Genomic DNA, 57671 nt, shown 5'->3' with positions numbered 1-57671 from the left:
TTCGCAACAGGGGCGCCCACTATCACCGAAGGGCTTGGGGTAAATCCGTGGAATTGTGCAATTTTGTCAGGTCTTCCGGCCCTTTGTCACGTCATGTAACGGGCGTTGAAATCCACCGGTATGCAGCGGTAAATCCGTCGTGACCGATATTCTGGTCGTCGACGACGATGCCGACATCCGCGAACTGCTCTGCACGTATCTGTGCGAGGCGGGGATGGGCGCGAAAGGCGCCGCGGATGGCGACGAGATGTGGCAGTTGCTGGAACGCTACCGGCCCGACCTGATCATTCTCGACCTCATGCTGCCGGGGGAGGACGGGCTCACGCTCTGCCGGGCGCTGACGGCGCGGCACGACATTCCGATCATCATGCTCACCGCACGCGGCGCGCTGATCGATCGGATTGTCGGGCTCGAACTTGGCGCGGACGATTATCTCGCCAAACCGTTCGATCCTCGCGAGCTGCTGGCCCGGATCAACGTCGTGCTGCGCCGGGCAGCGCGCTCGGCGCTCCAGGCACCGCCGCCTGAGCCCGAGACGATCCGGTTTGCCGGATGGCAGCTCGATACCCGCCGCAACCTGCTTCAGCAGGATGACGGGGCCGCGCACGTGGCGATGGGCGGATCGGACTTCCTTGCCTTGCGCACGCTGCTGCGCCACCCTTACCGGACGCTGAGCCGGGATTTTCTGGCGCGCGAGGTCTATGGACGGGAGCGCGATCCGAGCGACCGGGCGATCGACATGTGCATCAGCCGCCTTCGCCAGCTTCTGGGCGACGATGCCCGCAGCCCCTCGCTGATCCGCACCGTCCGCAATGGCGGATATGTGTTGGCGGTGGATGTGGCGAACGGGGGCTGAACGGGGCGCGCTGATGCCGATTTTCCGCAAGGGCAATCGCTCCGCCTCGCTGTCGGCGCGGATTGCCGGCATCCTTGTCGCCGGGCTCCTGCTCGCCCAGTTGCTGACCAGCACCATCTGGTTCGAAAGCCGCCGCCGCCAGATGCTGGAGATCCCGGCGCGCGTTTTCGCCACGCGTGTGGCCGACGCCCTGCGCCTGCTGGAGGCCCGCCCGCCCGGCGACCGCGCCGAATTGATGGCGGCGCTTCAGGCGCCGGGCCTTTCGCTGCGCTTCGCCCCGCACCTGCCGGCGCCGCAAGCTGGGGTGCAGGACGTGCAGCGCTCGTCCGCGCTGCTTCAGCACACGATGCGCGTGCACTTGGGCCGACCGGTGGAGGTGAGGGTCATCAGTGCGCAATTGCTGGACGACCGCGGGCGGCCCGCGAACACTTGGGCGATGCTGTCCGCGCAGGAACCGGCCGCGCAATTTCGCGTCGCCGTCCGCTGCGATCCCGACGATCCCTGGTTGCTGGCCGAGGGGCATGAGGATGAGAACGGGGCCGACTTGGACCGGGTCGGGACCATCGCCGACTATGTGGTGCGCATCTATGCCCTGCGCATCCTGATCGTCGGGCTGCTGACCTGGTTCGCTGTGCGGCTGTCGATGACGCCGCTGAAACGCATGGCCGATGCGGCCGAGGCGCTGGGGCGCGACATTCACAGCCCGCCGCTGGAAACCTCGGGCCCGCGCGAGGTGCGCCGCGCCGCCGAGGCATTCAACGCCATGCAGCAGAAGGTGGTGGGCCATATAGAGGAGCGCACCCGCTTTCTGGCCGCCGTGTCGCACGATTTGCGCTCCCCCATCACGCGCCTGCGGCTGCGCACCGAAATGCTGCCTGACGAGGCGCAGAAGGCGGGTTTCCGCAAGGATCTGGTCGAAATGGAGGAGATGGTCGATGCAACGCTGTCCTTCATGAAAGGCGGCGCCGATGAGGAATTGACCGGAGATATCGATCTCGACGTGATGCTGGGGGAAATGGTCGCGAACTTGCGCGACCATGGGGCGGCGGTGACGCTGAGCGGATCGGCCAACGGCAGGATCGCCGGGTTTCCGAACGGGTTGCGGCGCTGCATCGGCAATCTGGTTGAGAACGCGCTGCGCTATGCCGGCAGCGCGCAGATCGTGGTTTCAGCAAGTCCCGCATACATCGCCATCACGGTGCAGGACAGGGGGCCGGGCATACCGGAGGAGGCGCTCGACCTGGTGTTCGAACCGTTCTACCGGCAGGAGGATTCCCGGAACGTGGCGTCCGGCGGCGTCGGCCTGGGCTTGAGCATCGCCCGCGATATTGCCGCGGCCCATCAAGGCACGCTCTGGCTGCGCAACCGGTCCGGGGGTGGGCTGGAGGCCAATCTTCGGCTTCCCCGAGGGGGCTGCCGCACGTAATATCAACGTGCGTCAAACTTGCTGGGCAAGCCCGCGCGGCGTCTGGAGCGAAGAAATGGCGGCCCCGAAAGGCCGCCATCCCTCACGCTTCATCCGGGTGGTTCAGAAACGAACCTTGGCACCCATGGTGAAATAGCGGCCGATGGTGTCGTAGTGGATCGCGCCGTAAGTGGTCAGCGGCGGATCGCGGTCGAACAGGTTGTTGACGTTGGCGAAGAGGGTGAACTTGTCGATGTTCACCTGTGCGCCGAGGTCGACGTAGACGCGGGCCGAGATGTCGTTGTTGGCGATGTCCAGCGCATGGTTGAACTTGCCGCCGCCGACATAACGCACGCGGGTGTCGAGCGAGAACGTGTCGCTCGTGTAGGTGACGATGCCGCTGGCACGCCAGTGCGGGGTGCCGAAGCTGACGTTGTCGCCGACGTCGCCCGCGCGGTCCACGGTGGTGGTGCCGTCGTTGATCAGGACCTTGGGAACATAGGTGGCAAGGCCGCGCAGGCGCAGGTTGCCGCCCAGGTTCGCGGCGATCGTGCTCAGCGGGAACTGGTAGGTGCCCTCGATGTCGATGCCCTTGGTCTTGTATTCGGCCAGGTTGATGTAGGTGGTGTAGATCGTGGTCGGCGCGCCGGAGCCATCGCGCACGATCTGGCTGCACAGCGAGGTATTGCCGTTGTCGCAGCCCGAGACGATGTCCTGGGCACCCAGCGAGGTGATCGCGTCGCGCAGCTTGATGTTGTAGTAGTCGACCGAGAGGTTGAAGCCCGGCAGGAACGAGGGCGTGAACACCGCGCCCAGCGTCAGCGTGCTGCCGATTTCGGGCTTCAGGTCGGCATTGCCGCCGCCGTAGCGGGTGACCGAGTAGGTGTTGCCGTTCTCCGCCACGGTCGAGAAGCTCGTGGTGGTGGTGGTGAACAGTTCGCTGAGGCTGCCCGAGCGGATGTCGCGCGAACGCGAGACGCGCAGCAGCAGGTTGTTGAAGATGCGGTCGGTCAGGCCCAGCTTCCACGACCAGATGCCGCCGCTGGTGCTGTAGTGGCTGTAGCGCGCCGCACCGTTGACATCGAGCTTGCTGAACGGCTGGTCGAGCAGCGGCACGGCGACTTCGCCGAAGAACTCCTGCACGTTGAAGCCGCCGTTGAGCGGCGAGAAGTTGAAGCGGCTGAAGCCCTTGGCGGCGGAAACCGCGTCAAGGCCGCTGGTCACCTGTTCTTCCCAGCGCGCTTCGGCGCCGACCGCGATCGAGACCGGGCCCGCCCAGGTCGAGAACGGATCGCCGCGCAGGCTGCCGCCCATCGAGTCCAGCTTGGTGGTGTAGACGGCGCGGGCGGTGTTGCCGAAGACATAGTCGATGGCGGCCTGGCTGGCAGTGCCGGTGCCCAGGATGTTGAGCGGGGCGCAGGCGGTATCCGGGTCGGTCAGCGCCACGCGGCAGACGATGTTGCCGCTGGAATCCGTCACCGCATCCAGCGCGTTGGTCAGGTTCGTGCCGGTGATCTGGTTGTGGTAGCTCTGCATGTTGCGCATTTCGCCGTGGCTGTAATAGGCGCTGTAGCGCCACTTGCCGTCGGCGAAGCTGCCGTCCACGCCGATCGCGCCTTCCACGTTCTGGCGGTAGTAGTCGAAGTTGCGGTAGCCGTAGTCCTCGAACACGCGGCCGACCTTGATGCTGGTTTCGCCCGCGGCGGCAAGCTGGCTGCGGATCGTGTCCGAAAGGTAGGGGTTGGCGGCCGAGATCGTGTAAGTGCCGCTTTCCGCATAGAAGGGATAGCTGGCCCAGATGCGGCTGTAGCTGCCGTCTGCCCAGAAGGTGGCGTCGCCCACCTCGAAGCTGGCGCGGGCGTAGGAGTTCACGCGCTGGTAGGGGTTGGTGAGGGCGTATTCGTCGTTGGTGGCAACGCCCTCGCCGCCGACCATGGTGGTGCCGCTGATCTGGCTGCCGTACTGGAAGGCGCGCAGGGTGCCGTCCGCGTTGAAGGTCTGGCCCTTGAGCGTGCCCGAGGTGATCAGGCCGCCGAGGCTGGTGTTGGACGCGTTGACGTCGCGCACGAGGATATAGGCATGGTCGCCGCCGACCGGCGAGAACAGGTTCGCGCTGCCGACGTTCTTGCGCGAGTTGCGGTCGAGAATGCCTTCGTCGTTCTGGTATTCGGCGCCGATCATGAAGTGGCCGCGGCCGCCTGCGAACCTGGTGCCGAATGTGCCGTCGAAGCTGTAGCGGTAGCCGTCCCCGCGCGAGGAGATGCCGTTCTGCGCGCCGATGGTGAGGCCTTCGAGCTCGTCATCGAGGATGATGTTGACGACGCCGCCGATGGCGCCCGAACCCCACGCCGCCGAGGCACCGCCGGTGACGACGTCGACGCGCTTCACCAGGCCCTGGGGAATGGTGTTGAGGTCGGCCGCGCCGGTGAAGCGGCGGTTGTTGAGCAGCGTCAGCGTGCGGGTGACGCCAAGGCCGCGAAGGTCCATCGCCGAGGCGCTGGAGTTGGTGTTGGCGACCGTGCTGGCCGGGGTCTGGGTGGCGCGGAACTGGGGAAGGTCGTTCAGGACCTGCGCGATGCTGGGACGGGCGCCGAGGCGCAGTTCGGTCTCGCCCACGACAGTGGTCGGCGTCGGCGCGTCGAAGCCCTTGCGGTCGATGCGCGAGCCGGTGACGACGATGGCGGAGCCGGCATCGCTGGCTTCATCGGCAGACGCCGAATTTTGAACGCTCTCCTGCGCCATGGCGGGCTGGGCAAGCGCGATGGTCACACCGAGGGCGGCAGTGCCCCCGGTCAGAAACTGGCGGAACTTGCGGTTATAATCACGCATTTTTGTGGACCCCTTGTTGAGTTTGTCCGGCCGCCCCTGAGCGGCTGTCCTGGTGAAAAATGGGAGGAGGGCGTCAGCCTTCGGCGCGGCGGAATTCGACGTCGTAGGCACGGCTTTCGCCGAAGCGCAGGCTGGTTACCTTGCCGCTGGCATCGCGCTTGAACTTGACGGTGACGGCGGAAGACTGCGGCAGCGCGTCGCCGGTGAAGACGTCGGCGTACGTCACCGTCAGCGGGCGGCCGGACCAGCGCGGACCGTCATAGACCAGCGCATCGCCCTGCTGGCGGAAGGTCAGGCAGCCGCCGGTGTCGACGCCGCAGAAGCGGCCGGTGTAGTCCTTCGGATCGAAGGCGGTGACCTGCTCGACCTTGCGGTAGGGGATGCGCTCGCCCTCGCGGTTTTCGCGGACGAGGCCGGATTTCGTAAAGGCGAAAATGTCCTCGCGCAGCGCCCAGCGGCCTGCGCTTACCGCCACCAGCGGACGGCCATCGGCGGTGAGCTGGCCTTGCGAATCGGCGGCGAAGCGGATCGGGAAGCCGGTCATGCCATCGGCGTAGAGGCCGGTCGGCAGCGGCGCCTTGGGCGTGTAGGGCCTTGCCTTGAAGGCGGGCAGGAACACGTCGGCGACGGCGCGGCCCAGCGTCGGCGTATCGGCATTGCCGCCGTTGCACAGCAGCGAGACGGCGAGCTTCTGCCCCGGATAGCGCGCCATCCAGGCGCGGTAGCCGCCGGTCGAGCCCGAGTGGCTGACTTCCTGCTCGCCATTGTGGTCGAGGTTCACCAGCGCCAGGGCATAGGCGATGCGGGTGCCGTCGTTCAGCGTGGTGGGTTGCTGCATTGCCTCGGTGAAGCCGGGGCCGAAGCGGTCGTCGTCGAGCGCCGCCTGCCACTTCACCAGATCGCCCACGGTGGTGAGCAACCCGCCGTTGCCATAGGCGTCCTCGATCACCTGATCGTTGCGATAGAGGCCTTTGTCGAAGTCGTAGGCGCCGGTGCGGCCCGCCACGACATCGCCGTGGTCGTCGCGCCAGCGGGTGTGGGTCATGCCCAGTGGCACGAAGATGCGGTCGTGCGTGAAGTCCGTCAGCGACTGGCCGCTTACGCGCTGGACGATGATCGCCAGCAGGTTGAAGTTGCTGTTGCTGTAGAGGTAGTGCGCGCCGGGGGCGTAGTTCAGTTCCTTCTGTCGGACCAGGATGCCGAGCATGTCCTGATTGTCGGCCGTGCGGCTGTTGCGCGGCCAGCCCTCGATCGCGGCGACCGAGCCCCAGTCGCGCAGGCCGCTGGTGTGGTGCAGCAGGTGGCGGATCGTGATCGGCGCGCCGTAGTCCGGCATTTCCGGCATATACTTGCGGATGTCGTCATCGAGCGAGAGCTTGCCCTCGCGGGCCAGCATCAAGGTGGCGGCGGCGGTGAACTGCTTGGAATCGGAACCCGCTTCGTAGATCGAATCGAGCCGGGCCGGCACGCCCAGTTCGAGGCTGGCCATGCCGTAGACGCGCTCTGCAATGACCTGCCCGCCGCGCGAGACGGCAACCGCGCAGCCCGGCGTATCCTGATGGTTCCAGCGGGCGAAGAGGGTGTCGACGGCGGCGATCTGGGCCGCAGAGGCTGGAGCGGCGGCCGGAGCGGCGGCCGGAGTGGCGGCGGGCGCTGCATGGGCAACGCTGGAAAGACCAATGGCAGTCATCACGCCGGCAATCGGCGTCAGGCTCAACTTCATGTCGCAAGATCCCCTTCGATCCCGCAACCCGCCGCGCAGGGCGCAGGCGGTGTTGCGTTCGAGGGGGAGAGCTAGAGCGCTCCGCTGTCATGAACCTGACATATGCGCCCAGCGTCAAGCTTTTGTGCAATCAATTGCAAGAACCTGACGTAAGGGCTTGGCATTTGTTATGCGTAGAGCCATGCATGGCGAAATATCACATCCTCGGGGGAGGGAGACGGGTCGCAATCTGGGGAATTTCTGATGCGTTTGTTGCTGGTTGAAGACGACGAACGGCTGGCGCGCGGCGTCGCCGCCTCGCTGGAGGCGGCCGGCTTTTCGGTCGACCGCCTGGACAGCGGGGAAGACGCGCTGCAACTGGCCGGGGCCGAGCCTTATGCCGCGATAATCCTCGACCTGGGGCTGCCCGACATCGACGGACTCGACGTGCTTTCGCGGCTCAGGGCACGCGGCGCGCTGACCCCGGTGCTCATCCTCACCGCGCGGGACATGGTCGACGACCGGATCAACGGGCTCGACCGCGGCGCCGACGACTACATGGCCAAGCCGTTCGACCCGCGCGAACTCGAATCGCGCATCCGCGCGCTGGTCCGCCGCAGCCAGGGCACGCCGGATCCGGTGCTGCGCATCGGCACCCTGGTGTTCGACCGGTCGAGCCGCACCGTCTCGCTCGACGACAGCGTGATCGATCTGCGCCGCCGCGAACTGGCGGTGCTGGAAACGCTGATGGGCCGCCCCGGCAAGGTCATTCCCAAGGAGCGCCTCTCGGCCGAAGTCTTCGCCTTCGACGATGCCGTCACCCCCAATGCCCTGGAAGTCTACGTCGGCCGCCTGCGCCGCAAGCTGCTGCCGTCCGGCCCGGCGATCCGCACCGTGCGCGGGCTCGGCTACATGATCGAGGCGGCCTGAGCTGACGCAAGGGGCCATGTTGCACGTCCGTTCCCAGCAGGCGCCTTCGCTGCGGCTGCGGCTTACCGGCGCGGTGATGCTGCCGCTGGCCGCGCTGGTGCTGTTTTTCGGCGTGGTGACGGTGCTGGTCACGCGCAATACCGAATCCGATACCGTGGACCGCGTGCTGATCGGCTCGGTGCGGACGCTCAGCCTTGCCTACAACAGTCCGCCCGGCGAGCGCGAAAGGCTGGTGCCGCTGGCGATCCACCTGCTCAAGCGCCGGGCCCGTCCGGTCGTGCATTACAGCGTCTATAGCGGCCGCAAGGTCATTTCCGGCGATCCGGCGCTGCTGCCGCCGGCGGACTACACCCCGCAATGGGACGGCGTGATCGACCGGCATGCGCCTGCGACGTTCTACAACGCCTATCGCGAAAACCGCCTGATCCGCGGCTATCTGGAACCGGCCGATGCGGCGGCGGTGACGCAGGCCGCCTACCTGCGGGATGGCATGCTCCACGGCAAACCGGTGCGTATCGCCACCGAAGTGCGCCGCGCCGCCGGAGAGCCCGGTCTCGTGGTCATCCAGATTGCCGACTATGTGGACGACCGCGCTGCTTATGAGCAGAACTTTGCGCTACGCGTGCTGCTGATCGGATTGGCGGCCCTGCTGGTGACCGGCGTGCTGTTCTGGTGGGCGATCCGTTGGGGCCTGCGCCCGTTGCTCGACATGACCCGGCAGGTCGAGCAGGCCCGCCATGACGCCTCGCCCGCGTTCCGCCTGCAGGCGCCGGAAACCGCGCCGGTGGAGATGCGGCCTTTCGTGGCGGCCTTCAACGGGCTGATGGCGCGGCTCGACAAGGCGGCGGATTCGCTGAGGCAGTTCACCTCGAATGCCTCGCACCAGATGCGCACGCCGCTGGCGGTGGCGCGCGTGCAGCTCGACGTGCTGGATCGCTACGGCCCGGAATCGCCGCAAGGGCAGGCCGCGCTTCAGGATATTCCGCATTCCATCGATTCGCTGGAGCAACTGCTGCGCCAGCTGATTTCGCTGGCCCGCAGCGAGGATCAGGAAGGCACGCTGCTGCAGCCTTTCGACCTCTCGGGCGTCGCCGCTTCCGTCACGGCGGACCGCGCCGCGCAGGCGCCCGCGCACATCGACATCAGTTACGAAAACGAGAGCGACGGCACGGTAACGGCCATGGGCGAGCCCCGCCTTGCCGCCGAGCTGATCGGCAACCTGCTGGACAATGCGATCCGCTACAACCGGCCCGGCGGCGCGGTCGCGGTCCACCTCGGCCGGCGCGGCGGCCATGCCTTTGTCGAGATCGACGACACCGGCCCCGGCATCCCGGCGGCAGAGCGCGAGCGGGTGTGGGAGCGCTTTTACCGCGTCAGGGGGCAAAGCCAGGCTTTCGGCACCGGCCTCGGCCTGCCGATCGCCCGCGCCCTGGCCGACCGGCTCGGCGCGCGGCTCACGCTGGCGGACGGGCGCACCGGGCAGGGGCTCTGCGCCGTGGTGGAGTTCCGCGCCGAAGCTGCATGAATTGCACAGAGTGACAAGGGCGCGACAGGTTCATGTCAGCCGCCGTCGATACCCCCTGAGGCACCGCCATTATCGGGCCAGCCCAAGGGGACATCCATCATGCCGATCCGCCGCCGCGCCTTGCGCGCCTTTCTTGTTGCCGGAGCCGCCGCCTTCGCTGCCATCGCCATGCCCGCGCTTGCGGAAGAAGAAGAAGAGGGCGGCACCCTGCCGCCGGTCGCCGCCGTGCCCAGCACGCCGATCGCCGGGGACTTCACTTTTGCCGCCGTGGGTGATCTGATCTACTTGCGCCCGATGCTGGCGACGCTCGAAAAGCAGTCTCCCGACATGCTGCGCCTGCTGCGCGGCGCCGATGTGACGTTCGGCAACTTCGAGACCACCGCGCTCGATCTCAAGACCTTCAAGGGATCGCCGCAGGCCGAATCCGGCGGCACTTGGATGCTTGCCGATCCCAAGGTCCCTGCCGACGTTGCCGCCATGGGCATCGACATCGTCGGCCACGCCAACAACCACGCGACCGACTGGGGCGTGGAAGGCATGATCGACACGCTGGCCCTGCTCGACGATGCCCATGTCGTCCATGCCGGGACGGGCCGCTCGATGAGCGCCGCGCGCGCTCCGGCCTACTACGACGGCGGCCATGGCCGCATCGGCCTGGTCTCGGCGACGACCACGTTCACGCCGATGTCGCCCGCCGCCGATCCGCTGGGGCAAGTGCCGGGCCGCGGCGGCGCGAACACCATCCGCAGCACCGAAGTCGGCCTCGTTTCGCAGGCCGACCTTGCGGTGCTGGCGCGCCTCGCGGGCACCAGGGAGGGTGCGCCGGTGAAGCTCAAGGGCCGCGAGTACCGGGTTGCCGCCGATGCCGTCTCGCCGATGAAGATCGAGTACGATCTCAACCAGAAGGACGTTGCCGCCAACCTGCTGGCGGTGCGCCAGGCCAAGGAAAACGGCAACTTTGCGGTGTTCTCGCTGCACAACCACGAGCCGGGCAATGCCAGCAGGACCCCGGCCGGGTTCGCGCAGGGCCTTGCCCATCAGGCCATCGATGCGGGCGCCGACGTCTACGTCGGCCACGGCCCGCACCAGCTGCGCGGGATCGAGATCTACAAGGGCAAGCCGATCTTCTATTCGCTGGGCAACTTCGCGATGATGAACAACTCGCTCGATGACGTGCCGGCCGACATGTACGACCAGTTCGGCGTCACCCCCGGCAGCGTGACCACGCCCGAACTGCTCGCCGCGCGCAATGCCAAGGAGTTCTCGGATCCCGCCCTCTACGAGACGGTGATCGCCACGGCCCACTACCGCGACGGCCGGCTGGACGAAGTGCGGCTCTATCCGGTCGATCTCGGCGTGAATGCCAGCGGGGCGGGACGCGGGGTGCCGCACATGGCGGACGCGGCCACCGGCGCGCGGATCCTGGCGCGGCTGCAGGCGCTGTCGCAGCCTTACGGCACGACCATCGCCATCGATCACGGCGTTGGCGTGATCCGGGTCGGCAGCAGCCGCTGACGGTCCGCTGGGCCGGAGCAGGGCGCAGGCGCTGCTCCGGCCGGCGGCAGGGCAATCAGCCCTGTTCGAGCTGGGCGGCGGCGATCGCCGTCAGGTTGAGGATGCCGCGCGCGGTGACGCCCGGCGTCAGCACGTGGATCGGCTGGGCCAGGCCCATCAGCATCGGCCCGACGGTGGGCGAGCTGGACGAGGCCGACAGCGCGGTCAGCGTGATGTTGGCAGCGTCGAGCGTGGGCATGACCAGCAGGTTGGCCGGGCCTTCGAAGCGCGAATCCGGCACCAGGCGGTCGCGCAGCGGCTGGCTGAGCGCGGCGTCGGCATGCATTTCGCCGTCCACCTGCAGGTCCGGCATGGCCTTGCGCACGATGTCCAGCGCGGCGCGCATCTTGCGCGCGCTGGGGCTGTGCGAGGCGCCGAAATTGGAGTGCGAGAGCAGCGCCACGCGCGGGCGCAGGCCGAAGTGCTTGAGCTGGGTGGCGCCCAGCTGGGTCATCTCGGCGATCTGCTCGGGAGTCGGGTCCGGCACCATGTGGGTATCGGTGATGAACAGCGCGCCGGCATCGAGGATCAGGCCGGACAGCGCATAGACGCGGCTGCTGGCGGGATCGCGCTCGATCACCCGCAGCACGTGCTCGACCTGGCCCCAGTATTCCGAGCGTCCGCCGACCAGCGCGGCATCGACGCGGCCGGTGCGCAGCATCATCGTCGCGGTGATGGTCGGGCGGCGATAGACGTGGCGCAGGATCTCGTCGGTGGGCACGCCCTTGCGCGAGGCGATGGCGCGATAGGCCTCGACCAGATCGGTCATGACCTCGTGGTCGGTCTCGGGATCGATCACCTCGACGTCGCGGTCGAGCTCGAAGCTGAGGCCGAGGCTGGGCAGCTTCTCCTTGAGGATCCGGCGGCGGGCGACGATGGTGGGGCGCACCAGTTCCTCGTCCAGCGCGTCCTGGATCGCGCGCAGCACGCGCTCGTCCTCGCCCTCGCCGTAGACGATGCGGCGCTTGCTGCCGCGGGCGGCCTCGAACACCGGCAGCATGAGCTGGCCCGAACGGGTGTTCTGGTGCGAGAGCGCGCGCTTGTAGTCGTCGAGGTCGATGGTCTTGGTGGCGACGCCGCTGTCCATCGCCGCGCGGGCGACGGCGACCGCGATCTCGCCGATCAGGCGCGGGTCGAACGGGGTCGGGATGATGTATTCGGGGCCGAACACCAGCTTGCGGCCGCCATAGGCCTGGGCCACGCTGTCATGCGCGGGCAGGCGGGCGAGCGCGGCGATGGCCTCGGCGGCGGCGGCCTTCATCTCCTCGTTGATCGCGGTGGCGCCCACGTCGAGCGCGCCGCGGAAGATGTAGGGGAAGCACAGGACGTTGTTGACCTGGTTCGGATAGTCCGAGCGGCCGGTGGCGATGATCGCATCGGGGCGGGCTTCGCGGGCCAGTTCGGGGCGGATTTCCGGCTCGGGATTGGCGAGCGCGAAGATCAGCGGATTGGGCGCCATCAGTTCCAGCCATTCGGGCTTGAGCACGCCGGGGGCGGAGAGGCCGAGGAACAGGTTGGCGCCGGGCAGCACGTCGGGCAGCGAACGCGCGTTGGTATCGCGGGCATAACGCGCCATGTTGGGCAGCATGCCTTCGCGGCCCGAATGGATGACGCCGTCCTTGTCGGTCAGCGTCACGTTCTCGATCCGCAGGCCCATCGAGACCAGCAGGTCGACGCAGGCCAGCGCCGCCGCGCCCGCGCCCGAGGTGACGAGGCGCGCTTCGGCCAGCGTCTTGCCCTGCAGCACCAGCGCGTTGCGCACGGCGGCCGCGACGACGATGGCGGTGCCGTGCTGGTCGTCATGGAACACCGGGATGTTCATGCGTTCCTTCAGCCGCGCCTCGATGGCGAAGCATTCGGGGGCCTTGATGTCTTCCAGGTTGATGCCGCCGAAAGTGGGTTCGAGCAGGGCGACGGCTTCGACGAACTTGTCGGGATCGGTGGTGTCGACTTCGATGTCGAAGACGTCGATGTCGGCGAATTTCTTGAAGAGGACCGCCTTGCCCTCCATCACCGGCTTCGAGGCCAGCGCGCCGATCGCGCCGAGACCGAGCACGGCGGTGCCGTTGGAGATCACGGCGACGAGGTTGCCGCGCGCGGTGTAGTCCAGCGCCTTGGCCGGATCGGCGGCGATTTCCATGCAGGGCGCGGCGACGCCGGGCGAATAGGCCAGCGCGAGGTCGCGCTGGTTCACCATGCGCTTGGTCGGCTCGATCCTGAGCTTACCGGGCTGGGGGTAGAGGTGGTAATCGAGGGCGGCGCGGCGGAGTTTGTCGTCCATGGCCCCCCCATAAGCATGGAAATCGTGCTTGCCTATGGTTTATCGGCGTAACGATATGTTGCCGTAAACGTCAGCCGCGAAATCCGCCGCGGAGCGCTCCCGGATCACCGGCACCGTTCGAGCGGGACGACCAGCGGTATGCCGTCCAGCTCCGCGCGGTAGCCGGTGACGCCGTAGATGCGGCGCAGCATGGCCTCGGTGAGGACCTGGGCGGGCGAACCGTCGGCGACCAGGCGGCCATGGTCGATCGCCAGCAGCCGGTCGCAGTGGCGCGCGGCGAGGTTGAGATCGTGCAGCACGGCGATCACCAGCGCGCCCGCGCGGGCCTCGCGGGCCAGCAGTTCCATGACGTCGATCTGGTGCCCGGGGTCGAGCGAGGCGAGCGGTTCGTCCACCACCAGCACCGGGGCGCCGACCGCCAGGGCCCGCGCCAGCAGCGCGCGGGCACGCTCGCCGCCGGACAGCTGGGTGGCGATGCGTGCGGCGAGATGGCCGACGTCGGCGCGTGCCATCGCCTCGTGGACGGCAAGCCGGTCGGCCTCGGCGATCCGCGACATCGGCCCCAGGTGCGGCAGGCGGCCGAGCGCGACGAGGCGTTCGACGGTGAGCGGCCAGTGCAGCGTCTGGCCTTGCGGCAGATAGGCGATGCGGCGGGCCAGCGCGCGCGGGGGGAGCGCGGCGATGTCCGCGCCGTCCAGCGCGATGGTGCCGCTCGCCGCCGGAACGAGGCCGGCGAGCGCGCGCACCAATGTCGATTTTCCCGCGCCGTTGGGGCCGATCACGCCGATCAGCGAACCGGCATGAAGCTGCGCAGTGATGCCGTGCAGGATCTCGCGGCGGCCGAGTTCGACGGCAAGCTGGTCGAGGGTGATCGTCATCATCGGCGGGGTCACCACAGGCGCCGCTCGCGCAGCAGGTGAAAGAGGAAGACGGGGACGCCGAGGAAGGCCGTCACCACGCCCAGCTTCAGTTCGGCATCGGTCGGGATCAGCCGCACGAGGATGTCGGCCCCGGTCAGCAGCACCGCGCCGCCGAGCAGGGATGGCACCAGCAGCGCCGAAGGGCTGCGGTCGGTCATGGGGCGGATCAGGTGCGGCACGATCAGGCCGACAAAGCCGATCGCGCCGGACACCGCGACCGCGCCGCCGACGCCGATCGCCACGCCCAGCATCAGCCGCAGCCGCGTGCGGGCAAGGTCGACGCCGAGCGAGCGGGCCCCGTCCTCGCCCAGCGACAGCGCGTCGAGCGCCAGCGGATCGGCCAGCAGCAGCGCGGTCCCCACCACCACGCAGGGCAGCGCGATCCACACATGCTCCATCGAACGGTTCTCGATCGAGCCGAGCAGCCAGGACATGATCTCCATCGCCGCGAAGGGATTGGGCGAAAGATTGAGCGCGAGGCTGATCCCCGCGCCCGCCAGGGTCGAGACGGCGATGCCCGCCAGGATCAGGCCGAGCGGACTTTCGGATCGTCCCGCCAGCGCGAACAGCAGCACCATCGCGCCCAGTGCCGAGGCGATGGCAATTAGCGGCAGCATCGCTGCGTGCCACTCCGAAATGCCGAAATAGAGCGCGATCACCGCGCCCAGCGCCGAGGCGTTCGAGGCCCCCAGCACCGAGGGTTCGGCCAAGGGATTGCGCAAGTAGCCCTGCAGCACCGCGCCCGAGAGGCCGAGCATGGCCCCGGTCATCAGGCCGATCAGGGTACGCGGCAAGCGCAGTTCGAGCAGGATCGCGCGCACCACCGGCTCGCCGGTGCCGCCAAGCGCCGCCACCATCTGGCCAAGGCCGAGCGAGATGGGCCCGAGGCTCATCGACGCCAGCGCCACCACGATCACGGCGCCGACCAGCAGCGGAATCAGCGCCGGGTGGCGTAGCGGGGGCGGACTACCGGATAATTCCACTGGAACCTCGCTTGACGTCGGCTTCTGTGACGTCTGTGTCGCTGTCTGTCATGCTTGTGTCCCGGTCAGGTCCGGGTAAGAGCCAATGCCATGGCTTGCGGAAAAATCCATCGGCGTCTTCGGCTTGTCCCCTGCCTGCTGCTCGCGGCGATGGCCGGCGGCGTGGTCTATGGTGCGGCGACGCGGCCTGCCGCGCCGGTTTTGCCGCGTCCGCACCGGATCGTCTCGCTCAATCTTTGCGCCGATCAACTTTTGGTGGCCCTCGCCGACCGCGACCAGATCGCCGGGCTCACCCGCTATGCCTCGGACCCCGACATGTCGGCGGTGGCGGCACAGGCGCGCCGCCTGCCGGTCTTCGGCGGCTCGGCGGAGGAGATCCTCGCCGCCCGCCCGGACCTCGTGGTGGGAATGCCCGCCCGCCGCAATCCGGCCATCGCGGTGCTGACGGGGCAGCACTATCCCGCGCTCGATCTCCGGTCCGCGAACCGGTACGAGGATATCCTCGTCTCGATCCGCGAGGTGGCCCGCGCGGTCGGCCATCGGGAGCGCGGGGAGGCGATGATCGCGCGGATGAATGCCGAACTGGCCGGGCTGCCGAAAGTGCCCGGGGGCAAGGTCGCCGCCTATTACCAGCGGCGCGGTTACCTGACCGGGACCGGCACGCTGGTCGATGATCTGATGACGCGGGTGGGGCTGGTCAATCTCGCCGGAAAGCTTGGAAAACCGTCGCTTTCGCAGATGAGCCTGGAAGAGATGGCGCTGGCCCGGCCGGACTTCATCCTGATGGACAGCGCCGCGCGGCCCGTGGAGGATCAGGGCACCGAGATGATCCATCACCCGATCCTCAAGAACATTGCCCGCATCACCATCCCGCAGGCGTGGACGGTCTGCGGCGGCCCGGCTTATGTCAAGGCGGCGCGGGCCATGGCGGAGCAGGCGGCGGGGCGGCCTCTCACCGCTCGCTGACGTTGGCGCGCCAGTCGAGCCGGGCCTGCCAGCCGCGCCGTTCGAGTTCGGGCACATGGTCCTCTTCGAGCGGATGGCCCAGGCAAAGCAGCGCGATCAGCCGCCAGTCCTGCGGCACGTCCAGCAGCCGCGTCACATGGCCGGGCTCGACCACCGAGACCCAGCCCAGCCCCAGCCCTCTTGCCCGCGCCGCCAGCCAGAGCGTGTGGACTGCCAGCACCACCGAAAATCCCCGCGTTTCCGGCATCGTCGCGGCGCCGAGGCGGCCTCCGACGGGCGTGGCATCGTCGCAGAACACCGCGATCAGTTCGGGCGCCTCGCGCAGGCCGTGGAGCTTGAGCGCGCAATAGGCCGGGTGGCGATCCTCGGGCATCGCGGCACCGGCGCGGGCGATCTCGGCATCGGCATGGGCCGCCAGCGCCTCGCGCAGTTCGCCCGAGCGCACGCGCACGAAACGCCAGGGCTGCGAGTTGCCGACCGAGGGCGCAAGCTGGGCGGCCCTCAGCAATTCGGCCACGAGTTCTTCCTCCAGCGGATCGCTGCGGAAATGGCGCACGTCGCGGCGCCAGGCCAGCAGGTCGCCCAGTTCCTGCTGGAAGTCGGGGCCGAAGCGCGGCGACATGGTCAGAACTCGATGCCCGCCTGCGCCTTCACGCCGGAGCGGAACGGGTGCTTCACCAGCGTCATCTCGGTGACGAGATCGGCGGCCTCCATCAGCGCCTCGGGCGCATTGCGGCCGGTGACGAGCACGTGTTTCATCTCGCCGCGCGCGGTCAGCACGTCCAGCACTTCGCCCAGCGGCAGGTAGTCGTAGCGCAGCACGATGTTGAGTTCGTCGGCCAGCACCATGTCATAGGCCGGATCGGCGACCATGCGCTTCACTTCCTCCCACGCCTCGCGGGCGAGCGCGATGTCGCGGGCGCGGTCCTGCGTGTTCCAGGTGAAACCCTCGCCCATCGGCTTGAATTCGACATTGTCCGGGAAGGCATCGAAGACGACCTTTTCGCCGGTGGTCATCGCGCCCTTCACGAACTGGACAACGCCCACTTTCTTGCCGTGGCCGATGGCGCGCACCACCATGCCGAGCGCTGCGGTGGTCTTGCCCTTGCCCTTGCCGGTGTGGACGATCAGCAGGCCCTTCTCGACCGTCTTTCCGGCCATGATCTTGTCATGCGCGGCCTGCTTCTTCTTCATCTTCTCGGCGTGCTGTTCGTCACTGCGCTGCACCATGGTCATGCTCCTGCAAGGGCGGCGAGCGTCAGGCCCGCGCTGTTCGATCGGGGTTTCCACAGGCCGCGCTCCAGCGCCTCGGCAAGCCGCGCGGCGGTTTCGCGCAAGGCGGCGGGGTTGGCCTGCGCCATAAAGTCCCGCACCGCCTCGTCCTCGATGAAGGCGGCGTGGACGGCGTCGAAATGGTGGTCCTTCACCGCGTGGGTGGTGGCGGCAAAGGCAAAGAGGTAATCGACCGAGGCGGCGATCTCGAACGCGCCCTTGTAGCCGTGGCGCATGACGCCCGCGATCCACTTGGGATTGGTGACGCGCCCGCGCACGATGCGGCCGATCTCGTCTTCCAGCGTGCGCACGACCGGGCGCTCCGGGCGGCTGTGGTCGTTGTGATAGCTGATCGGCGCGCGGCCCTTGAGGTGCTCGACGGCGGCGGCGATGCCGCCTTCGAACTGGTAGTAGTCGTCGCTGTCGAGCAGGTCGTGCTCGCGGTTGTCCTGATTTTGCACGACCGCATCGACCGAGGCGAGGCGCGCGGCGAACAGGCCGCGCTCGGCATCACCTTCGACGCCGCCGCCATAGGCGTAGCTGCCCCAGTCGAGGTAGACATCGGCCAGATCGCCGCGTTCGTGCCAGATCTTCTCGTCGATCATCGCCTGAAGCCCGGCGCCGTAGGCGCCCGGTTTCGATCCGAACACGCGGGCACCGGCGCGGCGGGCGGCCTGCGTTTCGGCCTCGCCAGCTTCGACGAGTTTGGCGGTTTCGGCGCGGTGCCGCTCGGCGGCGGGGTTGTCGCCGAGCGGCTCGTCGAGCGCCATGACCGCGCGCGCGGCGCTGTCGATCAGGTCGATCTGTTCGGGGAAGGCGTCGCGGAAGAAGCCGGAGACGCGCAAGGTCACGTCCACGCGCGGGCGGCCGAGTTCGGCCACGGTCATCACCTCGAAGCCGGTCACGCGGCCCGAAGTCCAGTCCCAGCGCGGACGCACCCCCATCAGCGCGAGGGCCTGCGCGATGTCGTCGCCGCCGGTGCGCATGTTGGCGGTGCCCCATGCGGAGAGGGCCACGGCCCTGGGGTACTCGCCCTCGCGCTGGAGGTAGTCCTCCACCAGCAGATCGGCGGACTTGCGGCCGAGTTCCCAGGCGACGGCGGTGGGCACGGCGCGGGTGTCGACCGAGTAGAAGTTACGCCCGGTGGGGAGCACATCCGGCCGCCCGCGCGTTGGCGCGCCGGAGGGACCGGGCAGCACGAAGCGGCCGGCGAGACCGGCCAGCAGCGCTTCGGCCTCGCGCCGGCCGCACAGGTCGATGCGCGGGGCGAGGTCGGTGCGGATGGCATCGAGGACGGCCAGCGTCTTGTCCCCCGCTCCGCTCATCCTGAGCCTGTCGAAGGATGCTGATGCGGGGCTGTGGTCCTTCGACACGCTCAGGACGAGCGGGGTTTGGGCTATCTCGCTGACCCATTCCGCCGCCAGCAGTTCGAGCCGCTCGACGGTATCGCCATGCGTGCGCCATGGTTCATCGGAGACGACCGCAAGGGCTTCAGGCCGGACGCCATTCCAGCGATCGCCCATCCGGCAGTCGAGCGGGTCAAAGTCCAGTCCGAAGTCGTCGGCCATCGCCCGCAGCAGCGAGGCCTGTCCGGCATGGTCGTAGCCGCGCGGCGTGCGGGCCAGCGCGACCAGCAGGTCGCGGCGCAAGCGGCCTTCGGGCGACCGGGTGAAGACATGCAGACCGTCGCGGATCTGCAATTCCTTCAGCTCGCACAGGTAGTTGTCGATGGCCGAAAGCGCATCGTCGTCGTCGCCGCTGGCCCCGGCATCGCGGTCGAGGCCGTGGCTGCGCGCCAGATCGAGAATGTCGCGGCGCAGCCGGTCGAGACGGCGCGGGTCCATTCCGGCGGCGAGGTAATATTCGTCCACCAGCGCCTCGAGCTGCTTGAGCGGGCCATAAGTCTCGGCGCGGGTCAGCGGCGGGGTGAGGTGATCGACGATGACCGCGCCGATGCGGCGCTTGGCCTGCGTGCCTTCGCCGGGATCATTGACGATGAAGGGGTAGAGCTGGGGCAGCGGCCCGGCGCAGATCTCCGGGAAGCATTCGCGCGAGAGCGAGATGGCCTTGCCGGGCAGCCATTCCAGATTGCCATGCTTGCCGACATGGACCACCGCCTGCGCGCCGAAGTCCTGCGCCAGCCAGATGTGGAAGGCGAGGTAGGCGTGCGGCGGGGGCAGCGCGGGATCGTGGTAGCTGGCCTTGGGATCGATATTGTAGCCGCGCGCGGGCTGCACGGCGACGGCGAGATTGCCGAAACGGTGGACCGGCAGGCGGAACGCGCCGTCTTGCACGAAGGGATCGGCTGAGGGCTCGCCCCAGCGTTCGGTCATGGCCTTGCGTGCACTTTCGGGCACATTCGCGAAGGCGGCTTCGTAGGCCGAAAGCGGCAGCGAGACTTCACCGGCTCGGGCCCGCGCGGTGAGGTCGTTGGTCACGCCGCCGGTCATCACCTGCATCAGCGCGGCGCCGTCTCCTGGCGCTGCGCCGGTGTCGTAGCCGGCCTCGGCCAGTGCGGCGATGATCGCCGCGGTGCTGGCGGGCGTGTCGAGGCCGACGCCGTTGCCGATGCGCCCGTCGCGGTTGGGGTAGTTGGCCAGCACCAGCGCCACGCGGCGCTTGGGGCACGGCGTGCGGCGCAGGCTCGCCCAGTTGGCGGCGAGGTCCGCGACAAAGGCCACCTGGTCCGGCGCGATGCGCGGGACAACGATGCCGCACTGGGTCACCGCGTCGAAGCGGGCGGCGGCCTTGAAGGCGACGGCGCGGGTGAACAGGCGGCCGTCCACTTCGGGGAGCGCCACGTTCATGGCGAGATCGCGCGGCCCAAGGCCGCGTGCGGAACCGTGCCAATCGGCCTCCTCGACACCGGCGAAAGCGACTTGCAGGATCGGGCCATCCGCTTTTTCCAGAATACCCGGCTTGCGCTCGTCTCCTGCGGAGGAGGAGGCGAAGCTGGTGGCATTGACGATCACGTCGGGCGCGATCTCGCCCAGCAGGCCGGAGAGCCAGTCCGCAGCGAACGGCTCCCGCAAGGCGCGGACGTGGACGGCGGCGACGTTGAAGCCGCGCTCGTGCAGCGCTGCGATCATCGCGTCCACAGCGTCCAGCGTGCCCGCGATCATCAGCGCGCGGTAGAACACCAGCAGTGCGAGCGGGCGGCCCTGGGTCCAGCCCGCCCGCACTTCGGCAAGGCCTGCGCGCTCGGTGCCCGCAAGGTAGAGCCCGGCATCGGCGACCGGCACCGGATCGTCGGGCGCGCCGGCGTCATGACCGATGGTCCGTGCGGCGGTGCGCAGGAAGGAGAGGGCATTGGCCGTGCCGCCCTGCCGCAGATAGTCGCGCAGCCGTTCGCGCAGATCGGCGGTCAGGGTGGAGGCACGGTCGAGCGCGGGATCGGCTTCGCGGCCATCGGCAATGGCGGCAAAGGCAATGCCGTTCTCGCGCGCGGTGCGGGCGATCTCGTCGATGCCGTAGGGCCAGTAGCTCTTGCCGCCGAGCAGGATCACGCAGACGAATTTGGCGTGCGCGATCACTTTCTCGACATAGAGGTCGATCGAATAGGGGTGGCGCAGTTGCAGCAGGTTGGCGAGGCGGATGCTGGGTGCGCCGTCCGGCATGCGCGCCGCCGCGCCCGCGAAGCAGGCGAGTTCGCTGTCCGCCACGGTGAGGATCACCATGTCGCCGGGGGACTGGTCGAGGTCGATCGCTTCCTCGCCATTGGAGATCGTCCCCGGCGTGGCGGACAGCAGGTGCATCAGGCGTCTGCGGTAGCGGCCACGGGGCCGAGAACCCCCGCCAGCCCCGCCTCGATGGCGGCGCGGTCCAGCCCCTTCTGGCCGATCACGACCAGCTGCGTGCGGCGCATTTCCTGCGGCAGCCAGGCGCGGTCGTAGAAGTGCTGGATGCGCGGGCCGACGGCCTGCACGACTAGGCGGCTGGGCTTGCCGCCGACCGCGACCATGCCCTTCACGCGCAGCACGTCGTGCTCCGCGATCAGGTCGTTCAGACGCACCAGAAGCGCCTCGAGATCGACCACATCGCCACCAGAGACGACAAAGCTGTCGAAGTCGTCATGGTCGTGATCCTCGTCCCGCCCATCGATGTGCGAGGGGCGGGAATCGAGGTCGTCCTCGGCCGCCGCCGTGATGCCCAGCAGCGCGGCGATGTCGACGGCACCGTGATCGGCGCGCACGATCTTCACGCCGGGGCGCGTTTCGGCCAGCACCAGCGTCTCGACATGGGCAAGGGCTTGCGGGTCGACGAGGTCGGTCTTGTTGAGCACGACCATGTCGGCGCAGCCCAGCTGTTCCTCGAACAGTTCCTCCAGCGGGCTTTCGTGGTCGAGCATCGGATCGGCCGCGCGCGCTGCCGCCAGCGCTGCCTCGTCGGTGGCGAAGCGACCGGCCGCGACGGCATCGGCGTCGATCAGCGCGACCACGCCGTCCACCGTGGCGCGGGTGCGGATGTCGGGCCACTGGAAGGCTTTCACCAGCGGTTTGGGCAGGGCAAGGCCGCTGGTCTCGATGATGATGTGATCGGGCTTGTTCTCGCGGTCCAGCAGATTCTGCATGGTCGGCAGGAAGTCGTCGGCGACGGTGCAGCAGATGCAGCCGTTGGCCAGTTCGACGATGTCGTCTTGCGGGCAGGCCTCGTCGTTGCAGCCTTTCACCAGTTCGCCGTCGACGCCGACATCGCCGAACTCGTTGATGATGAGGGCCAGGCGGCGGCCCTTGGCGTTCTGCAGCAGGTGGCGGATCAGCGTGGTCTTGCCGGCGCCGAGGAAGCCGGTGATGACGGTGGTGGGAACCTTGCTCATGTAATCGTCTCCCGCGCGCCAGCGACCTGAAACGGCCGGGCTTTCCGCCGCACACGCGGCGAAGGCGGCGCGCCTTGTCGGACCGGCGCACGGGCGCCCGACACGGCATGCCGCTGCGGCCCCGGCCGCATGCATCACGTCGCTCAGACGGAAGAGTTACCGTGCCTTGGCCATCCCCTGGACCCGGGCAAGAGCGACATCGACGCCGGCAGGTTTCCTGGCTTGCGGGTCAGGGCGCGATGCACGGCCTTCCCAGGCCTCGCAGGATTTAGCGTCCGGCCCAGTGGCTGCGGCGAGGGTCCTTGCCCCGCCGCGATGTGCATCGCGCTCGCCGCTTACAGTTGCAGGGACAGCCCGGTCCGGATGGCGAACCATCCTTGCCGTGTTCCCGTATTAAGCCCCTTGCGGGGCACCGGCGCGATCATGTCCGAGCTGCCTTGCGGCGTTTCGGACGGTCCCGCTCGTAGCTGGCGACCGGTGGGAGGGCAAGCCTTCAGAGACCGTTTGAAAATTCGCGACACGCGAATTTTACGGCACCAGCCCGCTCCCCCACCCAATCACCCATCAGGATACACTCGCGGGTGGTTGGGTGGGGGGCGGGCTGGTGCCGTCTCAAAAATGCCATGACGGGCATTTTTCAAACGGTCCCTCAGGCGGAGATATCGGCCAGTCTCGCGTCCAGCACTTCGGCGGCGTCCTGCGCGGTGAGGCGCACCTGAAGGCCGCGCTGGCCGCCGTTGATGAAGATCGCGTCCCACAGGATCGCGGTCTCGTCGATCACGACGGGAACGCGCTTCATCTGCCCGAACGGGCTGATGCCGCCGATCTTGTAGCCGGTCAGGCGCTCGGCCTCGGCGGGTTTCATCATCGCGGCGCTTTTTACGCCGAGCGCGGCGGCGGCGCGCTTCATCGAGACTTCGCCGCTGCTCGGCGCGATCACGCAGGCGGGCTTGCCGTCGGCCAGCACCATCAGCGTCTTGAACACCTGCCCCGGATCGGCGCCGATCGCCTCGGCCGCCGCCCGGCCGATGCTGTCTGCCGAGGGATCGTAGTCATAGCTGTGCAGGCTGAAGGCAATGCCAGCCTGTTCGAGCATCTTGGTCGCGCGGGTCGCCTGAGCCATGGGCCTGCTCTAGACGGGCACGGCAGGGGCGCCAAGTGGCGATTGCGCCAGTGCTTTTGCGCGTTGGACCTGCGGGGCAAAGCCGCTAGACCTGCGGTCATGACTTTGCACCGGCCTGTTCCTGTCCCGACCCTGTCCGCCTGCCCCGGGCGCGGCGCATGACGCTGGAGGCCGAGGCGCGCGCGGCGCTGGGACGCGGCGATCCGGCGGCGGCCGGGGCGGCGGCCCGCCGTCTCATCGCGGCATCGCCCGAGCGCGCGGAGGGCTATTTCCTGCTCGGCATCAGCGCGGCCGAGGCGGGGCAGGTCGGCCAGGCGGTGCCGCTGATCGAGGCTGCGGCCGCGCGCGCGCCCCGCGCCGAATACCTCGCGCATCTGGCCCGGCTGCTGATCCTGCTGCGCCGTGACGGCGAGGCGGCCGAGGCCGCGCGGCAGGCCATGGCACTGCCGCCCGGCGATGCGCTGACCTGCGACACCATCGGCTGCGTGCTGGCGCGGCTGGGCGATCACGAGGCGTCGATGGTGCCGTTTGCAGCCGCGGTTGCGGCCGAGCCGGACAATCTCGACTATCGCTACAACCTGGCGGCGGCGAGCGGGTTCACCGGGCGGGTGGAGGAGGCGCGCGGGCACTACGAGCGGATCCTTGCTGCCGATCCCGGCAATGCGCGCGCGCATTATGCGCTGGCGATCCTCTCGCGCCAGACGCACGAGGCCCATCACGTGCCCCGGCTGGAAGCGGCGCTGGCCGCCGCGGCGCGGCCGGACGATGCCTTGCGCATCCGTTATGCGCTGGCCAAGGAACTCGAAGACCTCGGCCAGGCGGCGGCGGCGTTTGGCCACTTGTCCCTCGCCAATGCCGCGCACAAGCGGGCGATCCGCTACGATTTTGCGCAGGACGCGGCGATCTTCGATGCCATCGAGGCGACGTTCGGCGCGGGGCTGGCGGATCCGGGGCCGGGCTATCAGGGCGCCGACGATGCGCCGATCTTTGTGGTCGGCATGCCGCGCACCGGCACCACGCTGGTCGACCGCATCCTGTCCTCGCATCCGGGGGTCGGCTCGGCCGGAGAGCTTCAGGCGATGCCGCTGGCGGTCAAGCAGCTGGCGGTCAAGCAACTGGTGGGCACGCCTTCGCGGCTGGTGATCGATCCGGCGACGGTGGCGGCGAGCGCGGCGATCGACCCCCGTCTTGTCGGCGAGGCCTACATGGCCCGCGCCGCGCACCAGCGCCCGCCAGGCGCGGCGCGGTTCGTCGACAAGCTGCCGGCCAATTTCCTGTATGTCGGCCATATCCTGCGGGCCTTCCCGAAGGCCTCGGTGGTCTGCCTGCGCCGCCATCCGATGGACACGGTGTGGAGCAACTACAAGAACCTGTTTGCCAGCCTCTCGGCCTATTACGGCTACTCCTACGATCTCATGGACACGGCGCGCTATTATCTGCGCTTCGACCGGCTGATGGCATTGTGGGAGCGGCTCTATCCGGGCCGGGTGCTGCAATTGAGCTATGAAGGACTGGTCGCCGACCAGGAAGGCCAGACCCGCCGCCTGCTCGGCCACTGCGGGCTGGATTGGGACGCGGCCTGCCTTGCCTTCCACGAGAACCGCGCCGCCGTCGCCACGCCGAGCGCCGCGCAAGTGCGGCGCAAGCTCAACAGCGACGCGGTGGGGCGCTGGAAGACCCAGGGCGAGGGCATGGCCGAAGTCGCCGCCTATTTCCGCGCGCAGGGCATCGAGATCGACTGAGCGGACGGAAAACGGCGCGGAAAAACCGGAGTTTCCCGCGCCGCTTCCTGGTTGCTTGTGCCGGACTTCGATCAGAAGCGCATGGTGCCCTGCAAGCCGATCGTGCGCGGCTGGGCGACCGAGCGGCCATAGTAGCGCGAAACCACCCCGTCGTTGACGATGCCGGCGCGGGTCAGGTCGTTGCTGACGCCGGTCACGGCATACTTGTCGAAGATGTTGGTGGCGTAGAGGCCGATGTCGTACATCGCCGTCTTGTAGGTGATGTTGGCCTGGTGCATCCAGTAATCGGGCAGCTTTTCGCCGCCGGCACGGGCGCCCACGCGGGTCAGGATGTTGCCGGTATAGGTCGCCGTCCAGCCGAAGGCGAGGCTGTTGTCGCCCACCGGCAGGTCGTAGGTCACGCCGATCGCCCCCTTGTTCTTGGCCGATCCGGGCAGCCGGTCGCCGACCTCGGCGTCGACCAGCCCGTCATGCGTCGACAGCAGGTTGGCCACGCCCTCGGTCAGGTGCGCGTCGAGGTAGGAGTAGTTGCCGCGGATCGACAGGCCGGGGATCGGCCGGGCCTCGAACGAGGCGTCGATGCCCTTCGACACCGCCTTGCCGCCGTTCACGGTGATGCCGATGGCGCCGTAATAGGTCTGGCCGGCAAGCTGGATGCCGTCCCAGTCGATATGGAAGGCCGAAATGCTGAAGTTCAGCTTGTTGTCGAGGAGCTGGCCGCGCATGCCGATTTCGGCGTTCTTGGTCTTGTCGGGGCCGTAGGAGAGTTCGTTGGGCAGCGCGCAGAGCGTCTGGCCGTCCTGCGGCAAGCCGGCGTTGTACTTGTCGATCACGTCCTGGCTGCAGGGCGCGGTGCGGTTCACGCCGCCGATGCGGTAGCCGGTCGACCAGGTGCCGTAGACCATGAACTCGGGCGAGATGTTCCACGAGGCGTTGATCTTGTAGACAAGACCGTCCTTGCCGGTGGAGCCCGAACGCGTGGCGTAAGTGTCGTCCCAGAGCGGGAGGTAGGAACCGCCGTTCACCCAGGCATTGTACTTGTAGTAGCGCAGGCCGCCGGTCAGCTGGAGGTCGTCGGTGAAGTGCACGGTGGCTTCGCCGTAGAGCCCCTTCTCGTCATTGGTGCTGCGCACGAAGGACGAATACTCGTGGGCGTATTCGGGATTGCTGTGATCGGTGACGAACGCGGTGTCCCAGTTGTCCGGATCGTTGGCCCATTCGGGGAAGCCGGGCACGTATTCGTCGTAGTTCGACTTGTAGTGCTGGCGGTTCCAGAAGGCACCGGCGACAAAGCTCAGCGGCCCGTCGAAGGTCGAGACAAGGCGCAGCTCGTTGGTGAACTCGTATTCCTTGGCTTGCGACTTGTTGTAGCTGGAGAAGGCCGGGAAGGCCTCGTAACCGTAGTCGAGGTCGAGCAGCAGGTCGGTGTTGTCGGCCTGGTACTTGGTCTTGCGCTGCGTATAGGCCGAGACGAACACCACGTTGACCGCATCGTGCACGTTGCCTTCGATCTCCAGGCTCAGCATGTCGCCGGTGCGGGTGGCCGGTTCGAGGTAGCGCCAGGGGGCCTCGTACTTGCCCTCGCCCGAATAGCCGCCGCCGGTGGACGACTGGCCGTCGGTGCGGGTGCGCTGGTGCGCGTAAGTGACGTAGGCCTTGAGGTCGTCGGTATAGAACGCAAGCTGGTTGCGGGTGGTGAAGGTGCGCTCGAAGTTCGCGTCGCGGCGCGACTTGAAGTTGGCGGCCTGCTGCTCGGCGGTGCCGAGCGGGTTGCTGGCGTCGCCCGGCTGCGGCAGCGAGACGCCGGGATCCTGCAGCAGGTAGTTGTAGTCGATATAGCCGGGCGTGAAATAGTAGCCGGTGGCCGAGCGGAAGGCGATGTGGTCCTTCATCAGCGGGATGTTGACGACGCCGTAGCCGTTGTAGCCGGTGTCCTTGGAGTGGGCCATGTCGAAGACCTGGCCGTGGACCTCGCCCGAGAACTGCGTCGCGTCGGGACGGTTGGGCATGTTGCGCATGGCGCCGGCCAGGGTGCCGAGGCCGTAGAGCGTGCCTTGCGGGCCGAGCAGCGTCTCGACGCGGTTGATGTCGATCAGCTTGAAGTCGTAGTACATCGGCACTTCGCCGAGATACATGCCGACCGCCGAGTTGCTGTTGTCGCCGCCGCTCGCCGACGTGTCGTCGGCCGAAAGACCGCGCATGACGATGGTGCCGGCGCCGCGTGGGCCGGTGTCGAGGATGGTCACGCCGGGCGTGAAGGCGCCGAGGTTGCGCATGTCGTCGACGTGGAGGTCCTGCAGGTCCTTGCCGCCCAGTGCGCTGATGTTGATCGGCGTTTCCATGATCGTGGTGTCGCGGCGGGTGGCCGAGACGATGATCACGTCACCGCCGCCGCCGCTGCCCTCGGCGGCAGGCGCGGCCTCCTCGGCCATCGCGGGCATGGCAAGGGCGACGTTGGTGAAGATGGTTGCGGACAGCAGCCCGACTTTCAGTTTCGCGCGATATGTCATGTGCTTCCCTGTCTATTATGCCAGTACTTGAGTACGACCTTGCCCGCGCCCCGGCGCGGCTGCGCCAGAACCTCTCGGGTGCTGCTTGCGATGACACTTGTCGCGCGTCCGCCACCGCTTGCCGGATGGTTCTGTCGACGCGCTTGCTGCTCCCGGCGTGGTCAAATTCCGCCGGGGCGTTCCTCCGAAGTCGGCTATGCGCCGCAGATCATCCGTTGGTTGCCGGGGCGTTGGCGGCCGGGGCATTGGCCGCCGGGGTAGGCGTGCCGCGCCTGTCCCCCGCCCGTTGCCGGGCGCGGGCGATCAGGGGTTGGAACGGGAACAGGAACTGTTCCGCGATCGAGAGCCGCTTGCGTTCGTCCTGGCCGACAATGGCGGCCTCGCCTTCGCGGAACGTGCCGAAGACACGGTCGAGCAGGATGAGCGAGTTGGCGTAGTTGCACCGGGTGGCTTCGTAATCCGTCGAGTGGTGCAGGCTGTGGTTGCGGATCGTGGTGAAGAAGAAGGCATAGAACGGCGGCGGGTCCGCCCGGACATTGGCGTGGGCGAAGGTCGAGACCACGGCCAGCACGTTGAACCCGCAGAACACCGCCGCGGTCGGCAGGTCGAACAGCGCGACGATGCTCAGGCTGATGAGGAACAGTTCGATCGGATTGCCCACCGCGCCCTTCATCGCGTTGAGCTGGGTCAGGTGGTGATGCGGTGCGTGGGTCAGCCAGAACGGCGTCCAGTTGTGCATCAGCCGGTGCATCCAGTACTGGCCGAACTCGATGAGGAAGACCACCAGCGCCACTTGCACGACAAAGGGCAGGTGCATCGCCCACTGGGTGGTGATGCCGAGCGAGGCCTTGAGGCTCGCCAGCGGATCGTCGGCCAGCGTCGCGGTGGTCCAGGCGATCACGGTGGCGCTGAGCACCACGTAGAAAAGGTCGGTCGCGAATTCGCGCCAGGTCATGCGCCAGCCGGCATGGCGCTCGTTGACCCATTCGAGGGCGAGAACCGCTGCCGTCGTCAGCGAGGTGGCGACGATGATCGAATTGGGATCGTCGGTCCAGGCCTTCGGGCCATAGGCCCAGAACAGCACGACGAGGGCGACAAAAGCCGGGGGAGCCAGGTTGAAGAGCTGCTGTTTCAAGGAGGTGCTCGAAGACGCGCCGCCGGTGGGCGCGTAGCCTGCGAGAACTGCATTGCTGGTCGGCAGTCGTTCCATCGAATAACCCCCATCCAGACCGGTTGACCGGCCTGTTGTTACAGAATGCTCCTTCCCGCTTTCATCGCTCTGAACCGGCGATATGGGTACACGGTATGGATATTACGTTTCGCGTCAAGCGTATTAATGCTGCACTTGCGGCATGACCGTCCGGGCTGATGAAAATGACGCAAAACCGTCATTTTCATGCCGGCCCGGTAACACCGGATGCGCGGCGGCGGGCTCACAGCCGGTGTGCGCATGCAGCAATCGTGCAACGCCGGGCGGCGGCTGATTCGTCGTTGCCCGGCCCGGGACGCCCCAAGGACGCCTTCGAGGGCGCGTAGAATTGGTTGCGCCGATCCGCCTCCTGTGCGCGGCGACCGTGCTTGACGGTAAATTCTCAATCAAATAACTTGAGAATGTCGGCGGGGGGACCTGGCCTGCCGGCGTCCGTTCGTTCCAGTCCGCGGCATTTGACCGAGAAGCAGCTTGCTCCGCGTTACCAACGGCTAGGCCGTAAACTCATAAACGGCACCATCGAGGTTTGAGGCAAAATGGTTCAGCGTGAGGAAGGAAGGCGCCGGAATATGTCGATATTTCTAGACTTCCTGACGCAGCGCTGGGCCATTTTGGTCAAATCCCGCAGGGACGTCCAAATGGCTTCCATCTCGAACCGAACCGGCCTTGGACGGGCAACCAGCCCGTCCGGCACCCGCTTCGGCCCGATATGTTCGCCATTTGGACGCCTCGATGGTGTCGTTTATGAGTTTACGGCCTAAAGCGCGCGGCGCCCGGGCGACAACGCCAGGCATCGTGTTCTCCAACGATCAGGTGATACGATGACCTTTCGCTTCACGGCGGCCCCTCGCGTTTCCGCGGAGTTTGCCGCATGACCCTGGAAATCCGCCCGCACGGCCGCGTCGGCGCCGAAGTGCTCGGCATCGATCTTGCGCGCCCCTTGTCCGGCGAGGACTTTGCGGCAATCCGGCGTGCCTTTGCCGACCATGGCGTGATCTTTTTCCGCGACCAGTCGATCGATGAAGCCCAGCACATCGCCTTTGCGCGGCGCTGGGGGGCGATCAACATCAACCGCTTCTTCGCCGCGCATCCCGCCTATCCCGAGATCGCGCTGGTGGTGAAGGAGCCGGACCAGCAGCACAACATCGGCGGCGGCTGGCATACCGACCATTCCTACGATTTCGAACCCGCGCTCGGTTCGATCCTCGCCGCGCGCGAACTGCCGCCCAAGGGCGGGGCCACGGCCTTTGCCTCGATGTATGCCGCTTATGACGGCCTGCCGGAAAAGCTCAAGGCGCGGATCGAGGGGCGCCGTGCCGTCCATTCCGCCCGGCATGTCTTCGGCAGCAAGGCGGCGGCTTACGAAGCCGCGCAGGATACCCGCGGCGCCGATGGCAACGGGGGCCGCATCGGCAATTCCGCTGCCGCCGACCTGCTCGACGATCCGGTCCACCCGGTGGTGATCGTCCATCCGCTCAGCGGCAAGCGGGCGATCTACGTCAATCCCGGCTTCACCCTGCACATCCAGGGGCTGGCCGCCGGGGAATCGGCCGATCTCCTCGCCGAAGTCTACGACCATTGCCGCAGGCCCGAATTCCAGGAAGACTTCCACTGGCGCGATGGCTCGATCGCGTTCTGGGACAACCGCGCGACCTGGCACTATGCCTATAACGACTATCACGGCCATCGGCGCGAGATGCACCGGATCACCATCGAAGGCGTCGCCCTCGACGATCACGCGGGGTAGGACAATGACGACGGAAAACAGCGCCCCCGCAGCGCAGGACGCGGGGCCGGAAGCGGCGCCGGATAATGCCGATTTCTGGCATGTCGGCGAGATCGTGCGTGAACTGGCGCAGATCCGCCAGCACTGGCGTGCCACCAACAGTCCGCATGCCGAGCACGGTGTGGGCGGCTTCCCCTCCCGGGTGCGGCTGGCCAAGGTGGCGGACGAACTGTGCGGGGCGCTGTTCCCGCTGCGGCTCGGCCCGGACTTCGTGCGGCCGCACAACGAGGAGACGTTCGTCACCCAGTCGCTGCAGATCGCCCTCAGCCGGTTGCAGGCACAGCTCCGGCTGGAATTTGCCTATTCCGGCGAAATCGGCGGCCAGGACGGTGGGCCGGGGCCGGGGCCGGGGCCGGGGCCGGGCGAGCGGCGCGCGGACGAGATTGTCCTCGCCTTCTCCCGCCAGCTTCCCGCGATCCGCCGCCAGCTCGATCGCGATCTCGAGGCGGCCTATGCGGGCGATCCTTCCGCCCGCAGCATCGACGAAGTGCTGATCTGCTATCCGGGCCTGCTGGCGATCATCCACTACCGCCTCGCCCATGTCCTGCACGGGCTCGGCGCGCCGCTGGTCGCTCGGATCCTGAGCGAGATCGCCCATGGCACCACCGGCATCGACATCCACCCCGCGGCGCGTATCGGCCATGGCTTCTTCATCGATCATGGCACCGGCGTGGTGATCGGGGAAACGGCCATCGTCGGCAACAACGTGCGGATCTACCAGGGCGTCACGCTGGGCGCCAAGGCCTATCCGCTGGATGGCTCGGTGGCCGCCGCCAAGGCCAGCGCGCGCCATCCCGTGGTCGAGGATGACGTGGTGATCTATGCGGGCGCCACGATCCTGGGCCGGGTGACCATCGGCAAGGGCGCGGAGATCGGCGGCAACGTCTGGCTGACCCATGGGGTACCGCCTTTCAGTGTCGTGCGCCAGCCCCGCGCGGCGGTGTCGAGCGGCAACCGCAATGGGCCCGCCGACGCGGTCAACTGAAGGGGGGGGCGGCAAACATCCCTTGCCGACATCCGGCAGTGTTCTATCCTGAGCGGAGGGAACAGGCCGGTGCCGTCCCCGAATGCCCGTCGCGGGCATTTTTCGGATGGTCCGGCGAAGCAGGGCCGCACCGCGCTAGGATCGGCGGCGGCAGGGAGAAAATGCAGTGGTTCAAGGTGTCGAGGTAACCGGGCAGGCCGGGCTTGTGGAAATCCATATGGATCGCCCGGAAAAGAAGAACGCGCTGACCGCCTCGATGTACGGGGCCATGACGGCGGCGCTGGAAAAGGCTTCGGCGCGTGCGGACATCGGCGCCGTCCTGATCGCCGGAAGGGGCGATGCCTTCAGCGCGGGCAACGACCTTGCCGACTTCATGGCGGGGCCGGAAGGCGCCGGTGCGGCCTTTGCCTTCATCCGCGCGATCGCGGCGTTCGACAAGCCGGTGGTGGCCGCGGTGCAGGGGCTGGCCGTGGGGGTCGGCACCACGATGCTGTTCCACTGCGACCTCGTCTATGCCGCGCCGGATGCGCGCTTCATCATGCCGTTCGTCAACCTCGGCATCGTGCCAGAGGCCGGGTCTAGCCTGCTGGCACCCGCGACCCTGGGTTATGCCAAGGCGGCGGCGATGCTGCTGCTGGGCGAGCCGATGGATGCCCGGGCGGCGGACCAGGCCGGGCTGGTGACGGCGGTGGTGCCGGGCGACGGCCTGCTCGCCCATGCGCGCGGCGCTGCCGCGACCCTGCTGGCCAAGCCGCCGCAGGCCCTGCTGGCAACCCGCCGCCTGATGAAGGGCGACACGGCGCCGGTGCTCGCGCGGATCGACGAGGAAGCCCGGATTTTCCGCGAGGCGATGCAGTCGGCCGAGGCCCGCGAGGCGTTCGACGCCTTTTTCCAGAAACGCGCACCGGTGTTCCGGCGGGGCTGAGGGTCCGCCATAAAAATGCCCGCAAGGGCATTTTTCTGGCGGCGGCCCGCGACGCCCTGCGGTCAGATCGTGGTCAGATCGGCCAGCCGGCGCGGTGCCAGGCGGAATCCCAGAACATCCATTCGAAGCGGGTGGCATTGCGGAACGCCGTGGCCATGCCCGCGCGGGTAGCCGGGGTGGCGGCGGCCGCGGCTTCGTCCACCAGCGCGCGCACCCGCCGGGTCGCCTCGCCGAACGAGGGGGCGGCGTAGGTGTCGACCCAGGCGGCATAGGGATTGGGCGAGACCGCGCGCGGCTTCACGTGGCAGCCGACTTCCCAGTAGACCCAGAAGCATGGCAGGATGCCCGCGATCAGTTCCTCGTAGCTGCGGGTGGCGGCCAGCGCGGAGAGGTAGCTGGTATAGCCCAGGCACGCGGGCGTCGGCTCGCTGCCGTGCGCCATCTCGGCGGTGACGCCGAACTGCGCGAAGAAGGCCTGATGCAGCGCTTCCTCGACCTGCACGGCGACTTTGGCCCCGTCCGAGAATTCGACTCGCCCGGCCGCGCTGGGCGCGCGCGCGGCGGCGAGCGCGAGGACACGGGCATATTCGGCCAGATAGAGGCTGTCCTGCACGATGTAGTGGCGGAAGCTCTCGGGCTCCAGCGTGCCGCCTGCGAGGGCGTTCAGGAACGGATGATCGAGAATGGCCCGGCGCAGCGGCGCCACTTCTTCCCAGATCGTGTCGCAGAAGTGCATGGGGCATTGTCCTTTGGCGGCAGGAGGGATCGGAGCGAACCCGCCGCGCTTAAGGACCGTTTGGAAATTCGTCAAAAAACGAATTTCGCGGCACCGGAGCCGCGGCGCTCAATGCATCGCTCCCGCCCGGTCCGCCGCTTTGGCGATTGCGCAAGGCGCGCGCAAGCGGCAAGAGCGCCCGCCAGTTCACTTCGGAATGCAGGAAATACCAGACATGTTTGAGCCAGGCGCCTCGTTCAAGGACAATCTCCAGCAATTGCCTGCGATTGACGGCATCGAGCGGATCGACCTTGTGGACGCGGCCGGCAGCGTCGTCGACAGCATCGAGAACCGTCCCGGCAAGCAGGGCTCGCTGGCCGTCTACCAGTATCTCCAGCAGCGCTTCGGCACGCTCGACGCCAGGGCCGCCGAACTGGGCATGGCGGTGTTCGGCGAGCATACCGAGGATGCGCGCAGCCGCCCCGGTGCCCATCCCAACATCGACCGCCTGCTCGCCATCGCGGCGGGCGGCGCCCCGCTGGCCATCGAGGTCATCGCCGCCTCCTGATTCCCGCCGCCTGATTTATGGTGGCATGGCGCAGGGGAAGCATGCTTCCCCTGCGCCGGGCGTCAATGACCGCCCGAGGTGTCGATAGGGCCCTTGGGCTTGGGGGCCAGCCAGATCAGCGTCGCTGCAAAAGCGAAGCAGACGGTGATGATCGCGAACATGTCGAGCGTTGCCAGCATCACGCTCTGGCTCTCGACGATGCTCGTCAGCGTGGCGGTCGCGCCGTCCTGGCTCATGCCGCCCGCCACGAAGCTGTCGACCGTCTGGCTCGCGGATGTCATCGCGCCGGCCAGTTCGGTCTGGTTCTCCCGCGCGGCATCCGACCAGCCGGTCTGGACCAGCGAGGTGGCGATGGCGCCGCCCATCGTGCGCATGAAATTGGAGAGCCCCGCCGCGCTGGCCTGTTCCTCCGGTTTCACGCTGGCCATGGCGATGCCGGTGACCGGCACGAACAGCATGACCATGAACGGACCCGTCAGCAGCGTCGGGATCGCCATCTGCAGGAACGTCACGTCCTGGTTGAAGCCCATGCGCCACGCGGTCATCCCGCCGAGGCCGACAAGGCCGATCGAGACGATCAGGCGCGGGTCGAAGCGGTTTACGGCCGCCCCCACCGCCGGGGCCGAGGCGATGGCGAGCACACCCATGATCCCGGTCGCATAACCGGCCCATGTCGAGGTGTAGCCCATGTTCTGCTGCAGCCACAGCGGCAGGATCACGATATTGGCGAAGAACGCCCCGAACCCGGCTGCAAAGGTGATCGCGGACGCCGTGAAACCGCGGTGGCGGAAGATCTTGAGGTCCACCACCGGGTTCTTTTCGGTGATCTCCCAGATCAGGAAGGCGGCCAGGCCCAGTGCGGCGATCACCGCCAGCGCGCAGATCTCGGGCGAGGCGAACCAGTCGTGATTGCGGCCCTCGTCGAGCATGATCTGGAAGGCGCCGACCCAGACCACCAGCAGCGCGAAGCCGACCTTGTCGATCGAGGCCTTCTGGCGCGGATCGGGCTGGCCCCTCAGCAGGAAGATCGTCAGCAGACCGCCTGCGGCCGCGACCACGGCGGGCAGCAGGAAGATGTCGTTCCAGCGCAGGCTGTCGCAGATGACGCCGCCCAGGATCGGCCCGGCGACCGGGCCGACCAGCGTGGTCATCGCCCATAAGACGGTGCCCTGCGTGGCTTTTTCCGGCGGGAACACGCGCAGCAGCAGAAGCTGCGAGAGCGGCATGATCGGGCCGCCGACAAGGCCCAGCATCACGCGCCCGCCCACCAGCATGCCCAGCGAGGTGGACAGGCCGCAGAACACCGAAAGCACCGCGAAGGCGAGGTAGCAGGCGATGAACACCCGCTGCGCGCCGAACCGCATCGCGAGCCAGCCGGTCAGCGGTACGGTGATCGCCTCGGCCACGGCATAGGAGGTGATGACCCAGGTGCCCTGCGTCGAGGAGACGCCGAGCGCGCCCGAGATCGTCGAGACCGAGACATTGGCGATGCTGGTATCGAGCACGACCAGGAAATTGCCGAGCCCGATCGCCAGCGCGGCAAGGAACAGCTTGCCGCCGGTCAGCGGGCCTGCCGGTTCGCGCGCGGTGAACGCGGAGAAGGCGCCGGTCCCCCTTGGGGCGGCTGCGGATTGGCTCATGATGCGTGGCCTCCCGAAAGGCTCAGGTCAGTTGGAGACGTCGATGTCCGCGTCCATCGAAAGGCCGACGCGCAAGGGGTGCTGTTCCAGTTCCCTGGGGTCAAGCGCGATGCGCACCGGCAGGCGCTGCACCACCTTGATCCAGTTGCCGGTGGCGTTCTGGGCGGGCACCACCGCAAACGCCGCGCCGGTGCCGCCGGAGAAACCCACGACCTTGCCGTGGAACTCCACCTCGTCGCCGTAGAGGTCGCTCACCAGCGTCACGTTCTGGCCCGGGCGGACCTTGGCGAGCTGGATTTCCTTGAAGTTGGCATCGACATAGGCGGCCCTGATCGGCACTACCGACATCAGCGCCTGCCCCGCCTGCACCCGCTGGCCGGGCTGGACCTGCCGCCGGGAGACGACGCCGTCCACCGGCGCGCGGATCACCGTGCGGGCCAGGTCGACCCGGGCCTGATCGCGCACCGCGCGGGCGGCGAGCACTTCGGGGTTGGTCTCCACGGTCGCATTCTCGACCAGCGCGCCGGTGGCGTCGCGGTCGCCGACCATGGCTGCGCGGTCGGCACGGGCGGCGGCGCGCGCCGCCTCGCTGGCGCGCAAGTTGGCCTGCGCGGTCTCGAAGGCATTGCGGGCGGTGGTCACTTCATCGCCGGAAACCGAGCCCGAAGCGACAAGGCCCTGACGGCGCTGAAGATCGATCCGGGCCTTTTCGAGCGAACTTTTCGCAGAGGCATAGTTCGCCTCGGCCTGAAGCTGTGCGGCTTCGCGCGAGGCGATCTGGGCGCCAAGGCCGGTGAGGCTGGCCATCGTCCCGCGCACCTTGCGTTCGGTGCGGGCAAGGTCGGCCTCGGCCTTGGCCAGCGCGATGCGGGCGTCGGTATCGTCGAGCCGGACCAGCACGTCGCCCTTCTTCACGTGGACCGTATCGTCCACCAGCACTTCGGCGACCGGGCCGCCGACCAGCGGCGTCACTTGCGCGACATTGGCGCCGACATAGGCATTGTCGGTCTCGACATGGCGCGCGGCGACAAAAGTCTCGTAGGCCCAGACGCCGCCGCCGAGCACGGCGACGACGGCGGCCATCGCGGTGAAGGCGCGCTTGCGTTTGGCCTTGCGGGCGGCCTCTTCGGCGGGGCTTTCACTATCGGCGGGGGCGGCGGGGGCGGCTTCGGGGTGAGCGTGAGTGTTCATTGCGGTCTTATCCTTCGGAACGGAAACCGCCGCCGAGCGCGCGGACGAGAGCGACGTCGAGGGCAAAGGCACGGGTTTGCAGGGAGGCGACGGTGCGGCGCGCGGAGATCAGCGAGTCTTCGGCGGTCAGCACCTCGAGATAGGTGGCAAGGCCGCCGCGATAGCGGTTACCGGCAACGATCCACGCGGTTTCGGCGGCCTGTTCGGCCTTTTGCGCAGCGGCAAGGCGGGTATCGAGCGCGCGCTGGCTGGCGGCGGCGTCGGCGACATCGCGCAGGGCCTGTATCAGCGTGCCGTCGTACTGGGCGACGGCTTCCTCATAGTCGGCTTCGGCGCCGTGCAGCTGGCCGCGCAGCTTGCCGCCCTCGAAGATCGGCAGGGTGAGCGCGGGGCCGACGCTGCCGTAGTCGGAACCGGTCTTGAACAGGCGGGAGATGCCCATGGCCTGGAGGCCGATGGAAGCCGAGAGATTGACGTCGGGATAGAAGGAGGCCCGTGCCTGCCTGATGCGCGCGGCGGCGGCTTCGGTGCGCTGCCTTGCGGCGATCACGTCGGGGCGGCGGCCGATCAGGCTGGCGGGGAGGTTGGCGGGCAGGCCGAAGGCGGCGTGGTCCATGTCCGCCGGGCGGGTGATGGCAAGGCCGCGATCCGGTCCTTGCCCCAGCAGGGCGGCGATGCGGTTGCGATCGAGCGCGATGGTCTCGTCGAGTGCGGCAAGGTCGCCCTCGGCGCTGGCCATGGCCGAGCGGGCGCGGGCGACGGCGCCTTCGTTCTCAAGCTGCGCGGCGCGGCGGCCCTGCATGAGGTCGAGTGTCTGGCGGCGGACCTTGAGCGCGCCTTCGGCAGCGTCGCGCTGGGCGTAATGATCGGCCAGATCGGCATAGGCGGCGGCGATGCCCGCCGAGACTGCGAGGCGGGCCGAGGCCGCTTCGGCCCCTGCGGCGGCCGCATCGCCGCGCGCGGCGGCCAGCGCGGCGCGGTTGCGGCCGAAGAAATCGAGGTCCCAGTTGAGGTTCAGGCTGCCCTGTCCGTAGTCCGGCCAGCCGCGCGGGGCGAAGCCGGAGGGGAACAGGTAGTTGTCGCTCTGCTGGGCGAGCCCGCCCTGCGCGTTGGCATCGAGCGAGGGCAGGGTGGCCGCGCGGCTGGTGCCGACCATGGCCCGCGCCTTGGCGAAGCGCGCTTCGGCGACCCTGAGGTCGGTCGCTCCGGCAAGGCCTTCGGCGATCAGCCTGTCGAGCTGGGGATCGCCAAAGCCCTTCCACCAGTTGTCCGAAGGCCAGTCGGCCGCCGGGGCGGCAAGGCTCCGGTCGGCAGCGAAGGCCTGCGGCGCGGAGATCGGCTCGAGGTCGGCTTTGGCGGGCAGGGCGGCGCAGCCTGACAGCAGCAGATTGGCGCCAAGCAACAAGGCGATCCCCGTTGCCGGCCCTGTCGTCATAGCGTGTCTCAGGCTGCGCAAGTGCCGTGAATTCTGTGGCTTCACGAACGACTCCATCTCGGTTCGGAGGATCGGCTTATAACCGTACAGTTCGGTCATTTATGGATTCGCGCTTGTCTCGTCAAACGAAAAGCGTACAGTCCGGTACAGGAATGGAAGACAACCCATGCGTGTGAAGACAGACAGCCGCCGACAGGCGATCCTTGACACCGCGCTCGCGCTGTTTCGGGAAGTGGGGTATGAGCGCGCCAGCATGGCCGCCATCGCCGCGCGCGTCGGCGGGTCGAAGGGCACGCTCTACAACTACTTCAAGAACAAGGACGATCTCTTCGCCGCCGCCATGGTCGGGGCGATGGAAGAGCAGGGCATGGCAATGCTGGACCTGCTCGATTCCGGCTCGGATGACGTCAGGGTCGTGTTGTGCCGGTTCGGGGCGGCCTATGTGCGGTTCCTCTCCGCGCCGGAGCACTTGTCCATCGTCCGCACGGTGGTCTCGGAAGGGGCGAATGCAACGCTCGGCGCGCAGCTCTACGAATTGGGGCCGAAGCGCGGCGCGCGCGAAATGGCCGGTTTTGTCTTGCGTATGCAGGAGCAGGGCAAGCTCAGGCAGGGGGATCCGATGATCGTCGGCGCGCACTTGCGCGCGCTGCTCGAGGCGGGAATCTACGAGCCGCAGCTGTTCGGCGCGGCCCCCGACTACGACATCGAAAGCGCCGTCGCGCTGGCGGTCGAGGCGTTCCTGAGAGCTTATGGTCAGGATCCGGCTGCTGCCAATCCATAGTAATTTTCTATGGAAATGACAATTCTAACGATTTGACGATGATGGATTGTCCTGCGAGGCCTGCGGCAAAACGTGGGAGAAGGCCGTTGTTGGACAAAGCCGTGTTGGGCAAACTTGATCGCCGCAGCTTGATAGGCAAGGCGGCCGGCCTGGCGCTGGCCGTTGGTCCCGGCGCTGCCATCCCCGGCACGGCTTTTGCGGCGGTGCGCCGCGAACCCCTCGCCCGGGTGATTGTCGACAACGACTTTGCCGGCGATCCCGATGGGCTCATCGCGCTCGCCCATCAGGTCGCGTCGCGCTCGAGCCGCTGCGTGCTCATCACCAGTTCCACGCTTGATCGCCGCTTCGCGGCGATGGGCGGCCTCGATCCCGATACCACCGCCGCACAAGGGGCAAAGGCGGCGCGGGACCTTCTGGCCAGGATGGGCCGGAGCGACCTGTGCCCGGTGCTGGCCGGCAGCGAGAGCCCGGGGCCAGAGTCGGGGCCAGAGTCGGGGCCAAAGGGCGGCACCCAGGCTGCGCAGGCGATCGTCGCCGAAGCCATGCGCGATGACCCGCTGCCGCTGTTCTTTGCCTGCGGCGGTCCGCTGACCAACCTCGCGCAGGCGCTGCGGATCGAACCGCGGATCGCCGCGCGCATGACGCTCGTATGGCTGGGCGGCGATGGCTATCCGGGTGGCGGCGACGAGTACAACCTCTCTGCCGATCTGGCCGCCGCGCGCTACGTCATCGAACGCTCGGGCATTGCCCTGTGGCAGATCCCGATGCCCACTTACGCGCAGTGCCAGATCTCGATCGCCGACTTCGAAGTCAACGTGCGCGACATTTCGGCGACGACGCAGTGGCTCTATGAGCGCTATGCCGCGCTGCCGCCCTTCGTCAAACTGGGCGGCGCGATCGGCTGCGGGGACAGCGCACTGGTGCTGCTCACCGCGATTTCGGCCGCGACCAGCCGGAGCCGGACCCAGACGGCGCGCCGGATCCTCGACGATGCCCGTTACGGCGACGAAATTCCCGGACGCACCATTCGTGTCATCGAGGAACTCGATGTCCGCCTGTTGCTGAGCGACTTCGTCGCGGCCATGCGCGCCCCGGCCTGAGAGCCCGTTTGGAAATTCGCGAAAGTCGAATTTCTCGGCGCCGGGCTCGCCGGCTCCGGCCCGCTGGTTTCCGTCCGCCCCTGAACGAAAACCAACGGGCTCTTGCTGAAATCACCTTCCGCTTCTTGCACCGGGTAAAATCGTCACGATCCCTCGATTGAAGGGAAAATGATCGAATTGTTAACCCATGAAGAAACGAACTGTGCTTGAACATGTAAATGGCCGTAGCACAGCGCAGCGATGACGACCGTCCCACTCTCCGCGATTTTGCTCCCGCGGGCGGAATTCTGGCACTGCTGCTGGTGCTGCTTGTCGCCGCAGCAGTGATGCAGGCAGCGGATTCGGGGCGCTATCTGGTCGTGGCCGGGCGCGGCATGGGGCTGGGAGAGACGGTCACGCTGGTCCAGCGCTCGCACGGCAGGCTGATCGGCGCGGGTGCCTTGCCGAACAGCCTGGTGGTGGATTCGGCGGCGCCCGATTTCGCATCCTCCATGCGCAAGGCCGGCGCGTGGATGGTGATCGGCACGAGCGCAAGGGCCGCTTGCGAGGGCAACTAGTGGATTGACCGGAACGAAAGAGTCCAGTTGGGGATTCCCACTGGCTTGCTGGCGTGTCAGTCTCGGAGGATGCGTGATGGGATCAGCTTCATCGTTTCGGCCTCCGACCGTCAACGCCTGCACGACATCGTGTCGGCGCCCTTGAGTCCACAGAAACATGTCTGGCGCGCCCGTATCGTTCTTTTGAGCAGCGACGGCCTGGGCACCTCGGCGATTATGACGGCAACAGGAAAGTCGAAGACCTGCGTGTGGCGCTGGCAGGAGCGTTTCATGCACGAAGGCGTCGATGGCCTGCTCCGCGACAAGTCCCGTCCGCCCGGCAAGGCGCCGGTATTGCCCAAGCGCGTGGCCGAAATTGTCCGGCTTACGCAGGAACCGCCGCCGCATGAGGCAACCCACTGGACGGCGCGCGCGATGGCCAAAGCGGTCGGGCTTGCCGTTTCGACAGTGCAGTCGATCTGGAAGGCGCATGGGCTTGCTCCGCATCGCTGGCGCAGCTTCAAGCTGTCGAACGATCCGGCTTTCGCCGAAAAGCTCACCGAGATCGTCGGCCTCTATGTCGATCCCCCCGCCCATGCGGTGGTCCTGTCGATCGACGAGAAATCGCAGATACAGGCGCTCGACCGCACCCAGCCCGGTCTGCCGATGAAGAAGGGCCGCGCCGGCACCCTGACCCATGACTACAAGCGCCACGGCACGACCACGCTGTTCGCTGCGCTCAATGTGCTCGACGGAACCGTGATAGGGCAGAACATGCAGCGCCACCGCCACCAGGAGTTCATCCGCTTCCTCAATCGGATCGAGCGTGAAGTACCCAAGGGCAAGGCGATCCACGTGATCCTCGACAACTATGCCGCACACAAGAAGGACAAGGTCCAGGAGTGGCTCGCCCGCCATCCGCGCTGGACTTTCCACTTCACGCCGACATCTTCCTCATGGCTCAATGCCGTCGAGGGCTTCTTCGCAAAGCTGACCAGGCGGCGCCTTAAGCACGGCGTCTTCCACTCCGTCGTCGACCTCCAGGCTGCCATCAACCGGTTCATCCGGGAGTACAACGCCGACAACCCCAAGCCCTTCATCTGGAAGGCCAATCCGGACGAAATCATCGCGGCTCGAAATCGAGGGTTCCAAACGTTGGAGTCAATCCACTAGGTCGTAAACTCATAAACGGCACAATCGAGGTTTGAAGCAAAATGGCGCAGCGGCAGGAGGGAAGGCGCTGGAATATGTCGATATTTCAATACTTCCCGACGCAGCGCTGGGCCATTTTGGGCAAACCCCGAAGGGGCGCCCAAATGGCTTCCATCTCGAACCGAAGCTGCCTTGGACGGGCAACCAGCCCGCCCGGCGGCACCTTCGGCCCGAGCTGTTCGCCATTTGGGCGCCTCGATGGTGCCGTTTATGAGTTTACGACCTAAGGCGGGGAGAGGGGGCGGATGATTACGGAACTCGACACGCTGCGGCACCGGGTCGGCCGCTTCCTGCTGTTCCTCGTCTGGGCCCATGTGCCGCTGCTGGCGGGCGTGGCGGTGATGACCCGCAATTCCGCCTGGCGCGCCGCGCTGGCCGGCGTGGCGCTGGCGGGATGCTATCACCTGATGTGGCACCGCCGCGGGATTTCGCGGGCGACACGCTATGTTTCGGCGGTGGTGCTGATCGGGGAACCGGCGGTCCTGCTGGTCCTGCTGCGGGGGCATCCCTGGCAGATGGACATGCACATGTACTTCTTCGCGATGTTCGCGGTGACCATCGCCTGGTGCGACCGGCTGGCGATCCTCGTCGCCGCCGTGGCGACGATACTGCATCACCTGGTGCTGCTCTATCTCCTGCCCCTGGTTGTCTTCCCCGGTGGCGGCAGCGTGGAGCGGGTCGTCCTGCATGCCGTGATCGTCCTGTTCCAGACGGCGGTCCTGGTCTGGCTGAGCGACCGTCTGGTCGAGAGTTTCACGCGGCAGAAAGCTCTGGCCGACGAGATCCTGGCAAAGCACGAGGCGCTGGAGGCACGCACCCGCGAGGCGGAAGAGGCCAACCGCGCCAAGAGCCTGTTCCTCGCCAACATGAGCCATGAAATCCGTACGCCGATGAACGCGATCCTGGGTTTCTGCCATCTGATCGGCCGCAGCCGGCTCGACGCCCGGCAGAAGGACTACGTCGCCAAGATCAACCAGGCGGGCAATTCGCTGCTGCGGGTCATCAACGACATTCTCGACTTCTCGAAGAACGAGGCGGGCAAGCTGTCACTTGAAGCGCATCCGTTCGACGTGCGCGCCGCCGTCGAGGCCCAGCGCCAGCTGATCGCCCACGATGCGGAATTCGCAGGCGTCATGGTCGTGACCGAGATCGCCGCGGACGTTCCCCGGCGCCTCTGCGGGGACGAGATCCGCTTCGGGCAGATCCTGCTCAATCTGCTCAACAATGCGGTGAAATTCTCCCCCGGCGGCATGGTCCGGGTCGGGCTGGCGGCGGAGCGGGACGAGGAGGACCGCGTGGTCCTCACGCTTTGCGTGGCCGATACCGGCATCGGCATGACCGCGCAGCAGCAGGCGGGCCTGTTCACCTCCTTCACCCAGGCCGACAGCACCACGACCCGGCGCTTCGGCGGCACCGGCCTCGGGCTGGCGATCTGCCGGCAGATCCTGGAGCAGATGGGCGGCGGCATCGCGGTGGCGAGCGCGCCGGGCGAGGGCAGCACTTTCACGTGCCGGATACCGATGCTGCGGGCGGCGGACGGGCCGCGCGACGTGTCGGTCCCCGACTGGGTGAAGGGCCTGCGGGTGCTGGCTGCCGACGACAATTCCGCCTCGCGCCAGATCATGCGGGAAGTGCTGGCCGGATGGGGCATGTCCCTCGACCTCGTGGCTTCGGGAAGCGAGGCGCTGAGTGCGCTGCGGGCGGCGGAGGAGATCGCCCGGCCCTACGATCTGGTCCTGCTCGACTGGAAGATGCCGGGGCTCGACGGTCTGGAAACGGCGCAGGCGATCCGCACGGTGCTGCGCGGCCTGTTGCTGCCCAAGACGATCCTCGTCACCGCCTACGGCACCGAAGAAGCGGTCCTGGGGACCGGCGCGGACGTCATCGACGGATTTCTGCCCAAGCCGCTGGTGCCCGAGACGCTTCTCGAGACGATCGTGGCGGTCTTTTCCGGCGCGGGCTTCATGGAGGGCAGCGCTCTGGCGGGGCCGATCGCACCGGTCGTTTCGCCGCGCCTGCGCGGGCTGCGCGTGCTGCTGGTGGAGGACAACGAGATCAACCGCGAGATCGGCACCGAACTGCTGCGCGATGCCGGGCTGGAGGTCGACTGTGCGGCCGACGGCCTGGCCGCCTGCGCGCGGGTGGAGGCGCGGCAGGGGGCTTATGCCGCGATCCTGATGGATGTGCAGATGCCTGAAATGGACGGTCTTGAAGCCACCCGGGTGATCCGCAGGCGCTGGCCGGTGGAGCAGTTGCCGATCATCGCGATGACCGCGCATGCGTACGAGGAGGAGCGCCAGCGATGCCTTGCGGCCGGCATGAACGATCATGTCGCCAAGCCGGTGGATCCGGCCGTGCTGATGCGCACGCTCGAACGCTGGCTGGTGCGATCGTCGCTGCCCGAGGTTTTGCCCGAGGCTCTTCCGGGCGAGGCGGCCGGACAAGGTTGAGCAAGTCTGAGCCGGTCCGGCTGCGTCTTGCCGCCGATCCGGTTGTTGCGGCGCGCCGATCGGGGCGGCCATTGTCCGGTTGGACGCTCGCTTTGCGCAGGCGCGATCCCGGCGGCCCAATGGCCCAGGCATCTTCGGTGCCGCAGGTATAATCATTTTATATCAATTCAATAAGCGTATTATACGGCCCCTTTCCCGGGTTTCGTTCAGGCCTGATCGTGCGCAGCGCGATAGCGCTGCCGACAGGTATTTCCGGCTTTCCGCAAGCCTGTTGCGTGGGCCCGCCGGGATTGGTTTCATCCCGGACATGTCGCCGCCGGTGCGGTTCGGAGCGCCCCGCGCCGATACCCTCGCAGCGGCTGCTCTTTGCCGTGCGGTGCCCTGCCGCACTCCCTAGATCGGAGCAGGAACAGCGGAGCGCATTCGCTGTGCACGCCGATTGCACGGCCCGGGTGATCCCGGCGGGAGGTACTGAAATGACAGTCGAGGCTATTCCCATCCTGTTGCCTCCGTGCCGGTTGGGCGAGCGTGCCGGATCGCCTGCGTGGACCCGGATCGGCGGCCGCGTGCTGCTTGCTATCGCCCTGCTCATGGCGATGGTGACGGTGCCGCTCAGCCGTCCTGCGCAGGCGCAGATTGCCGACCAGGCCAATCCCGTGCCGACGATTGACCGCGACCGTATCGACCGCGCGGTTCCGGTCCTGCCGCGGCCCGCGCAAGGCGATCCGGTTCCTGCGCCGCAGACTGTCGCCCCGCCCGTCGATCTGCCGGCCGAACTCAAGGCCGCCGGGCCCGGGGCCGCCGGGCCGCTGACTGCTGCCGTGCTCACCGCGGTGCGTTTCGACGGCAGCACCCTTGCGGAAGAAACCCTGGCGGCCTGCGTGCGCCCGTGGATCGGCAAGCCTCTCGACAAGGAGGTGCTGCAGGGCATCGCCAATGCGGTGACCGCGGCTTATGCGCGCAGCGATATTGCCTTTTACGCGGTGTCGATCCCCCCACAGGCGCCGACCGGCGGCGTGCTGCTGGTGCGCGCGGTGGAGGGGCGGGTCGTCGATTATGCGCTCGGCCACCGGACGCCGAGCACTCCCACGCGGCTGATCGACCGGCGCATGAAACGGCTGATGAAAGAGATGCCGACACGCCGCTCCACGCTGGAGCGGACCCTGTCGCTGCTGCGCGACATTCCCGGACAGCGGGTCGAGGCGAAGCTGCGGCGGACCGCCCGGCCCGGCGAGCTGGCGCTCGACCTTGCCGTGAAGCGCAAGCAGATCGAACTGGGCGTCAACCTCAACAACGGCGGCGTGGTCAACGTGACCTCCGGCGTGCAGGCCCAGGTCACGGTGGCGGCGAACGGGCTGCTGCGCGAAGCGGACGTCACGCGTGCTTCCGCCTATCTGCCGTTCCAGCCGGCGCATTATCAGTTCTACACGCTCAGCCATGCGACGCCGCTGGGCAGCGATGGAACAACGCTGGGGGTGAGCGGCGCCTATGTCCGCACCCGCACCCGCACGAGCGACATCCTCGGCGAAGCGCGCCAGGTGGGCATCGCCCTGTCGCATCCCGTGATCCGCTCCTATCGCCGCAACCTTACGGTGCATGCATCGCTCGACGGCGCCAACAGCAGCAACTACTACCTCGATACCGCCTTCGGGCAATTCCGCACCCGCGCCCTGCGGCTTGGGGCATCGTGGAGCGCGATCGGCAAGACCGGTGGTTACGCCGTTTCAGCCACGATCAGCCAGGGGCTCGATGCGCTCGGCGCGCGGCCGCTGGCCGGCTATTCGCAGGCCGATTTCCGCAAGGCCAATGCCCAGACCACGTTTGTCAAGCAGGTCGGCGGCAAGGTATCGCTTCAGGCGACCCTGCGCGGCCAATACACACGCGACCGGCTGGCGACGACCGAACGGTTTTCGCTGGGAGGGGAAGGCGCGGGCCTGGCCTACCGGACCGGGATCGTCACCGCCGACAAGGCGGTGGCGGGACAGGTGCAAGTGGCGTGGCAGCTCGTTGGCGGCGCGCAAGGCAAGCGGGCGCTGACGGCCTTTGTCTATAGCGATGGTGTGCTTGCCCATAGTTACGGCAGGCCGACGTACGGCTTGAAGGCTGCCGATTATTCGCTGGCGACGGCGGGCGGCGGAGTGCGGGTATCGCCGGTTCCGGGCTGGATCGTCGAGGCACAAGTGGCGGCCCCAGTCAAGAGTATTTCACCGAATTACAGCAAGAAAGCGCGGTTCCTGTTCAGTCTGGCGCGCTCGATCTGAACGCTTTTGCGTATACGCAAAACGGTTGAGCGGCGTCCCGGATCGACGATGGTCCGATGAGGAAAAGTTGTGATGTGGGAGGGGAAATGAAAAACGTCTGGGAAGTCTGGCCAAAGGCGCTGAGCGATGCGGAGTGTGACGCGATCGTCAATCGCGCGGCGCATTACGCTCCGCAGGACGCGACGGTCGGTTTTGCGGCGGACCTGCGCAGCGATCACATCCAGCGCAGTTCGACCATCCGCTGGTTCGATGCGGGGCGGGAGAAGGACATCGTCTCGCGCATCATGTCCTTTGTGCAGTCGTCGAACCGCTCGAACTTCGGTGCCGACATCGTTGCGCCGTTCGAACTGCAGTTCACCGAGTACCACGCGACAAACAAGGGGCATTACGACTGGCATCAGGATGTCTGGCTGGAATCGAACCGTCCGTTCGCGCGCAAGCTTTCGGTTGTTGTGCAGCTTTCGGCACCCGGCGATTACGATGGAGGGCAGTTCGAGTTCTTCGGCATCCAGAACCCCGGGCCGACCTTTGCCGATCGCGGCAGCCTGCTGATCTTTCCCTCGTTTCTCCAGCACCGTGTGCTGTCCGTCAGCCAGGGTAGCCGCAAGAGCCTGGTGACCTGGATCGAAGGCCCGAACTGGCGTTGAGGGTCCGTTTGAAAAATGCCCGAAAGGGCATTTTGAGCGCTGGTGCCGGATCATGGCCGCGACGGGATGGATCTGGGTTTCGCGGTGCCACGAAAAAAATGGAACCGGATCGACGGTATTTTTTTCGGCCATGGCGAGGGGCGCGCGCAAGGAATGCCGGTGGAGCGCAAAGGCTCTGGAATCTTTCCGCGATCAGCGGGATTACGAACGATATTGCGAAATTATCGCGGCGTTATCGATGATTGTTGTAAGTATTGATCAATAATAACCATCCGATCAGAATTCAATTCACGTTGCTTCATTGTAAATATTGCCGATCATCTGTCCTTATCGTGAAGGTTGCCGCGGGCATCCGGATCATGGTCTGGCGGTCTTTCGCGTTTTCCAAACCGGTGTTCCTGCCGGACTGGAAAACGCTCCATGGAAGGAGGCGAACTTGCGCTTCGATACCATCTTTTTCCAGCGCAGCGCGGTGGCGGCCTTGTCGCTGATGGCAGCGGTTTCGCTGGGAAGCGCGGCGCAGGCCGCCACTTATGGCGAGGATGCGGCAACCCCCGCGCAAGGCGCCGTGGCCGGCGCTCTGGACAGCATCGCCAGCCCCGACACGACCGTTTATGGCGACATGCTCGCAGCGATCGACGGCCTGGGCAGTTCGGCGGAGCGCGCCGATGCGCTGGGCCAGCTTTCGCCGCGCAATTACCGGCTCTTGCCGCGACTGGCGATCCAGTCGATGGATGCCAGCGATAGCGAGATCCGGGGCTATCTGGCCGAGCGGCGCGAACAGGCGTGGGACGCGGCGGCGGCGCCGCCGCCGCCTGCCGACCAGACGGTTCGCTTCATGCTCAGCTTCGGGCTCAAGCAGGCTGCCTACAAGCAGCGGATCGACCGGCCCGCGGCCAATTCGGACAGCCGGTCGATCCGCTCCGGCCTGGATGTCTCGCCGGCGAAAGGCCTGATTCTGGGGGCAACGCTGGGGATCGACGGCATCGATGCCAACCTCGACCGGTCGCAGCACCCCCGGATCACGCAGTTCAACGTCGATATCGGTCCTTACGCCAGCTATTCGACCAACACGTTCTATATCGACGCGACTTCTGTCTATAATCGCAGTTATTACAAGCTTCGCCGGCAGATCAGCTGGAGCGGCTTTTCCGACCAGCTGAGGACAAACGTGAGCGGAGACAACGCCGCCGCAACCGTCGAGGCTGGTAGCATCCTGCAGTTCGGCGCCCTTCGGGCGCAACCCTTCGCCGGGCTGCACTACCGCTATGCTGATGTAAGAGCCCGATTCAAAAGTGTCTCAAGCGTAGCAATATCTTGCGGTTCTGCGGATGAGCATGCGGATAGAAGCGATCGTGGCCCAGGCGGTAGACGAGGCGATGGTCGCCTCCCAGTCCTTTGCGAGGCGGCGGCACCGCCCCAGCCAGGCGAACGTGCGCTCGACGACCCAGCGGCGCGGGAGGACTTCGAAGCCCTCGGCCTTGTCGGAACGCTTGATGATCTCGATTACCCAATTCCCGACTTTGGCGAGTGCTCTCCTGAGCTTGTCTCCGGCGTAGCCACCATCGGCGAAGATATGGCGCAGCCAGGGGAAGCGCTGGCATATGCCTTTGAGCACGTCGACGGCGCCATCACGGTCCTGAATATCGGCGGTGTGCACGAGGATGGAGATCAGAAAACCGGAGGTGTCGGTCAGGATATGACGCTTGCGGCCTTTGACTTTCTTGCCCGCGTCATATCCACTCGGGCCGCCGCTTTCGGTCGTTTTCACGCTCTGGCTATCGATGATGCCCGCACTGGGAGAGGCTTCGCGCCCCTCGATCTCTCGCAGGTTCATGACCAGCAGCGTGTTCATCACCTCGAACAATCCCGCGTTACGCCAGGCGTAGAAATAGCGCCGAACCGTCGAGACCGGTGGAAAGCACTTGGGCAGCAGGCGCCAGGCACACCCGGCCGAAGCCAGATAGAGCAGCGCGTTGGCCACTTCGCGCATATTCGTGCTGCGCCGCCGACCGCCTTGCTTTGCCGGGGGAATGAACGGGGCCACCAGCGCCCACTCCTTATCCGTCATGTCGCTTGGATAACGCAGTCCCTTGCGGCTATGCTCCTCTCGAGCAATGCCAGTCCATGCCATTGATCACTCCATCTCTCGCAAGGACGGCGTGAATCATAACATGCTGGTATTGCTCAACAACTTTTGGATCGGGCTCTAAGCGGCTTTGTCGAACACGGTGGTGCGGCCGCTCTGGCCGTGGCGCAGTACAAGACGCAGTCCGTTCGCAGCAGCATTGGCCTGCGTGCCTCGACCAAGGCCCGAACAGGTTCGTGGACCGTAAGGCCGAACGTCGAGGCACAATGGCAACGCGAATTGCGCGGCCATCCCGATAGCCGGATCGAAGCCGTGTTTGCCGGCGGTGATACGCCGATCTTTGTCTTGCCCGGGGCACAGTATGCCCGCGACGTCGCCGTCGTGAAGGCGGGACTGTCCGCGGCGAGCGGCGAGCGGATAAGCATAAGGCTTGCCTATTCGGGCGAATTTGCCGCCGATCGCCATGTGCATGGGCTGGCGATCACGGCCAGCAGGCGGTTCTGAATAGCCCTCGGGTCGCACCACCGAACGGGCTGGGCGGCGCGGCAGGTTCCCGCGCCGCCCGATACCGCAAGCGTCCACCGAAAATGCAGTCGAAACGAACACAGTTTCGGGCAGCACCGGCGCTGCGAGGCGGTATCATCGGCGGGCCAGGGGGCGGCAATGCCGCGAAGCGCGGGGCAGGCGGTCCCGATCTGGCGCCTTGTGCGGGTTTTTCAGCGCACCATCGGAGGGTTTGATGGCAGGTTTTCTCAAGGATATTCTCGCAACCCTGTCCTACGAACCTGCCCCGGCCGAATTGCGGCCTGCGGATGCCGCGGCGCTGTCGCGGCTGGATGCGCGCCTGTCGGATTTCGTGCAGGACAATACCCGTTCGCGCGGGGCGATCTCGATGCGGCCGTCGGATTGCAGCGTGTGGGACGGCAACCCGCGCGACGTGCCGGGCCTCTCTGCCGATAGTTGCCGCTCGCTGATCGATTCCATCGCGCTGGAAGACGGCAATCGCATCCCCGTCCTGGTCCGCCGCAACCCTCCGGGCGCCGACCTGCCCTACCAGTTGCTGGTCGGGAGCCGGCGCCGTTTCGCGATAGACTGGCTCAATCACAACGGGCGGCCGGAAATCCGCCTGAACGCGCTGATCGTCGACCTGTCGGACGAAGAGGCGTTCCGCCTTGCCGATATCGAGAACCGTGAACGTCAGGACATCACCGAGATCGATCGCGCGCGCAGCTATCAGAATGCGGTCGATCGTTTCTACGGCGGCGTCCAGTCGCGCATGGCAGAAGCACTCGGGTTGTCGAACAGCCAGCTCAGTCGCCTGCTGGCGTTGGCACAGATGCCGGACGAGGTGGTAGACGCCTTCGCCACCAAGGACGAACTGCGCGTCCGCCATTCCGAGGTGCTGACGCCGCTGCTGCGCCGGGCCCAGCAGCGCGAACATGTGCTCTGCGCGGCCCGTGGCATCGCCGAGGAGCAGCAGAAGCTGGCCGCCACTGGCGAGCGGCTGATCCCCGCGGCCAGCGTGCTGGCACGGCTCAAGCAGGCCGGCAAGACGACCGATCGCTTGCGCGAGGCCGAACAGGCGATCGAGCTGGACGGATCGCGGATCGGCCGCCTGCGCCATGTGCGCGAGGGGCTGGCCGTCGAGATTCTCGTTGCCGAAGGCAGCGGGCTGGCCGGGGTGCTGGAGGCGGTCGAGCGGGCGCTGCGCGAGGCGCGGGAGGGCGCGCTTGATGAAACGCCCGATCAAGCGCCCTATGGAGCCTTGGCCGAGGACTTGGCCAGCGAGGATTGAAGTCTGTCTGGAAAATGCCCGGCAGGGCATTTTGAAGGCTGGCGGCGTGCAATGCGCTTTTCGCGAATTTCCAAACGGCCTCTGAGCGCGTCTCCGGCGCGGAACCATTCCCTCCCGCTCGCGGTCTCCCTTGGGGAGTGAAGCGCCCCGGGTTTTCCGGAGGCTATCCGGTTTGGCTCAGGCAGCCATATCGAGGGTCTCGATGGCTGCATAGTAATTTGCCTCTGCCTCGGCGGGCGGAATGTAGCCGATGGGACCGAAGAGGCGATGCTCGTTGTACCAGTGGACCCAGCGCAAGGTGGCCATTTCGACGGCCGATGCACTCGGCCAGGAGCGCTGGCGCCAGATTACCTCTGCCTTGTAGAGACCATTGATTGTTTCGGCCAAAGCGTTGATGCTCCTATGTTGGTCAAGAGCCTTTCGCGGCTGCTGGGAGCGGCTTTTCAGTGCAAAGGTGTTGGTAGATTTCGCGAGCGATGTAGCGCTTGAGGCACCGCCGGATTTCGCGAGGTGACTTGCCTTCGGCGGTTCGGCGCTGGATATATTCGCGGGTCGGCGGATGGTGGCGCATGCGAACCAAGGCGACGCGGTACAGAGCCGCATTCGCCCGCCGGTTGCCACCGCGGTTGAGCCGGTGACGGTTGGTCTTGCCACTTGATGCCGGCACGGGGCACACGCCGCATAGCTTGGCGAACGCGGCCTCGGATCGGATCCGCTGAGGATTGTCGCCCAAGACAATGAGCATGTCGGCGATGGTACCGGTCGACACGCCAGGCGCATCCATCAATGCCGGTGCGTGGGCACGCACCAACTGCTCGAGGACGGCTTCGTGCTCTTTGATCTCGGCATCCAGCATCAGCCATCGGTTCGCCAATGCGCGTAGCGCCATCTTCGCCGATGCAGTGGTGGATAGCAGTGCCCCCGGGCGCAGCGCTGCGATCGCGTGGATAAGCGTCATCTTGCCGGTCATGCTGATGAACCGCTCGCGCAACGCCTGGGGCGCGTTCACCAGCATTGTCTTGAGCGTGACCATGGCTTGTGTTCGCGCTTTGAGCGCGGTGTCGCGGGCGATCTTGAGGTGACGGATCATTTCGACGGTGCCATCACCGAGCTTGGGCTCACCGCCAGCGTCACCCGCAAGCACGGCCCTTGCAGCAGACTCGGCATCCACGGTATCGGTCTTGCCATATCGACGCCGGAGCTGCCGGTTGATCCGGCCGACCTCAATGACGCGCCAACCCTTCGCAGCCAACGCACGTGCGAGGCCGGCACCGTATGAGCCAGTTCCTTCGATACCGAACGCGTGCACGGTTCCGTGCTCGGTTGCCCAAGCTGCTACCTGGCGATAGCCCTTGCTGGTTACCGGGAACGATGCTGTGGCAAGCCGCGCGCCCAATCCGTTGATCGCGACCGCGACGTGAACGTCTTTATGGGTGTCGATGCCGATGACGACGGCGTCTGGTGTGATATCATGCATATTGGTCCTCCAGGCGGGTGGAACCCGAAGGCCCTTCGCGAGCGGACAGGACTGTGACGGGACGGCACTCCCTCAGGCTCCTATCAAGTCACGTTTCGCGACGCCCCGGGTGCAGCCTGGAGGGCCGACAGATCAACGCCATGACACGTGGTCAGTCGTAAGCACGGGTCAGACCTTCCAGACTGCACGCATCTTCTCACAGTCGTAAGAGTCCCCGACACTGCCGACTGAAGGAACCAGGTTGGCTTCGGCAAGGCGCTGGGTGTAGTTCATGGCAAGGTATTGGGCGGATTCAATCGGTCGTCGCAACACCTGCTTCCTGCTGCGGGGCGAGGAACTGGTCGAGGACTTCTGCAGGTGTCTTCCATCCGAGCGTCTTACGCGGGCGCGTGTTCATGGCGTGAGCAACTGCTTCGAGTTCTGGTATCGAGTGCCGGCTGAGATCGGTGCCCTTCGGGAAGTATTGGCGGAGCAGGCCGTTGGTGTTTTCATTTGAGCCACGCTGCCATGGGCTTTGCGGATCGCAGAAGTAGATTTTCAGTCCACTGTCGACCCGGAGCGTTGCGTGCTGGGCCATCTCGGCACCTTGGTCCCACGTGAGTGACTGACGGAGTTTCTCTGGCAGCTCGCGCATGTCGTCATCGCGCCGGGCACGTGCTGAACGCCTGGCGGGGTCGGCCAGACGGGCAGCATGTTCACGATAGGAGGACGGGGCGATCGCCAGTTCGCGGCAGATCGGCTCGATACCCAAGTCCTCGCGATGCGCGTCGATGAACGACATCATCACCTCTCGCGGCGGTCGAGCTCCGCCAGCGCAAAATACGCCGATGCCTTGCGCAGGATCTCGTTCGCGCGCCGCAACTCCTTTACCTCGCGCTCGAGCAGCTTGATCCTGGCCTTCTCATCAGCGGCAAGCGCCGCTGGCCCCGCTCGTCGGCTCGCCTCCTCGCGGCACCAGCGGCGCAGCGTCTCGGCCGTACAGCCAATCTTGGCGGCAATCGAAGACATCGCCTCCCACTCCGAACCGTAATCGGCGCGATGTTCGCCAACCATACGCACTGCACGATCGCGGATCTCAGGTGAAAACTTGTTCCGGGTTCTACTCATAACGAAAGCTCCTTCTCATAAATCGGAGCCTCCGGAAAACCCGGGGCGCTTCAGCGCGTGGTGACGGTGCGCCGGGAGGGAGAAGCCTGATGGCTCGGTTCTTCCCGGTCCTCACCTCGCTGCTGCTGGCGACCTCCCCTTTGGCCGTGCAAGCGCAGGAGGCTAATCCCACACCGCCTCAAGCCGACGAACATGCCGGAATGGATCATGGCAGCATGGACCATTCGCAGATGGACATGTCCGGCATGGACATGAGCGCGCCGGATATGAAGGGCATGGATCACTCCGCTCACGCCGTGCCCGCAAGCACGGTCTCCGACGAGCCGGGTGATGCCCCGCCGCCACCGGTGCCGACCGACTTTCCTGCGCAGCGCTTCTTCGCGCCCGATCGCATGGCGGCGTCGCGCGCGGCGATGGTGAAGGAGATGAAGTTCAACACTTTCGCCCTTCAGGTCGACCAACTGGAATTCCGCACCGGCAAGGGCGGGGACGGTTTCGGCTGGGAAGGGCAGGCGTGGTACGGCGGCGATATCGACCGGATCGTGCTTGCCAGCGAGGGCGAGGGCACCTTCGGCGAGCGGGCCGAGCGTATCGAGCTTAATGCCTACTGGCGTCACGCGCTCGATCCCTGGTTCAACCTGCAACTCGGCATGCGGCAGGACTTCCGGCCCGATCCGCAGCGCACTTACGCGCTGGTCGGCATCGAGGGGCTGGCACCTTACTGGTTCGAACTGCAAGGTCAGTTGCTCGTCTCGAACAAGGGCGATGTCCACGCACGCGGCAAGGCGGGCTATACCCAGCGCATAACCCAGTCGCTGGTGCTCGAACCCGAGGCTGAAGTCAATTTCGCCTTTCAGGACGTACCGGCGCTGAACGTCGGAGCGGGCTTCGAGCGCCTCGAAATGGGTGCGAGACTGCGCTACGAGCGAAACCGATCGCTGGACCCTTACGTGGGCGTGAACTGGGAGCGCAAGCTTGGCGGAACCGCCCGGATTGCGCGGACTGCGGGTGAGGGGGTGTCCGGCGTTTCGGCGGTCTTTGAGCCCGATTCAAAAGTGTCTCAAGCGTAGCAATATCTTGCGGTTCTGCGGATGAGCATGCGGATAGAAGCGATCGTGGCCCAGGCGGTAGACGAGGCGATGGTCGCCTCCCAGTCCTTTGCGAGGCGGCGGCACCGCCCCAGCCAGGCGAACGTGCGCTCGACGACCCAGCGGCGCGGGAGGACTTCGAAGCCCTCGGCCTTGTCGGAACGCTTGATGATCTCGATTACCCAATTCCCGACTTTGGCGAGTGCTCTCCTGAGCTTGTCTCCGGCGTAGCCACCATCGGCGAAGATATGGCGCAGCCAGGGGAAGCGCTGGCATATGCCTTTGAGCACGTCGACGGCGCCATCACGGTCCTGAATATCGGCGGTGTGCACGAGGATGGAGATCAGAAAACCGGAGGTGTCGGTCAGGATATGACGCTTGCGGCCTTTGACTTTCTTGCCCGCGTCATATCCACTCGGGCCGCCGCTTTCGGTCGTTTTCACGCTCTGGCTATCGATGATGCCCGCACTGGGAGAGGCTTCGCGCCCCTCGATCTCTCGCAGGTTCATGACCAGCAGCGTGTTCATCACCTCGAACAATCCCGCGTTACGCCAGGCGTAGAAATAGCGCCGAACCGTCGAGACCGGTGGAAAGCACTTGGGCAGCAGGCGCCAGGCACACCCGGCCGAAGCCAGATAGAGCAGCGCGTTGGCCACTTCGCGCATATTCGTGCTGCGCCGCCGACCGCCTTGCTTTGCCGGGGGAATGAACGGGGCCACCAGCGCCCACTCCTTATCCGTCATGTCGCTTGGATAACGCAGTCCCTTGCGGCTATGCTCCTCTCGAGCAATGCCAGTCCATGCCATTGATCACTCCATCTCTCGCAAGGACGGCGTGAATCATAACATGCTGGTATTGCTCAACAACTTTTGGATCGGGCTCTTTGGTGTGCGTGCGATGTTCTGATTGGCGCGGGAATACACTGCCTAATCGGGATGCGTTGCTTTGGTTGCGTACCCTCACGCAACCATCTGAAATCAGAAATCCTCGATCCTCATTCAAGCCAGCTTGCCGGTTACGCCTTCGGCCACATTGCCGCCTCGCAGCATGATGTCGACGAGCTTTTCGAGATCGCGATCGGTCTTTTTGACTTCGGCAAGGACCTCGCGCTCAACGTGCTCTATTTCGACGATGCAGATCAGACCATGTTGCGCTCCTTGCGCGGGTTGTTGCGCGAAGGTGGTCGGTTGGTGGCGTAGGGTACCGAACGGCGGACGATGGAAGGTTGGCCCTTTGCGCAGCAGGGCCTGCATCGTCTCCATGATGCGGAGCAGTTGCGCGTCGCCTTCCTCGCCGCCGGCTTCGTCGTCTTGCGGCTGGTGCACCGGGAAGTCCCGGATCAGGCGTAGAGCCACGAGAGGGTAAGCGCCGCGCAGCCCACGACGAGCGCCACCAGCGGCGCGCCCATGCGTGCGTAGTCGCCGAACCGATAGCCTCCCGGCCCCATGACCAGGAGGTTGTTCTGGTGGCCGATCGGCGTCAGGAAATCCGAAGACGCGCCGATCAGTACCGCCAGCAGCGCGGCATCCGGGCTGACGTGCAGGAGGTTTGCCGCATCGATCGCCAGCGGCCCCATGATGATCGCGGTCGCCACGTTGTTGAGGAAAATCGACAGCACCAAGGTTACCGCGCACAACGCTGCCAGCACACCGATGAGCGGAATCCCGCCGAGGGCCTGTCCCAGCCACTGTGCGGCGATGGCCGCCGCCCCGCTATGCTCGAAACTCTGACCGACCGGAATCATCGCGGCGAGCAGGACGATCACGCTCCAGTCGATGGAGCGATAGATTTCCTCGGCCGGGAGAAGGCGCGCTGCGGCGATGAGCACGGCTGCCCCGGTAAACGCGAGGGCAGGGGATAGCCCCAGCGCGACGATGGAGCCGATCGCTGCGGCAAAGATGGCGAGGATTGCGAGCGCCTGCGGGCGCGCCGTGGATATCGGATCGTGCCGATCGATCTCGAGGAGGCGTGCTCCGGCACAGAAAGCACCCAGAACACGCTGCGGGCCACGGATGTAGAGCTGGTCCCCCGGGCCGATGCGCATGTCGACAAGCTGAACCCGTTCCTTGGCGACCCTGGGGCCCACGGCTACAACCTGCAATTGCTGCAGGCTACGCGTACGGACTTCGTCATAGCCCATGCCGATGAGGGGCGAACCGTAAGCCACAACGACCCGACCCGTAACGGCATCGGGATCGCGGTCTACAGCAACGTCCGAGGCCAGGCCCGATTTGGCCGCGACGGACCATTGGTTCTCTCGCGAGAGAACCAGCAACCGATCCTGGGGCAACAGCCGATCGATGCCCTCGATCCGCTCGATATCGCGGAACATTGCAAGGAGCCGCGCACCGGAACGGCGAAGGCGCTGGCGCAATTCAGCAAAATCGAAAGTCTCATCGCGCACTTCGAGTTCATAGACGCGCCAGGGGGCCTTTTCATCTGTCACCTCGCCGCCACGCTTCGGCAGGAGACGCCAGCCGATGAGCGCCAGATAGGCAAGTCCCACGATCGTGACGGCAATGCCCACAGGCGTCATGGTGAAGAAGCCGAAAGGCGCGCCGAGCCGGGTCTCGCGCACCGAGGAGAGGATGAGATTGGCAGGCGTGCCGATCAGTGTCGTCATGCCGCCCAGGATCGTCGCGAAGGCAAGCGGCATCAGTGTCGCCGCCGGCGGGCGTCTTGCAGACCGTGCGATTTCGGAGGCGATCGGCATCGTTATGACCAGCGCGGCAATGTTGTTCATGAAGGCGGAGAGCAGGGCGCCAACCAGAAGCAGGCTGGAGAGGCGGATCGCGAACGGTGCGCCGGGAGGAATGATCCTGCTGGCGACAACCGCTGCCGCACCGCTGAGTTCGATGGCGCGGCCAACCACAAGCACCGCGGCAACGGCAATCACGGCCGGGTCGGCAAAGCCGGTGAAGGCTTCGGCAGGCGTCACAAGTCCGGCTGCAAGACAGGCAATGAGCGCGAACAGGGCCACGAGATCGTGCCGCACTCGCTCCGAGACGAACAGGACCAGCGCGCCGAGCAGGATCAGCGCGCTGAGGAGGGCAGGGCTCAAGGCCGTTCCTCGTCAGCAGTGGCGGCCCGGAGCGCAATTCGGCTGCCTGCGGCCGGGGCGGGCTTGGGTTCGATACCGTTTTCGCGCAGAAGTGCCGCAATCGTAATAGCGCGTCGCTCGGTGAGCGAGGGTGTCTCGGGTGTAGCTTCAGGAAGACCTGGAACCGCGAGAGCGCGGACGTTCCAGCGCTGAGCCGCC

43 protein-coding genes, 4 pseudogenes, 1 riboswitch and 1 other annotated feature (1 of these 49 running past the window's edge) are annotated in these 57671 nt (G+C 66.7%); of the genes and pseudogenes, 22 read left to right on the top strand and 25 right to left on the bottom strand.

Annotated features, from left to right (window positions below; genetic code table 11):
* Nucleotides 1-139: 139 nt before the first annotated feature.
* A complete protein-coding gene (locus DM450_RS22360) occupies nucleotides 140-856 on the top strand; it encodes a response regulator (protein WP_142639246.1) in 717 nt (238 codons plus the stop codon).
* Nucleotides 857-869: 13 nt separating this feature from the next.
* On the top strand, nucleotides 870-2282 hold the full coding sequence (locus DM450_RS22355; RefSeq protein ID WP_142639244.1) for an ATP-binding protein: 1413 nt from the start codon (nucleotides 870-872) through the stop codon (nucleotides 2280-2282).
* Between the two features lie 102 nt (nucleotides 2283-2384).
* On the opposite strand, the gene DM450_RS22350 is transcribed toward DM450_RS22355, so the two are convergent.
* Complete coding sequence (locus tag DM450_RS22350) at nucleotides 2385-5090, bottom strand: TonB-dependent receptor domain-containing protein (RefSeq protein ID WP_142639242.1); 2706 nt, start codon at nucleotides 5088-5090, stop codon at nucleotides 2385-2387.
* 73 nt (nucleotides 5091-5163) lie between these two features.
* A complete protein-coding gene (locus DM450_RS22345; RefSeq protein WP_260610526.1) occupies nucleotides 5164-6813 on the bottom strand; it encodes a serine hydrolase in 1650 nt (549 codons plus the stop codon).
* 243 nt (nucleotides 6814-7056) lie between these two features.
* Between DM450_RS22345 and DM450_RS22340 the strand changes: the two genes are divergently transcribed.
* The 3 genes from DM450_RS22340 (at nucleotide 7057) to DM450_RS22330 (ending at nucleotide 10762) form a co-directional block, all read left to right on the top strand.
* A complete protein-coding gene (locus DM450_RS22340) occupies nucleotides 7057-7722 on the top strand; it encodes a response regulator transcription factor (RefSeq protein WP_142639240.1) in 666 nt (221 codons plus the stop codon).
* A 16-nt stretch (nucleotides 7723-7738) separates the two neighbouring features.
* Nucleotides 7739-9247, top strand: a complete 1509-nt coding sequence (locus DM450_RS22335; protein WP_142639239.1) for an ATP-binding protein — start codon at nucleotides 7739-7741, stop codon at nucleotides 9245-9247.
* 99 nt (nucleotides 9248-9346) lie between these two features.
* The gene (locus DM450_RS22330) at nucleotides 9347-10762 is read left to right on the top strand and encodes a CapA family protein (protein WP_142639237.1); all 1416 of its coding nucleotides are present in this window, start codon (nucleotides 9347-9349) and stop codon (nucleotides 10760-10762) included.
* A 55-nt stretch (nucleotides 10763-10817) separates the two neighbouring features.
* On the opposite strand, the gene DM450_RS22325 is transcribed toward DM450_RS22330, so the two are convergent.
* From DM450_RS22325 to DM450_RS22315, 3 genes are all read right to left on the bottom strand, one after another.
* On the bottom strand, nucleotides 10818-13082 hold the full coding sequence (locus tag DM450_RS22325) for an NADP-dependent malic enzyme (protein ID WP_142639235.1): 2265 nt from the start codon (nucleotides 13080-13082) through the stop codon (nucleotides 10818-10820).
* A 104-nt stretch (nucleotides 13083-13186) separates the two neighbouring features.
* Nucleotides 13187-13963 (bottom strand): ABC transporter ATP-binding protein, encoded by a 777-nt coding sequence (locus DM450_RS22320; RefSeq protein ID WP_142639233.1) that lies wholly within the window; start codon nucleotides 13961-13963, stop codon nucleotides 13187-13189.
* 8 nt (nucleotides 13964-13971) lie between these two features.
* The gene (locus DM450_RS22315) at nucleotides 13972-14985 is read right to left on the bottom strand and encodes a FecCD family ABC transporter permease (protein ID WP_409529370.1); all 1014 of its coding nucleotides are present in this window, start codon (nucleotides 14983-14985) and stop codon (nucleotides 13972-13974) included.
* 90 nt (nucleotides 14986-15075) lie between these two features.
* On the opposite strand from DM450_RS22315, the gene DM450_RS22310 reads away from it, so the two are divergent.
* Complete coding sequence (locus DM450_RS22310; RefSeq protein WP_142639231.1) at nucleotides 15076-15951, top strand: ABC transporter substrate-binding protein; 876 nt, start codon at nucleotides 15076-15078, stop codon at nucleotides 15949-15951.
* Here the strand turns inward: DM450_RS22310 and bluB are convergent.
* The 5 genes from bluB to ybaK form a co-directional block, all read right to left on the bottom strand.
* On the bottom strand, nucleotides 15938-16573 hold the full coding sequence (gene bluB, locus DM450_RS22305) for a 5,6-dimethylbenzimidazole synthase (protein WP_142639230.1): 636 nt from the start codon (nucleotides 16571-16573) through the stop codon (nucleotides 15938-15940). The genes DM450_RS22310 and bluB overlap by 14 nt on opposite strands.
* 2 nt (nucleotides 16574-16575) lie before the next feature.
* A complete protein-coding gene (gene cobO / locus DM450_RS22300; RefSeq protein ID WP_142639229.1) occupies nucleotides 16576-17181 on the bottom strand; it encodes a cob(I)yrinic acid a,c-diamide adenosyltransferase in 606 nt (201 codons plus the stop codon).
* A 2-nt stretch (nucleotides 17182-17183) separates the two neighbouring features.
* The gene (cobN, locus tag DM450_RS22295; RefSeq protein ID WP_142639228.1) at nucleotides 17184-20978 is read right to left on the bottom strand and encodes a cobaltochelatase subunit CobN; all 3795 of its coding nucleotides are present in this window, start codon (nucleotides 20976-20978) and stop codon (nucleotides 17184-17186) included.
* A complete protein-coding gene (gene cobW, locus DM450_RS22290; RefSeq protein WP_142639227.1) occupies nucleotides 20978-22039 on the bottom strand; it encodes a cobalamin biosynthesis protein CobW in 1062 nt (353 codons plus the stop codon). Before cobW ends, cobN begins: the two co-directional genes overlap by 1 nt.
* Before the next feature lie 189 nt (nucleotides 22040-22228).
* Nucleotides 22229-22471: riboswitch (cobalamin riboswitch) on the bottom strand.
* A gap of 217 nt (nucleotides 22472-22688) precedes the next feature.
* Entirely contained in the window at nucleotides 22689-23162 is a 474-nt protein-coding gene (ybaK, locus tag DM450_RS22285; RefSeq protein ID WP_142639226.1) for a Cys-tRNA(Pro) deacylase, read from the bottom strand.
* A gap of 158 nt (nucleotides 23163-23320) precedes the next feature.
* On the opposite strand from ybaK, the gene DM450_RS22280 reads away from it, so the two are divergent.
* A complete protein-coding gene (locus tag DM450_RS22280) occupies nucleotides 23321-24904 on the top strand; it encodes a sulfotransferase (protein ID WP_142639225.1) in 1584 nt (527 codons plus the stop codon).
* Between the two features lie 71 nt (nucleotides 24905-24975).
* On the opposite strand, the gene DM450_RS22275 is transcribed toward DM450_RS22280, so the two are convergent.
* Entirely contained in the window at nucleotides 24976-27414 is a 2439-nt protein-coding gene (locus DM450_RS22275; RefSeq protein WP_142639224.1) for a TonB-dependent receptor, read from the bottom strand.
* A 208-nt stretch (nucleotides 27415-27622) separates the two neighbouring features.
* A complete protein-coding gene (locus tag DM450_RS22270) occupies nucleotides 27623-28624 on the bottom strand; it encodes a sterol desaturase family protein (protein ID WP_142639222.1) in 1002 nt (333 codons plus the stop codon).
* An 871-nt stretch (nucleotides 28625-29495) separates the two neighbouring features.
* Between DM450_RS22270 and DM450_RS22265 the strand changes: the two genes are divergently transcribed.
* From DM450_RS22265 to DM450_RS22255, 3 genes are all read left to right on the top strand, one after another.
* Nucleotides 29496-30371 carry a TauD/TfdA dioxygenase family protein gene (locus DM450_RS22265; protein ID WP_142639220.1) on the top strand — a complete coding sequence of 292 codons (876 nt, stop codon included), beginning with the start codon at nucleotides 29496-29498 and terminating at the stop codon, nucleotides 30369-30371.
* A 4-nt stretch (nucleotides 30372-30375) separates the two neighbouring features.
* On the top strand, nucleotides 30376-31395 hold the full coding sequence (epsC, locus tag DM450_RS22260; protein ID WP_142639211.1) for a serine O-acetyltransferase EpsC: 1020 nt from the start codon (nucleotides 30376-30378) through the stop codon (nucleotides 31393-31395).
* Nucleotides 31396-31561: 166 nt separating this feature from the next.
* Entirely contained in the window at nucleotides 31562-32320 is a 759-nt protein-coding gene (locus tag DM450_RS22255) for an enoyl-CoA hydratase-related protein (RefSeq protein ID WP_260610522.1), read from the top strand.
* A gap of 73 nt (nucleotides 32321-32393) precedes the next feature.
* Here the strand turns inward: DM450_RS22255 and tenA are convergent, their stop codons facing one another.
* Nucleotides 32394-33056, bottom strand: coding sequence for a thiaminase II (gene tenA, locus DM450_RS22250; RefSeq protein WP_142639207.1), 663 nt, complete (start codon nucleotides 33054-33056; stop codon nucleotides 32394-32396).
* 214 nt (nucleotides 33057-33270) lie between these two features.
* On the opposite strand from tenA, the gene DM450_RS22245 reads away from it, so the two are divergent.
* Entirely contained in the window at nucleotides 33271-33603 is a 333-nt protein-coding gene (locus tag DM450_RS22245) for a DUF2322 family protein (protein ID WP_142639205.1), read from the top strand.
* 62 nt (nucleotides 33604-33665) lie between these two features.
* Here the strand turns inward: DM450_RS22245 and DM450_RS22240 are convergent, their stop codons facing one another.
* From DM450_RS22240 to DM450_RS22230, 3 genes are read right to left on the bottom strand one after another with little or no spacing between them, the layout of a single operon-like run.
* On the bottom strand, nucleotides 33666-35243 hold the full coding sequence (locus DM450_RS22240; protein ID WP_142639203.1) for a DHA2 family efflux MFS transporter permease subunit: 1578 nt from the start codon (nucleotides 35241-35243) through the stop codon (nucleotides 33666-33668).
* A gap of 27 nt (nucleotides 35244-35270) precedes the next feature.
* Complete coding sequence (locus DM450_RS22235) at nucleotides 35271-36434, bottom strand: HlyD family efflux transporter periplasmic adaptor subunit (protein WP_142639200.1); 1164 nt, start codon at nucleotides 36432-36434, stop codon at nucleotides 35271-35273.
* A gap of 7 nt (nucleotides 36435-36441) precedes the next feature.
* Nucleotides 36442-37869, bottom strand: a complete 1428-nt coding sequence (locus DM450_RS22230; protein WP_142639198.1) for an efflux transporter outer membrane subunit — start codon at nucleotides 37867-37869, stop codon at nucleotides 36442-36444.
* A 166-nt stretch (nucleotides 37870-38035) separates the two neighbouring features.
* Between DM450_RS22230 and DM450_RS22225 the strand changes: the two genes are divergently transcribed.
* The 8 genes and pseudogenes from DM450_RS22225 to DM450_RS26505 all read left to right on the top strand — a co-directional run.
* Nucleotides 38036-38650, top strand: coding sequence for a TetR/AcrR family transcriptional regulator (locus DM450_RS22225; RefSeq protein ID WP_142639196.1), 615 nt, complete (start codon nucleotides 38036-38038; stop codon nucleotides 38648-38650).
* Nucleotides 38651-38751: 101 nt separating this feature from the next.
* Complete coding sequence (locus DM450_RS22220) at nucleotides 38752-39750, top strand: nucleoside hydrolase (RefSeq protein WP_142639194.1); 999 nt, start codon at nucleotides 38752-38754, stop codon at nucleotides 39748-39750.
* A gap of 218 nt (nucleotides 39751-39968) precedes the next feature.
* On the top strand, nucleotides 39969-40307 hold the full coding sequence (locus tag DM450_RS22215) for a hypothetical protein (protein WP_142639192.1): 339 nt from the start codon (nucleotides 39969-39971) through the stop codon (nucleotides 40305-40307).
* A 69-nt stretch (nucleotides 40308-40376) separates the two neighbouring features.
* Nucleotides 40377-41459, top strand: coding sequence for an IS630 family transposase (locus DM450_RS22210; RefSeq protein WP_142632508.1), 1083 nt, complete (start codon nucleotides 40377-40379; stop codon nucleotides 41457-41459).
* Between the two features lie 284 nt (nucleotides 41460-41743).
* The gene (locus tag DM450_RS22205; RefSeq protein ID WP_142639190.1) at nucleotides 41744-43948 is read left to right on the top strand and encodes a response regulator; all 2205 of its coding nucleotides are present in this window, start codon (nucleotides 41744-41746) and stop codon (nucleotides 43946-43948) included.
* Between the two features lie 476 nt (nucleotides 43949-44424).
* Nucleotides 44425-46209 (top strand): ShlB/FhaC/HecB family hemolysin secretion/activation protein, encoded by a 1785-nt coding sequence (locus tag DM450_RS22200; RefSeq protein ID WP_142639188.1) that lies wholly within the window; start codon nucleotides 44425-44427, stop codon nucleotides 46207-46209.
* A gap of 86 nt (nucleotides 46210-46295) precedes the next feature.
* Complete coding sequence (locus DM450_RS22195; RefSeq protein WP_142639186.1) at nucleotides 46296-46856, top strand: 2OG-Fe(II) oxygenase; 561 nt, start codon at nucleotides 46296-46298, stop codon at nucleotides 46854-46856.
* Between the two features lie 490 nt (nucleotides 46857-47346).
* Nucleotides 47347-48075 (top strand): annotated as a pseudogene (locus tag DM450_RS26505) (autotransporter domain-containing protein); the annotation flags it as partial.
* An 81-nt stretch (nucleotides 48076-48156) separates the two neighbouring features.
* Here the strand turns inward: DM450_RS26505 and DM450_RS22185 are convergent.
* Nucleotides 48157-48990 (bottom strand): IS5 family transposase, encoded by an 834-nt coding sequence (locus DM450_RS22185; protein ID WP_142632654.1) that lies wholly within the window; start codon nucleotides 48988-48990, stop codon nucleotides 48157-48159.
* Between the two features lie 63 nt (nucleotides 48991-49053).
* Here DM450_RS22185 and DM450_RS22180 point away from each other — a divergent pair, with 63 nt between their 5' ends.
* Entirely contained in the window at nucleotides 49054-49449 is a 396-nt protein-coding gene (locus tag DM450_RS22180; protein WP_260610520.1) for an autotransporter domain-containing protein, read from the top strand.
* A gap of 235 nt (nucleotides 49450-49684) precedes the next feature.
* Entirely contained in the window at nucleotides 49685-50740 is a 1056-nt protein-coding gene (locus DM450_RS22175) for a ParB/RepB/Spo0J family partition protein (protein ID WP_142639182.1), read from the top strand.
* 177 nt (nucleotides 50741-50917) lie between these two features.
* Here the strand turns inward: DM450_RS22175 and DM450_RS22170 are convergent.
* From DM450_RS22170 to DM450_RS22155, 4 genes and pseudogenes are all read right to left on the bottom strand, one after another.
* Nucleotides 50918-51133 (bottom strand): annotated as a pseudogene (locus DM450_RS22170) (integrase core domain-containing protein); the annotation flags it as partial.
* 16 nt (nucleotides 51134-51149) lie between these two features.
* Complete coding sequence (locus tag DM450_RS22165; protein ID WP_142639180.1) at nucleotides 51150-52217, bottom strand: IS110 family transposase; 1068 nt, start codon at nucleotides 52215-52217, stop codon at nucleotides 51150-51152.
* Nucleotides 52218-52509: 292 nt separating this feature from the next.
* Nucleotides 52510-52845 (bottom strand): annotated as a pseudogene (locus DM450_RS22160) (IS30 family transposase); the annotation flags it as partial.
* A 5-nt stretch (nucleotides 52846-52850) separates the two neighbouring features.
* A pseudogene (locus DM450_RS22155) lies at nucleotides 52851-53324 on the bottom strand (transposase); the annotation flags it as partial.
* Nucleotides 52929-53043 (bottom strand) — a sequence feature (AL1L pseudoknot). It overlaps the preceding pseudogene by 115 nt.
* A gap of 89 nt (nucleotides 53325-53413) precedes the next feature.
* Between DM450_RS22155 and DM450_RS22150 the strand changes: the two are divergent.
* On the top strand, nucleotides 53414-54394 hold the full coding sequence (locus DM450_RS22150; protein ID WP_142639177.1) for a copper resistance protein B: 981 nt from the start codon (nucleotides 53414-53416) through the stop codon (nucleotides 54392-54394).
* Here the strand turns inward: DM450_RS22150 and DM450_RS22145 are convergent.
* From DM450_RS22145 to DM450_RS22130, 4 genes are all read right to left on the bottom strand, one after another.
* Nucleotides 54385-55218 (bottom strand): IS5 family transposase, encoded by an 834-nt coding sequence (locus tag DM450_RS22145; RefSeq protein WP_142632654.1) that lies wholly within the window; start codon nucleotides 55216-55218, stop codon nucleotides 54385-54387. The two genes, DM450_RS22150 and DM450_RS22145, sit on opposite strands and share 10 nt — an antisense overlap.
* A 192-nt stretch (nucleotides 55219-55410) precedes the next feature.
* Nucleotides 55411-55767: a hypothetical protein gene (locus DM450_RS22140; RefSeq protein ID WP_142639175.1), complete on the bottom strand. Its 357-nt coding sequence runs from the start codon at nucleotides 55765-55767 to the stop codon at nucleotides 55411-55413.
* Nucleotides 55752-57473, bottom strand: coding sequence for an SLC13 family permease (locus tag DM450_RS22135; protein WP_142639173.1), 1722 nt, complete (start codon nucleotides 57471-57473; stop codon nucleotides 55752-55754). The genes DM450_RS22140 and DM450_RS22135 overlap by 16 nt, the downstream gene beginning before the upstream one ends.
* Nucleotides 57470-57671: the 3' end of a DUF389 domain-containing protein gene (locus DM450_RS22130; protein ID WP_260610518.1), read on the bottom strand. The gene runs 1331 nt beyond the window's last position; only the last 202 of its 1533 coding nucleotides appear in the window; its start codon lies off the right edge, out of view; the stop codon is at nucleotides 57470-57472. Before DM450_RS22130 ends, DM450_RS22135 begins: the two co-directional genes overlap by 4 nt.

Origin of the sequence: Sphingomonas sp. IC081 (genome assembly GCF_006874585.1) — a bacterium.
In the GTDB taxonomy this organism is placed as follows: domain Bacteria; phylum Pseudomonadota; class Alphaproteobacteria; order Sphingomonadales; family Sphingomonadaceae; genus Novosphingobium.
This window is presented reverse-complemented; position numbering and strand designations above follow the sequence as displayed.

What these genes read in the sequence shown, in the direction of transcription:
- DM450_RS22355 (WP_142639244.1), top strand. Translation starts at nt 870, where the DNA reads ATGCCGATTTTCCGCAAGGGCAATCGCTCCGCCTCGCTGTCGGCGCGG.
- DM450_RS22350 (WP_142639242.1), bottom strand. Translation starts at nt 5,090, where the DNA reads ATGCGTGATTATAACCGCAAGTTCCGCCAGTTTCTGACCGGGGGCACT.
- DM450_RS22345 (WP_260610526.1), bottom strand. Translation starts at nt 6,813, where the DNA reads ATGAAGTTGAGCCTGACGCCGATTGCCGGCGTGATGACTGCCATTGGT.
- DM450_RS22340 (WP_142639240.1), top strand. Translation starts at nt 7,057, where the DNA reads ATGCGTTTGTTGCTGGTTGAAGACGACGAACGGCTGGCGCGCGGCGTC.
- DM450_RS22335 (WP_142639239.1), top strand. Translation starts at nt 7,739, where the DNA reads ATGTTGCACGTCCGTTCCCAGCAGGCGCCTTCGCTGCGGCTGCGGCTT.
- DM450_RS22330 (WP_142639237.1), top strand. Translation starts at nt 9,347, where the DNA reads ATGCCGATCCGCCGCCGCGCCTTGCGCGCCTTTCTTGTTGCCGGAGCC.
- DM450_RS22325 (WP_142639235.1), bottom strand. Translation starts at nt 13,082, where the DNA reads ATGGACGACAAACTCCGCCGCGCCGCCCTCGATTACCACCTCTACCCC.
- DM450_RS22320 (WP_142639233.1), bottom strand. Translation starts at nt 13,963, where the DNA reads ATGATGACGATCACCCTCGACCAGCTTGCCGTCGAACTCGGCCGCCGC.
- DM450_RS22310 (WP_142639231.1), top strand. Translation starts at nt 15,076, where the DNA reads ATGGCTTGCGGAAAAATCCATCGGCGTCTTCGGCTTGTCCCCTGCCTG.
- bluB (WP_142639230.1), bottom strand. Translation starts at nt 16,573, where the DNA reads ATGTCGCCGCGCTTCGGCCCCGACTTCCAGCAGGAACTGGGCGACCTG.
- cobO (WP_142639229.1), bottom strand. Translation starts at nt 17,181, where the DNA reads ATGGTGCAGCGCAGTGACGAACAGCACGCCGAGAAGATGAAGAAGAAG.
- cobN (WP_142639228.1), bottom strand. Translation starts at nt 20,978, where the DNA reads ATGCACCTGCTGTCCGCCACGCCGGGGACGATCTCCAATGGCGAGGAA.
- cobW (WP_142639227.1), bottom strand. Translation starts at nt 22,039, where the DNA reads ATGAGCAAGGTTCCCACCACCGTCATCACCGGCTTCCTCGGCGCCGGC.
- ybaK (WP_142639226.1), bottom strand. Translation starts at nt 23,162, where the DNA reads ATGGCTCAGGCGACCCGCGCGACCAAGATGCTCGAACAGGCTGGCATT.
- DM450_RS22280 (WP_142639225.1), top strand. Translation starts at nt 23,321, where the DNA reads ATGACGCTGGAGGCCGAGGCGCGCGCGGCGCTGGGACGCGGCGATCCG.
- DM450_RS22275 (WP_142639224.1), bottom strand. Translation starts at nt 27,414, where the DNA reads ATGACATATCGCGCGAAACTGAAAGTCGGGCTGCTGTCCGCAACCATC.
- DM450_RS22270 (WP_142639222.1), bottom strand. Translation starts at nt 28,624, where the DNA reads ATGGAACGACTGCCGACCAGCAATGCAGTTCTCGCAGGCTACGCGCCC.
- DM450_RS22265 (WP_142639220.1), top strand. Translation starts at nt 29,496, where the DNA reads ATGACCCTGGAAATCCGCCCGCACGGCCGCGTCGGCGCCGAAGTGCTC.
- epsC (WP_142639211.1), top strand. Translation starts at nt 30,376, where the DNA reads ATGACGACGGAAAACAGCGCCCCCGCAGCGCAGGACGCGGGGCCGGAA.
- tenA (WP_142639207.1), bottom strand. Translation starts at nt 33,056, where the DNA reads ATGCACTTCTGCGACACGATCTGGGAAGAAGTGGCGCCGCTGCGCCGG.
- DM450_RS22245 (WP_142639205.1), top strand. Translation starts at nt 33,271, where the DNA reads ATGTTTGAGCCAGGCGCCTCGTTCAAGGACAATCTCCAGCAATTGCCT.
- DM450_RS22240 (WP_142639203.1), bottom strand. Translation starts at nt 35,243, where the DNA reads ATGAGCCAATCCGCAGCCGCCCCAAGGGGGACCGGCGCCTTCTCCGCG.
- DM450_RS22235 (WP_142639200.1), bottom strand. Translation starts at nt 36,434, where the DNA reads ATGAACACTCACGCTCACCCCGAAGCCGCCCCCGCCGCCCCCGCCGAT.
- DM450_RS22230 (WP_142639198.1), bottom strand. Translation starts at nt 37,869, where the DNA reads ATGACGACAGGGCCGGCAACGGGGATCGCCTTGTTGCTTGGCGCCAAT.
- DM450_RS22225 (WP_142639196.1), top strand. Translation starts at nt 38,036, where the DNA reads ATGCGTGTGAAGACAGACAGCCGCCGACAGGCGATCCTTGACACCGCG.
- DM450_RS22215 (WP_142639192.1), top strand. Translation starts at nt 39,969, where the DNA reads ATGGCCGTAGCACAGCGCAGCGATGACGACCGTCCCACTCTCCGCGAT.
- DM450_RS22210 (WP_142632508.1), top strand. Translation starts at nt 40,377, where the DNA reads ATGCGTGATGGGATCAGCTTCATCGTTTCGGCCTCCGACCGTCAACGC.
- DM450_RS22205 (WP_142639190.1), top strand. Translation starts at nt 41,744, where the DNA reads ATGATTACGGAACTCGACACGCTGCGGCACCGGGTCGGCCGCTTCCTG.
- DM450_RS22200 (WP_142639188.1), top strand. Translation starts at nt 44,425, where the DNA reads ATGACAGTCGAGGCTATTCCCATCCTGTTGCCTCCGTGCCGGTTGGGC.
- DM450_RS22195 (WP_142639186.1), top strand. Translation starts at nt 46,296, where the DNA reads ATGAAAAACGTCTGGGAAGTCTGGCCAAAGGCGCTGAGCGATGCGGAG.
- DM450_RS22185 (WP_142632654.1), bottom strand. Translation starts at nt 48,990, where the DNA reads ATGGCATGGACTGGCATTGCTCGAGAGGAGCATAGCCGCAAGGGACTG.
- DM450_RS22175 (WP_142639182.1), top strand. Translation starts at nt 49,685, where the DNA reads ATGGCAGGTTTTCTCAAGGATATTCTCGCAACCCTGTCCTACGAACCT.
- DM450_RS22165 (WP_142639180.1), bottom strand. Translation starts at nt 52,217, where the DNA reads ATGCATGATATCACACCAGACGCCGTCGTCATCGGCATCGACACCCAT.
- DM450_RS22150 (WP_142639177.1), top strand. Translation starts at nt 53,414, where the DNA reads ATGGCTCGGTTCTTCCCGGTCCTCACCTCGCTGCTGCTGGCGACCTCC.
- DM450_RS22145 (WP_142632654.1), bottom strand. Translation starts at nt 55,218, where the DNA reads ATGGCATGGACTGGCATTGCTCGAGAGGAGCATAGCCGCAAGGGACTG.